A 57,671-nucleotide genomic window follows, 5' to 3' on the forward strand; every position below is an offset into this window, starting at 1 on the left:
AACGGGAATGCTGATTGTCTTCGTCTTTCATTACTTGCCGATGTTCGGCATTTTGATGGCCTTTAAAGATTATTCCATCTCGAGCGGCATTAAAGGGATCTTTACCAGCGATTGGGTAGGGCTCAAATATTTCAAAGAATTTGTTGGCGCTTACAATTTCAAGCTTCTTGTAACGAATACGCTGGCCATCAGTCTTCTGAAATTGTTCTTTACGTTCCCGATGCCGATTTTATTGGCCATTATGTTTAACGAGGTGCGGCATCAGCTCTTTAAGCGTTTCGCTCAGACCGTCAGCTACTTTCCGCATTTTATTTCGTGGATCGTGGTTTCCGGATTGCTCGTTATCTTCTTATCAAGCAATGCTGGAATCGTAAACGATTTCTTGAAGGGAATAGGCATTATTGACAAGTCGCTTCCTTTCCTGTCTAGTAAAAATTACTTCTGGGGACTAGCCGTTTCGACGGCCATGTGGAAAGAAGCAGGCTGGTGGGCCATTATATTTCTAGCCGCGATCAGCGGACTTAGTCCGACGCTTTATGATGCGGCTGAGATGGATGGCGCCGGCCGGCTGCGCCGCATCTGGCATATCACCTTGCCTGGCATCCGCGGCACGATCGTAGTCGTACTCATTCTGGCAGTCGGAAGCCTGCTCGGCGGCGGCCTTGTTGGATCCAACTTTGAGCAATCGTACTTGCTCGGTAACGCGATGAATAACGAACGCTCGGAGATTTTACAAACGTATGCGTTTAAAATGGGCTTGGCTCAGGGCCGATACGCATATGCGACGGCAATTGACTTGCTTCAGTCGATTATCGCGATCATCCTTGTATTCGGAAGCAACTTCTTATCCAAAAAAATAACGAAAAACGGCTTGTTCTAACAGCGGAAAGGAGTCAAATATGCATCGCAGAACCGTCGAAGACCGCATTGTGGATACGGTAAATATTAGCTTGCTTATAATCATAGCGCTGGCTACGATGTACCCCTTTTACTACTTGCTCATTGTTTCGTTCAATAACGGGCTTGACACTTCGCTAGGAGGCATCTATTTTTGGCCGAGGGAATTTACCTTTAACAATTACGCGAAGTTTCTGAGCGATCCGAAGTGGATTATTTCATTTGGTGTCTCAGGGCTAAGGACAGTTGTCGGAGCGGCTGTAACGATCTTCTTTACGTGTTTGACAGCGTATGGTCTAGCGTATCGCAATCTAGTGTTTCATAAGTTTTACTTTTCGTTTTTTATCATTGCCATGTACACATCAGGCGGACTTATCCCATACTACGTTGTACTGCGCAGCTTAGGATTGCTCAATACCTTTTGGGTCTATATTGTACCGGGCTCGGTGACGATCTTTTTCCTCATTATTGCGGTCTCGTTCTTCCGTGAAATACCGGCGGAGATGGAGGAATCGGCACGAATAGACGGGGCTTCAGATTTAACCATTTTCATCAAAATGATCATACCGGTATCCAAACCGTTAATTGCGGCAATGGGATTGTTCATAGGCGTAGGCCAATGGAACTCATGGATGGACTCGGCCTACTTCGTCAATAAAGATTCGCTGCGGACTTTAACCTACCGTATGATGGAGGTAATCAATCAGGGCATGATTCCAGTTGACATGGCATCTGCGGAACGGGCTGCGGCCGTTACTGGCGTAACAACCTTCTCGATACAGGTCACAGCAATGGTTATCGCGGTTATACCAATCCTTCTCGTATATCCTTTTTTACAAAAGTACTTTGTACAAGGAATTATGATAGGCTCAGTAAAGGGGTAGGCAGCAGCGATCAGACAGCTTGCGTATAACGTTGGTGGATCGCGGAATAATGCTGCTATCGCAAAGAGTGTATTCCGTTTTCACATAAATGCAATGCGGAAAGATAAAAAAAGGAGGCAATTTCAATGGGTAAGGTTTTTAAATCGACAGGTTTGATAGCGCTTGCATTGATGCTTTTGCTGACAGCCTGCTCTGGCGGCAACAAAGGCAACAATACAAATGAGGCTACCAACGCCCCAACAAACAGCGCGGAGCCGACAAATGCATCAACCGAAGAACCTGCGGAGAAAGAAATTGTAGAGCTGGACTTATTCGTCAATATGTCATGGTGGCCGCTGAAAGATTGGAGCGGCAAAGTGCCGGAAGAAATTACAAAGAAAACCGGCGTTAAGCTGAACATCCAGGTTGCTGCCGATGATAAGCAGCTTCCGCTTCTGATCGCATCAGGCGACTTGCCTGATTTGGTGTATACGGCTACCGATCTGACGCGTATGGCCGACAGTGACGTATCCTATCCATTAAATGAATTAATCGAGAAATATGCTCCGGATTTCAAAATTAGTCAAGAACGTATTGGCGTCAATACGATGCCTGACGGCAACTTCTATACCGTGAGGAATGCTTTCTCGACGGAGCAAGAATGGAAAGACAATCCGAAAGCGATTCCTGGTGCGAACGGTATGACGTTGCGAAAAGATATTATGGATGAGCTTGGCAACCCGGCGTTGAACAACTTGGATGATCTCATTTCGATTTTGGGCCAAGTGAAAGCTAAGTATCCGGATATGGTGCCGCTCGTTTGGGATAAAGATCAAATCGGCCAAAATCTGCGTATCAACTACGGTCTGAAGAAAAGCAAAGGATTCGTGGACATCGACGGAGCTGCGCGTTTCTACCTGAAAGACGAGAACTATTTGAATTACTACCTATACATGAACCGGCTGTACCGCGAAGGCTATATGATCGCTGAGAACTTCACCTTCAAGGATGCGCAGCAAGACGATCAATACGTATTGAACGGTCAAGCTTTCGCCCATGGCGGCGGTAATGCGGACTCCACTAACCCTCAATTAAAAGAGCTTGGAAAGACCTTCGAAATGACGCAAGTGACGAAGCTGCTTAGCGACCAAGCAGGTATTCCAATGGGCGGATCCGGCTGGGCAGGCATGTACATTACGAAAAACAACAAAAATGTAGAAGCTGCAGTTAAATTCCTGCAATACATGTACAGTGAAGAAGGACAAAAGCTCGGACTGTACGGTCTTGAGGGCGAAGATTGGGAATGGAACGAAGCAGAGAAATATCCGGTTATGAAATACGATTTCAACAACACGGAAGTTCAAACGCAAATGGGTGTCGTTTGGTGGGGCTTGATTGGCAGCAGCGGCGTTAACGAAGCACTGCAGCGCTATGCTCCAGAATCTCAAATGACGCAATGGGGTCTGTCTGCCAGAGACGCGCTTGAGTTCAACCCTGCGCTAGGTCTAGTTTCTACAGAGCCGGATACAGAAGAGCAAACGATAGAAGCTCAAATTCAAAACATGGTAACAACCGAGGAACTGAAAATCTATATGGCTGCTTCCGAAGAAGAAGCAAAAGCACAATACGAAGCATTGCTGGAGAAGGCCGAAAGTCTTGGACTGGCGAAACTGGAAGATTGGGCTACAGCGAAGTACAAGGAATATCAAAAAAACTTTTAATGTCATCTTGATGTAAAAGCCACAAAAGAGGATGAACGTAAGCGTGGCCGAAATGCGAAAGCATTTCGGCTATTGCGTCATGTATAGCCGCAGGCTCCGTTCTAAGCAGCGCCCAAGTCCGCCAGCGGCTGCGATTAACCCCTATCAAGCACAAATTCCAGGAGGAACGTTACATGAATTTCAACAATCTGCGAGAGAAGTTTGCTTCTCCGGATCCGGATTTCGGTCCTGTGCCATTCTGGTGGTGGAGTGCGGAGGAAATAACACCGGAACGCGTACGCTGGCAATTACAAAAATTTCGCAGCGGAGGCTTGCGCAATATCGGCATCCTCAATATTGCGCCGACTGGCCCGCAATACGGAAGTGTTGCTGATGATCCGCCATACTTTAGCGAGCGCTGGTGGTCTATGTTCGAGGTGGCTCTGCGTGAAGCGCAGAGACTGGGCATGCGCATTTTCTTCTACGACCAAATCGGCTTCTCGGGAACGAGCTTCCCCGCGCATCTTGTCGCGGAGCAGCCGAAATTGGCCGGCTACCAGCTTCGCAGGCTTGAGCTTGGCGAGGAGCTGCCCGAAGGCGCCGAGTTGTTAATGGAGACTGGCGGCTACCTTTATATAACGATTCGACAAGGCTTCAACTGGCTCGACAAGCGAGCGACAGAGCAGCTGTATGACCGAATATATGGGGAGTTCGAGCGGCGTTTTCCGAATGATCTGGGCCGAACGATCGCCGGCAGCTTCCAGGATGAGCTTCCTTCAATGCCGTTATGGACCGAAAGCCTTCCCAAGCTGTATGCGAAGCGCCATGGAGAGGACTTGATTACAGCATTGCCGGCCCTATTCGAGGATGTGGAGGGAGCTTCGCTCATCCGCAGGCGCGTATACGAGCTGGCAACCGAGCTGGCTGAGGAATCGGTATTCAAGCTGCAACATGAATGGCACAAGCGCTACAATATGCTGCAATGCTGCGACCAGGCCGGGCCTGCGCGCCGCGCCGACCTGCACGGCGCGCAGCGGCTTTATCTGGATTACATGCGCACGCATCGTTGGTATAATGCGGCCGGCAGCGATATGGACGGCGAGATCAAGCCGCATGCTTCAATGGTTCATTTGCATGGGGGCAAACGCGTGTTTCTGGAGTCGTTCCATACAAGCGGCTGGGGCGGAACGCTGGAGGAGACGATGCACTGGCTGGTGCCTTGGCTGCAGGCTGGCGTGACGCTTTACAGTCCTCACTCTGTCTACTACAGCACGCGTGGCGGATGGTGGGAGTGGGCGCCGCCCGACACGGGATGGCGCCAGCCGTATTATGAGCATTACGGCGTGTTTGCCGATACGGTCAGCCGCGCGTGCTGGCTGTTAACGCAAGGAACGCATGTTGCCGATGTCGCGGTTCATTATCCTTCGCATGCGGCATGCGGCTGGATGTCGCTGTCAGACGGAGGGCCACTTCAGCATCCGATGGTCATCGCCAACATGATGCCGCATGAACGGCTCGGGCATGTTCAAGAGGTATACCAATCGCTGACCGGAAGGTGGAATCGCAAGGAGCGTAATAAACCGGGTGCGCTTCGATCCTCCGGCATCGACTTTGATGTGACAGACGATTCCGCTTTGGAGATTGCGGAGCTGTCGGACGACAAGCTCCGAATCGGCGATGAATCGTTCTCTGCATTGCTATTGTGCGGCACTACCATTATGGATGATGCTGCTCTGGCGAAGGTAAAAGCATGGATCGCAGCCGGCGGTCTGGTTATCGCTATACAGTGCGGAGAAGATGATCCGGCGCTGGAGGGAGCTGTGTATGTCAGCTCTTCCCGCGAAGCGTTAGACCTTCTTGAATCGAGGCTGCCGGGACGGGTCGAAGGACCGAATATGCCGCTTTTGCGCAGAACAGAGGACGCAGATATATTCTTGTTGCTGCCGGAAGAGGGGGAGCTGCTTCCGATGCACGAACCGTCGAGCGGGACGACGCGTCCGCCGCGGAGCGCGCGCTATCGTCTGCGCACCGCGGGACATCCGCAGCTATGGGATCCGGTAAGTGGGCAGATATATCCGCTTCCATTCAGCAGGGACGGTGAATGGATCAAGCTGGAGGTGACATTCGACAGCTGGCCAGCGGCATTCGTCGTATGCCCATGGGATCAAGCGGAGGCTGAAGTGTTCAGCAATTCCACGCTCGCTTCGGACGGACTGGCGCTGCCGGCGGAAGTACCCGCGCTTCATACGGAGCAGGTCCCGGTGACCGAGCTTAATGACTGGAGGGTGCTGGCTGTACCGACACTTGATAACCGATATGGCGATTTTGATCTGCATGGCGGACCAACGGCTTTTACGCCTATCGAGCGTCGCGAGATGCTTGTCGCGCGCGAGGAGAGCGAAGAGGACGGGGTTGCCGCTAACTGGCAAACGAGCGTCCTTGACGATTCGGGCTGGATGAAGCGGCTGTGGAGCGAGGCCGCGTACTGGGAAGCGTCTCGGAATCAGAGGTTTGAAGAAGGCAGCGTATGGCCGGTCGTCTACAGCAATACGCTGGGGGATCTGTCGTTCCGGACATGGGCGGGCCGAATGGGCCGGGTTCCTCGCAAATTTTTGAATTTAGGAATGGCGGGTCTTGGAGACAAGGTATGGGCGAGGACGAATGTGGCAGCGCCGGAGGAAGGGACGTACTGGCTGCGCACGGAGAGCAATGCGGCAATCGCTCTCTGGGTAAACGGTGATCCGATCGAATGGAACGGAGGTCCGGAGGAACAGACAGCTGCAGTGAATTTGAAGGCCGGAACCAATTCGCTGCTGCTATGTGCCGAGGCGATGGCCAAAGGGATGATCCGGATTGGGGTTACAGTGTGCGCGGAAGAGCAGGAGCAGCTTCCGAAGTGGATTTATTCCCCGAGCCCCAATCTGAAAACCCGGTTGTCGTATACGATACCCGAGCAGGAGAGCGTTGGTGTCAGTCGCGTACGCGTCATCTTCTGCGCGAAGGAGCGCGTGGCGCTTTATGTGAACGGCAAGCATATGACCGAGCACGGCGATTTCAATCCGTATATCCGGCAAGGTCAAGAAGAGATTGATCTGACGCCGTATTGGCAGGGAAGCGACAATACTATCGAGCTTGTCATGCCGGAGGGTGAAGGTGTGGCAATGGTGGACGGCGTGATCGAGCGAGTGGATGGCAGCAACCAAATGTTCTGCACCGGTCCATCGTGGTTGAATGAACTGGGACAGCGCTCAGAGGTGCTGCATGAAGCGGTTCTGCAGTTCGCCGAGACGGAGACGATGTGGCTTCCCGGCCGCACGCATCCGCTGCCGAATGTCGGCTGGCTGATGCCGGATGCCAAGCCGACATCCCAACCTCTGCCGTTCGTTCGCGATGCGTCTCAGCCTGGCAAGCCGATTTGGCTGCGCTTCCCGCTGCCGGCGGGTGCCACGGCGCTTAAGGTCATCAGCGCTGGCGAATGTGAATGCTGGATAGACGGCCAGCGGCAGATAATGCGCGACGGCCAAGCCGGATTCGAACCGCAGACGGCAGGAACGGTGGCTGCGCTTCGAATCGTGCCAAGCGATATGAGTACAGAAACCGATGTCCTGCTTGCGCCGATCCGTTTCGAGGTGGCGAAGGTAGAAGGAGAACTCGGCGATTGGCGATCGGTGCTGGCCTTGCCGCATCATAGCGGCGTAGTCGAATATGAAACGATGGTCGAATGGAAAGAAGACAATGGCGCGGTGCTTGAGCTGGGGCATGTTCGCGGCACGGCCGAGGTATGGCTGAACGGAAGACCGCTCGGTGTGCGCGCATGGGGTCCGTATCGGTTCAAGCTTGATGTCGGGCTGGGAACATATCATCTTCGTATTCGGGTGACGAACACGCTGGGAACCCATTATGAAGTCGGCCGCCCGTCTAGCAATGTCGGAGGGTCCACGAATCCGAAGGTGTCGTACTGGCAGCCGGATACAATGCCTGAGCATTGGGAGACGGCGTTTGCCGCCGGCGGTCTTTATGGTCCCGTTCGGTTGTACGCCTCTAGCGGGGATTTAGCCAGCAGGACATATTGATACATTTTTCAGTATGATGATATGATTGATTAGATAGAATGAAATGACAAATATGGATGAAATGGTTTCATGCAGGATGCCTAATGCGAAGAAAGGCCGATGCGATGAAAAATATGCGTATTGTTCAGAAAATGGCATTAGGCTATCTCATGCTAGTGCTTCTACCGATTCTCGTGTTTGGCGTCTACTTGTACAATCAATTTTATATGGATGTCATTTCTGAGTATTCGGAAGGCAAGCAGGAGCTGGTCTTGCAAGCGGGTGAAGGATTTCGAGGGAGACTGAAGCAAATCGAGTCTATACATTCGCAGTTTCAGTATAATCAGCAGCTAATCGATTACCTTGGCGGAATGTATCCTTCGGAGCTCAATCAAGTGTACACCTATCTAAAAGATATCCGGCCGATTTATATCTATGCGATTACAGGCAATAAGGAAGTTGCGTCCATTAAATTGTATAAGAACCAGCAATCCGTCCAATCGGTTGCTGGCGAGCTGGAGGATTTGAGCCAGATTGATGCGAAAGCGATCGAGCTGTTGAACGCTGTTAATGTGGATAAAGGCGTATGGCTGCACGCTTCGAATCTTGCCGGCAAAGAAGGCGCCGGGCTTCCGTATTTAAGCTATTACCAGCGAATCTTCAATAACAGCTACACGCAGTCATTAGCCGAAATGGTGATCAATGTCGACGATTCCTTGGTTAGTAATTTATTGAAAGCGATCGATGTCGATCAAAAAACACATGTACAGATCATATATAACGGTGCGACTGTTTACCGCGGCGGGTATGATTTGAGTCCTGAGCAAACAGCCGAGATGCAAGCGCTTGCAGACGCGAGTGAAAAAGGCTTCGCTTATTCGCGCAGTCAGAAGCTGCTCGTGAACTCACTGTCCGTGCCAGAGCTGTCAACAAGCTTCTACTTCTACAGCCAGATGGACGATGTGTTTGTCGATATTCGCAAGAAAGCCGTTTTTCTCGGGATATCGCTGCTCGTGTCGCTTCTTATCCTTACGGGCATTTATTACGCGACAGCCTCCACGATTGTCAGGCGTATTCTTGGTTTGGCGAAGCATATGCGCAAGGTCGATGAGAACAAACTGACTTATTACGAAGGGGGCAGCTCCCGAGACGAGATCGATTTCCTAACCCGATCCTATAATTCTCTTATTCGCCGAATCGATGAACTGCTGACAAATGTCCATAAGGCCGAGCTTATGAAGAAGGAGGCTGATTACCTCGTGCTTCAAGCGCAGATTAAGCCGCACTTTTTGTACAATACGCTGGAATCGATTCGTATGCTGGCGGAAATCAATGACGATCAGGAGGTCGTTGACGCGACGTTCACGTTCGGCAAGCTGCTGCGTTATACGCTAACTTCCAAAGACAACGAGACGATGCTGCAGCATGAACTCACGAATGTCCAGCATTACCTGGATATGCATAAGCTGCGCTTGCTGGATAGATTCCAATACTCAATTGAAGTATTAACCCCTATCGATAATGTAAGGTGTCCTCGGTTCATTTTGCAGCCGTTGGTGGAAAATTGCATTCATCATGGCGTTGGAAGCAGTCGCAGAAACGGCAGAATCGATATTGAAGTCAAACGGGAGGACGATACGCTGATCATTGTAATAGCCGATAATGGTCCTGGCATACCGTCAGAACGCCTTGACGTCATTCGCGGCGTACTTGGCAACGTGCTCGACCGGCAAGAGCTGCAGAAGGAGAATTCAGGTCAAGGCTTATACAATGTCAGCGAACGTATCCGTATTTTTTATGGCGATCACTCAGCTCTTATGGTAGAAAGCCAGGCGGGAGAAGGCACGATGTTCACACTAAAGCTCAAAGTTCAAGGAGGGATTTAGCATGCTTAATCTGATGATCGTAGATGACGAGCCCTTCATGCTGAAGGGGCTGATTAATATCATTGAGAAAGGGCAGACCCCATGCTCGGAGATCGTCAGTGCGCATGATGGATTCGATGCGCTTGAGAAGCTGGAGAACTTCCGTCCCGATTTGCTTATTACGGATATTCAGATGCCGGAGATGAATGGGCTGGAGCTGATTCGAAAGGTGCGTGAAAGAGGCCTCTGCAATCGCTTCATCATTTTGACCGGATACGATGATCCTACCTATCTGCATCAAGCGATACGCTGTAAAGTGATTGATTATCTGTTGAAGCCGATTAATAAGACAGAGCTATATGATGTGATGTCGAACCTGTCGCTTGAGCTGTTGTGCGGCGATGATGAGGATTCCTCCCAAGCATCATCAGTTTGGGAAGAATCCGTCCCGGGCGTCGACTACGATCAAATGTCCAGAAACGTCAAAAAAATAATTCGGCATATCGAGACGCATTACAGGGAAAATATTTCACTCGATCAAATTGCCGAGCATGTATACTTGCATCCGAATTATATCAGCTCGCTCTTTCGCAAGGAGACAGGGCTGACGCTAATCCATTATTTGCATCTTTATCGCATTAAGAAGGCAAAGGTACTGATACTGGGTGATTCGGATGATTCCTTGCACCGCATATCCGAGCAAGTCGGGTACGAGAGCGCCCGACACTTCTTCAGCGTTTTCAAAAAATATTGCGGCGTCACGCCGAGCGAATACCGGCAGCACTACAAAATGCATTAGTCATTAAGTGAGAGCTTGAGCGTAATTGCGCATCAAGCTTTTGTTTGTATGCAATGAAACGGGAGGTAAAAGTAATGAATAATCTAATGCCTTGGGATAATGGAAAACTTATTGTTTCGGAGAACGGACGATTTTTGCAGCATGCTGACGGCACTCCGTTTTTTTGGCTGGGAGACACGGCATGGTTGCTCTTAAAGCGGACGACGAGGGAAGAGGCGCTAACCTACCTGCGTGACCGCAAAAACAAGGGATACAACGTCATCCAGATTATGCTTGTGCATGATCTTACTACTCCAAACGCTTACGGGAGAGCGCCGTTCCGGGATCTCGATCTGGACCAGCCCGATGCGGAACAATCGGCCGAGTATACAAGCTATTGGTCATTTGCCGATGAGGTGATTGGCATGGCGGAGCATGAAGGGCTGTACGTCGCGCTTGTCCCCGTATGGGGCAGCGTTGTGGAGTATTATCGGACCAATGCGGAGACAGCGGAGCGTTACGGCGAATGGCTCGGCAACCGCTACATGGATCGTCCGAACGTAATCTGGCTGAACGGCGGCGATATCCGCGGCAGCGACAATACGGATGTATGGCTCAAGATGGGCCGAGCGTTACGTAAGGCTGCTCCGGAGCACCTGATGACGTTCCATCCGTACGGACGGACACAATCGTCGAAGTGGTTCCATAACGAAGACTGGCTCGACTTTAATATGTTCCAGTCGGGGCATCGCAGCTATGACCAGATGGAGGAGACAAATCCGGACACGTTAGTCGGTGAAGACAACTGGCGTTTTGTGAATACGGATTGGGCCAAAGTGCCGGCGAAGCCGACGATGGATGGCGAGCCGTCTTACGAGGATATTCCGCATGGCTTGCATAACCTGGACGCACCAAGATGGAAGGCGGATGATGTGAGGCGTTATGCCTACTGGGCGGTGTTCGCAGGCGCATTCGGACATACTTACGGACATAATGCGGTCATGCAGTTTCATACGGAGGATCGGGGCGTCGGGGCATACGGCTGCACGCGGAGCTGGACCGATGCGCTCGATGATGACGGCGCGAAGCAGATGATCCATTTGAAACATCTGATCCTATCAAGGCCTTTTGATGAGAGGACGCCTGACGAGACGGCGATATGCGGCGATCCGGGATACCGATACGATCGTTTATTCGTGAACCTGGGTAGAAGCTATATGATGGCGTACACCTACACGGGCCGGATAATCACCATACGGCTGGGTCTATTCTCTGGCAAGCGGGCCGCGGTTTGGTGGTTCAATCCCCGAACAGGTGAAAGTGTATCCGCCGGCGAGGTGGACAACGAGGGAACGCATGAGTTCGTTCCTCCAGTAGTAGTAAGCGCGCCGGGCAACGACTGGGTGCTGGTGCTTGACGATGCCGATCAAGAATTTGCGGCGCCGGGTCTCCCTCTTTCGCGCTAATACAGCGGCAGGCGGTACAAAATTTAAAGCAAATTCATTAATATTGAACGCTGTATTGCGTCTGGTCAATGACTACAATGAATACAAAAGATAGCGCTTACTTACATTTACTGAGGGGGAACCGGAAAATGGATACAGTAGTTGCGGTATATACAGGCCAAGGGCTTGCTGAACCGCTGAAGAAGCAATTCGATGAGCTGCTGCCGGGCGTACGGCTTGTCAACATAATCGATGACAGCTTGATCGCCGAGGTTGTGCGCGAGGGAGAAGTCACTCCAGGCGTGAAGCGGCGTCTTATGCAATATTATCAGAACGGCGCCGACCTGGGTGCATCGATTATTCTCAATACTTGCTCTTCCGTTGGCGAAGTTGCTACTAATGCGCGGCCTTTTTTCAACATTCCACTCGTGAAGATCGATGAGAGCATGGCTGTGGAGGCGGTAGAATCGTACCAAACGATAGGCGTTATGGCGACGCTGCCAACGACTTTGCAGCCGACGATGCGGCTGCTGCAGCAGCAAGCTGAGCTTCGCGGCAAGTCGGTGCGGTTGATCGACGGCCTTGCTGCCGGAGCCTACGATGCTCTCGTTAACGGCCGCCCGGATGAGCATGATCGCATCCTTATGGAGACAGCAATCCGTATCGCGGAACAAGCAGATGCGCTTGTGCTTGCGCAGGGCTCGATGGCGCGCATGGAAGCGCAGCTTGCGGAGATTATCGGCAAGCCTGTGCTGTCGAGTCCGCGCCGCAGTGTGATGGAAATCAAGAGATTGCTTGAAGCTAATAGGACAAATCGCTGATGTTTACGGAGAACTTACCGAAAATATTGTACGGAGGAGACTATAACCCAGAGCAATGGCCGCGTGAAATATGGGATGAGGACATGCGGCTGTTCCAGATCGCCGGCGTTGATATTGCCACAATCAATGTTTTCTCGTGGGCGCTTAATCAGCCGGATGAGAACACGTATCGCTTCGACTGGCTGGACGAGATGATGGATATGCTTCATGCACAGGGGATTAAGGTCTGCCTCGGTACGTCGACAGCAGCTCATCCTGCATGGATGGCAACGCGATACCCCGATGTTACGCTGGTCGAGTATGACGGCCGCAAGCGCAAGTTCGGGCGCCGGCATAATTCTTGCCCGAACAGCCCCACCTTCCGACTCTATTCGGAGCGGATGGCGCGCAAGCTTGCGGAGCGTTACAAGGATCATCCTGCATTGCTGTTATGGCATGTAAATAATGAATACGGTTTGAGATGTTATTGCGACAACTGCGAGAAGGCGTTTCGCTTATGGCTGCAAGAACGCTACGGCACGCTGGAGGAGCTAAACCGCGCCTGGTATACAAGGTTCTGGGGGCATACGTTCTACGACTGGAACGAAATCGTGCTCCCGAGCGCGCTCAGCGAGCACATAAGCTTGAGCAATCCGGATGATACCGCCTTCCAGGGCATTTCGCTCGACTATGACCGCTTTAATTCCGATTCCATTCTGGCATGCTATAAGCTGGAGCGTGACGCCATCAAGGACGTAACTCCGGATGCGGTTGTGACAACGAACTTTCAAAGCAACGGAACCTATAAGCCGCTAGATTATTTCAAGTGGGCGAAGGAACTGGATGTCGTTGCGCTCGATATGTATCCCGCAGACGACATGACCCCGAGCCAGATGGCGATGCGCTACGATTTGATGCGCGGATTGAAAGGGGGAGACCCGTTCATGCTGATGGAATCGTGCCCGACCCAGCTTAACTGGCGTCCCCGCAATGCACTGAAGCGTCCCGGCGTAAACCGTCTGTGGAGTTATCATGCAATCGCTCGAGGCGCGGATGCGATTATGTACTTCCAACTGCGGCGCTCGCTCGGGGCATTCGAGAAATTCCACGGGGCCATGATTGATCATGCCGGCCATGAGAATACCCGGGTATTCCGGGAATGCGCCCAGATCGGCAGCGAGCTTCAGAAGTTAGGCGATACTTTGCTGGGCGCGCGTTCAAATGCGCGGGCGGCGATTGTGTTCGATTGGGATAACTGGTGGGCGATTGAGCATTCCAGCGGGCTTACCGTGGATCTGCGCTATGTCAAGGAAGTCGAGAAGTATTATGACGCCTTCTACAGCCGGAATATACCCGTTGATATGATCGGCGTGGAAGCGGATCTGGCTGATTATGACATTGTGGTTGCTCCGGTGCTGTATTTGATCCATCCAGGTTATGCTGCGCGATTGGAGCAATTCGTGGAGCAGGGCGGCATACTAGTTTCCACGACGTTCAGCGGTATCGTGGGCGAGTCCGATCTGGTTACGCCTGGCGGTTATCCGGGCGAGCTTCGCGAGCTGCTTGGCATATGGGTGGAAGAGATTGACGCGCCAATGGCGCATCAGAGAAACCGCGTCGTCATGACATCGAAGCTTGGCGAGCTGGAAGGCGCGTACGATTGCGGCGTGCTCCGCGATGTCGTTCATTCCGAAGGAGCAGAGCCGTTCGCCGTATTCGAGCGCGACTTCTACCAAGGCTTCCCTGCGCTTACGCGCAACCGACGCGGATTAGGCGAGGCGTGGTACGTAGCGACCTCGCCGGAGCCGTCTATGCTTAGCGGACTGATCGGTTATTTGTGTGACAAATGCGGCATACGGCCATTGCTGGATACGCCTTCCGGCGTAGAGGTGTCCGTCCGTGTCAAAGACGGCAAAGCTTTCCTGTTCTTGCTAAATCATAACGAAGCTGCGGCGGAAATTCAGATAGGTGCGGACGCCTATGTGGACTTGCTAAGCGGCACGACGCACGAAGGCGGGCTGGCGCTTGCCGCGCTGGATGTCCGGATTTTGACAGCCGTTCATGTGTAATGCACGCAAGGTTGATCAAACACAACAAACAGGGGAGCTGAACCAATGAAAGACAATACAGGCGGCAATCCGATGAAACTGTGGTATCGCCAGCCGGCTGATGAATGGGTCGAGGCGCTCCCGGTCGGCAACGGCCGCTTGGGCGGCATGATCTATGGGGGTATCAAGCGCGAGCAAATTGCGCTCAACGAGGACACGCTGTGGTCTGGCACGAAGCGGGGCGCAGAGCGCGAGGAGCCGTTGCGTTATTTGGAGGAGAGCCGCAGACTCATCTTCGCAGACCGCTTCAGCGATGCTCAAGCGGTTATTGAAGAGCATATGCTGGGGCCGGCGGGCCATGCGTTCCAGGCTATGGGCGATCTGGAATTGGTCATGAGCCATCCTTCCACAGTGGAAGAATACCGGCGCGAGCTTGATCTTCGCACGGGGATGTTCCGGACCGAATATGTATCAGGCGGCGTGCGCTTAACACGGGAGGTGTTCGTGTCAGCCGTCGATCAAGTGATGGTGGTGCGGCTCGAAGCCGATCGACCGGGGGCAATCGGACTGGAGGCGGCACTCACCAGTCGTCTTAATTACGGCGCCCGGAAATCCGGAATCGATCGCATTATTCTGACTGGCGCAGCGCCAAGCCTGCTCGATCATGAGAAAGAGCAATCGGAAGATACGGTCGTCTACGAGGAAAATAAAGGAATCCGGTTTCAGGTTCATCTTCTGGCAATCCCTGAGAGCGGAAATGTTGAGGCACATGGCGGAAGGCTAGTTGTCAAAGGAGCGGATGCGGTAACGCTGCTGCTGACCGCTGCGACCAGCTTTAACGGTTTCGACCATGATCCCGCTTTAGATGGGCTGGACCCTGGGCCGCGTTGCGCAGCATGGTTGAACGAGGCGGCGAAGTTGAGCTATGCCGAGCTGCGGGAGCGTCATATTGCGGACATCACGCCTTACTTCGATCGCGTGACATTGGAGCTTGACTCGCCATGCCGCGATGACATCCCGACCGACGAACGGATTGCGGCAGTACGGGCCGGCCAAGCGGACGAGCGGCTCACTGAGCTTTTTTTCCAGTTCGGCCGCTACCTGATGATAAGCGCTTCCCGTCCCGGCACGCAGGCGACGACGCTGCAGGGTATATGGAATAACATGACGAAGCCGCCATGGTCTTGCAACTATACGATAAATATCAATACTCAGATGAACTATTGGCCGGCTGAGGTGTGCAATCTTGCGGAGTTCCATGAACCGTTATTCGATTTGCTGGAAGATCTGCGAATCGCCGGAGCGCGTATGGCAGAGGCGTATTATAACTGTCGAGGCTGGGCTTCGCATCATAACGTCGATCTATGGCGTAATACGAGTCCGTCACAAGGCTCGGCAAGTTGGGCGTACTGGCCGATGGGCGGCGTATGGCTGTGCCAGCATTTGTGGGAGCACTACGCATACGGCGGCGATCAGAACTTCCTAAAGGGCAAGGCATATCCGATCATGAGAGAAGCGGCGTTGTTCTGCCTCGACTACTTGGTGGAGGACGGTAAAGGCAATCTCGTCTCGGTGCCGTCGACGTCTCCGGAGAATACATTCATAACTCCAGATGGACAACGGGCGGCGGTAAGCATGAGCTCGACAATGGATATTGCTCTTATTCGCGAGCTATTCACGAACTGTATCGAGGCTGCGCGTCTTTTGGAAACGGATGCTGAATTCAGTCATTCGCTGCAGGCTGCACTGGAGCGGCTGCTTCCGCTGCGTATCGGTCGGCACGGCCAATTGCAGGAATGGTATCGCGACTTCGATGAAGCGGAACCGGGCCATCGTCATACCGCCCATCTATACCCGTTGCATCCGGGAAATCAGATTACGGTTCGCGGTACGCCAGAACTGGCTAAAGCCGCCCGTGTCAGCCTCGATCGTCGCCGCGTGTACGAAGGCGAGGATACAATCGGCTGGTGTTATTCGTGGAATATTAGCATATACGCCCGTCTAGAGGATGCGGAAATGGCGCATTCCTATTTGACGAAGCTGATGGGCAATCCATTCCCGAACCTGTTCAATGCGCACCGCCATCCAAAAATAACGTTCTATCCGCTTACAATCGAAGCCAACTTTGCGGCTTCGGCAGGCATTGCCGAACTTCTCATGCAGAGCCATGCCGGTGAATTACATTTGCTGCCTGCGCTGCCGAAGGCTTGGCCTTCCGGCCGGATAAGCGGTATCCGCGCCCGCGGCGGCTACGAGCTCGATCTGGACTGGGCAGACGGGAAGCTGCGAAGCGCGGTTATCCGAGTATCTCAATCTGGACGTTGCCGAGTGCGCACATCAGTTCCGATTGCGGTTGAAGTCGCAGATTGGGAGAAGGTAGAAGAAGGCGTAATCGCGTTCACGGCCGAAGCTGGCCACAGCTACAAGATTCTTCAGATCTGATTGAATCCCAATCGGCCAATGGATAAAGTTTGCATCAAATACATCTTTACAGGACACCATATGGTGTTATATTATGAATTAGGACACTGAATGGTGTCGGATCATAATATGTGAAAAAGGATGTTGATACGGATGCATATACTAACCATCGTTCTTCAAAGTTGGCTGCTTTTCTCCATGGCTTTTTTTGGCGGAAGCAAGCTTGCAGGAGCCAGTCATCAGGTCGAACTGTTTGATTCGATTAAACTTCCTCAATGGTTCCGCGTCATTACGGGTTACGTTCAGATTGTTGGATGCATGGGGCTCATTATCGGTTACTGGTATCCGGAGTTTGCCGCATGGGCCGGAATAATGATCGGCATTATGATGTTATTCGCGTTGCTCTCGCACTTCAGAGTTAAACATCCGATCGGAAAAATGATACCGGCTTTATTGAACCTCGTGATTTCTATTGCAGTAGTAATCTTATATGCAGACGAACTGTCCTATCTTTTTTCGTAAGTTCATAGCTAAGGTGTGAAAATACCACGTCCTCTGGTCGTGGTATTTTATTGTTTTTTAATTGTAAGATTTTATGTGTATAGTATACTTATTATGGAATGATTTTAAGGAACTAGTAGAGGATGATAGAGCAATGAATGATTTGTTGAAAAGGAATCTCTTAATGAAAACGATAGTCACCTTACTGCTATTCTCACTAATGATGCAAACACTACTTCCGGGGGCTGGCAATACGGCTTATGCCGAGGGGGCCGAAGAAACAAATCAGAACGAAAACTATGTGACAAGAACGGATACGCATGGGAACTTATTCGCTCAGAGAGCGGATATCGCCGGTCAAGACGAATATGATTTGGAGAATCGCCAGAGTGACTTACAGACGTCAACGACTAACAACCTTACATCTAACGTAGAACGGTCTCCTTATGAAGTGAAAACCGATGCGGACGGCCAAACTTATTCTGTACCAATCTCGCATGGCTCTATAATAACGACAACAGCAACTGATAACGACCAGATGCTGCAACCTACAATCGAGCAAATTCAGCAGCCGCAACCTGAGATGGACTATACAATCTCCGACGAGAATGGAGTGCGAGTTGCTAGAAAGGTATCGTCGGCATCGTTGAGCTTGGAAAATGAATCCTCTTCAACCGGTGTCGATCTCTTGATTAAGGGGGCGAGGAACCCTTATGTACATGCGAATGTCTACGTGCTCCAAGAGACAGGTTACAACATGTTGCTTAATGAGCCATATGAGTTGGAGAGCACGGATGAGGGGCTTATCGTTCATTTTCCGAATCTGGATTGGGACAAATGGGACAAGTTTTTTATTGTCGGGCAGATAGTATCGGATACGCGCAATCATTTTGTACAGATGGTGGAGTCGAAGGATGCGGGTACCTCGATAACGATCGATCCTTCCCTATTTAGTAGTATTCATGCGGAGCTCCCGGCTGTAAACGAAGGCTGGGAGGATGATCATCTCGCCTTCACGCTTACGGATGAGTACGGGGTCGCAGTTACGGCTATCGAGCTGTCTCAGGGTGACTTGCTCAGCCCAGGGTTGTACAATGTTCAGTTCAACGCTCAAGGTGACGATACTTCGTATCTGCTGTTCAAGAAAAATATAACGGTAGGCGGAAACGAGACGACTGTGACGTTCGAGCAAGATGAAATATCTCGCATTCCGGTTACACCGGAAGGATCGGGCCTGAAGCTGAGTTCTTTTTTTTCTATATATTGGGAGGGGTACAATTCTATACGTGCCGCTAATGCTGAAGGAAAGCAGTACATCGGTGTAAGCCAATTTATCTACGAATCCATAGACATGCAATACTTATCGGAATCCGGTTATAGCTATGGATTCTACAAAGCCAAGTTCAACCCGGCGACAACGCCGAGCTTGGCGATTGATCTGAATCTGAACATGACGATCAATCCGTACGAAACGGAATTTATGCCAGGCGAAGAGTTTTATAACGAATTGGAAATCCGAGATGGTCTTAGGCTTATGACTCTAAATGATCTTACGGATCAGCATGGAAACCAGGTACCAGTCCAAATTATTTTTAGTAAGAACGACACTATTTATAGCGAAATAATGTCAAGTAGGTATTACCCGATTGTGAAGTTACCGGTTGATCCAGGCAGCTACGAAATGACCATTAAGCTCAGTGATGACTTGCCAATAACGGCATCGGCAACCAAACTTATTACTATCTTGGCTCCGGATTTATCCTTTATCATACCGGATAATTCGGGAGATTTTCATGTTAACAATGTTTCCCTATCTATGAGAAACAATTGGGGAACAAGCACAGACTATGGTTACGATGGGCAGAGTGTTTCTTATGTCGCTGTACAAACGGATCAGGGCATCAGGATCAGTACATATACCAATCTTGATAAATGCAATGAGTGCTATGTCAAAATCGAAACCAATAAACACAATATCATTCAACAAGTATCAGTCACGGATAAGGGCATCCCGATCCTAGTTGATTTGGAGGAACTTGTTCCTCTAACCATAAGCGTGCCTTATGCGGATGAAAGCTTCGAGACAAACAGCGTGGTCTTAACATATCTGGATGAGAACCAAAAAATGATCTCATTCACAGAATCATCAAACAACCTCTTGACTACACCGGGGCATTATAATATTCAAATAAACGGGTTTGATAATAGTCATGCTTACATGCTCTTTAAGCAGAATGTTTCGCTCTCGGAGAGAAGTCATTCGATTATGTTTCCTAAATCGGAGGCATCAAATTTACATTTTCAAATGGATAATCAATTGTTAAATACGCAGTATCTTTATCCTTCTTTTTCTAATAGCGCTGTCTATGGATTGAATCTAGAGGGAAGAAAAGACGTTTATCTGACGAATAATGACTATTGGTTATTCATGAATTTTGAGGATGAGGAGAACTGGCAGTATTACTATGAGAAACCTGAAGCAGATATTCATCACGATCAGGTCCTATCTTACGATACCTCGTACAGCATCAAGACGAACTTGGAAAAAACACATTATGTTAGTGAAATTTTGTATGATAATGAAATCTCGGTTGTTGATCAATATGGAAATTGGCTCGCCCAGATATACAATTCACGTTTGGATAAAAGTCCTGCATTTCAGGCTGAATTTGAGGACGAATCCGGTCATGTCTCTACGCAGTCAGTACCGTTATCGTATCTGAACATCGAGGTGCCTGATCAACTTGGCAGGAATCAGCTTACCTTATCCGTTAATGATTCTCCGATAGCGATTCAACCCGCGACAGCGGAATTGGTTATCAAAGCGTTTGGTCAATCGATGCTGCGTTTTTTCATACCGGATGAAGAGATTACGCAAGCAGATGCCGTTTACGCTTACAGTAAGGAATATGAATCCGGCTACTCATTAGAAAATACTACAATTACGCCGGTTGATGGCGGAACGATTATTGGCATCAATCACGAAATTTGGAATGAAGATGCTGAGCAATTCATGGCAATCAGTACGAACAAATACATGTTTAGAGTGCCGATAAGCGAGGAGCAAATCGGAGAGATTATTCCAATAGACACAAGCTCCTTCGTACCTGTGACAACTACTATAGCGAGCACAGGAAAAGGGTTCCAAATTAATACACAGACTTTCAATTTCCTAGACACTTTAGGAAGACCTGTGGCGGCTTTAAACGTTTATCCCGATGCGAAAATTCAGCAAGGCGTCTATAATGTCCAGGTAAACGCTCAAGATGACGACAAAGCTTATATGTTGTTCAAGAACAACGTTGTGGCAGGGACAGCTGGGGCGAATATTGTTTTTCAAAAGAGCGAAATGGCGTTGTTAAAGCCGCAAATGGCCGACAAAAACATGCAGGTAGAATGGTTTGCCGCGCTTAATTCGGATACTTTTATGACCATTTATTATTTGCGCTTGGATAAGCTGAAGCCTATTTATTTATCCAAAGATAATTACAACTTTAACTTCCTATTCAAAAATAGCGATTGGACATACGGGTACAACAGCAAATCGATCGATCTGACTAAAGATCTAACGCTCAATATGGATACGAAACTCAAAGCAAAGCTGTCACTGCGGAATAAGTATTATGATCCGAGAGAATATTTGGAATATCCCGATTTCAATTATGTTTACGACAGTTACAATAATCGATTAGACGAGCTGCATTCTCCTGCATATGAAAGTTTCATTACCTATGAATATAAAAATAGGTCGACGGGCGAGATGATTACGCTTCGGGAAGATTATCTTGGTTCATTGAGGTTTCCCGAACAAGAGGGGGTATACGACCTCACCTACCGTGTAGGCGGACCGGTTAAAGTTACGCCAGCAACGGCTATAATCAAAGTCGGGGAGGGGCCTGCCGTAACAAAGCTAACGGTCTCGAAACCATCACTGACGCTTGAAGGCGTCGGAGCATTCAGCAAGATTACAGTAATGGCCTATTATGCCGACGGAACGAAACGGGATATCATCTATGATGGAAGATGGAGCTCGGATAACGATCAAGTGGCTGAAGGTGACTACTTCGGACAGATATTGGCCAGAGGCGTCGGAAAGGCTAATATTACGGTGTCTTACAAAGGAAAATCGTTGACGATTCCAGTTACTGTTATTGAGAAACAGCCTGTGAAACTGACGGCTTCAACGACAAAAGTGTTGGTTCGTCCAGGTGCTGAGAAAGTCGTCAAACTAACGGCGACTTTCAAAGATAAGACGCAAGAGGAAGTAACAAGTAGTGCTAATTGGTCCTCTTCCAAGCCAGAGATCGCGGAGATGGTGGACGGCAAGCTAGTCATCCACGACTACGGTCAGACGGTGTTGACGGCAGAGTTTCGGGGTAAACGAGCTACGATTTCTGTCGATTCCAGTGTGAGAAGTCTGACTGTCGGAACGAGCAGCAAGCAATCAAGCGTCAAATCCGTCTCGCTGTTACCGGGAGATGAGCTTCAATTGATTGCTAAAGGAGTGTTCAGCGACAACAGCAAGGCAGAAGGTGTTTCCCATATGGCGACGTGGTCCGTCTCGGATCCTTCTGTACTGAGCGTCGAAGCGGGGAAGGTCCGAGTGAAGCAGTTCGGAACGGCAACAGTAACAGCAAAACTCGGACAAAAAAGTGTAATGATTACCATTAATGCGAATGTTAACAGGATGACTGCTTTAATCGCGAATAAAGCAATAACTAAACCTGTAATTATGAAGCTAGGAGAAAAGAAACAAATGACGTTGTCTGCTGCGCTGACGAGCGGAACGAGGGACGTAACGAATGCAGCTAAATGGACATTGGTTTCGGATACATCGGGCGGTACAATCACGGTTAACAAAGGGCTCATTGAAGCGAATGGTATTGGCAAAGCGACGGTAACAGCAGAATATGGCGGGAAAATCGTTACAATCGTCATCGATACGACGGTGAAGTCGATAGTGACGGACAAGAAAAACGTATCGCTTAAGATAGGCAAAACCCAAAAAGTTAAGCTTACAGCCACGATGGCCGATAACTCGAAAATCGATGTGACCGGCCTTGCACTATGGTCATCAGCGGCCCCTGAGACGGCGACAATCGCTAATGGAATAATAACCTTACACAAAATAGGTCAAACGACAATAAGCGGAACATACGGCGGTCAAACTGTGACCATGACGGTAGTTGGCACGAAGTAAATAATAGTCCTAATAACAAAAAGCCCCGATCGGGGCTTTTTTGTATGTCTATGTTTCTAGCCCAGCCGCACTATATTCCCGTTGCATGGTAGAAGAGAGTCTTTGGATAAACTCCGTATCCACAGTGATCTTTGTCTTGATCTGATCTTTGGAACCAATGGATTGAATGAGCAAATCGACTGCCAAATAAGCAAGGCGTTCCTTGGCGACATGGACGGTTGTCAGCTCTGGCATGACGATCCGGGCTTCCGATATATTGTCGAAGCCGACGATGGACACATCTTCGGGAATTCTATACCCCAGCTCGCTAAGCGTCTTAATTGCGCTTATGGCAATATAGTCGCATTCGCAGAAGAAAGCGGTAGGCAGCGGTTTGCCATCCGCTAAGTAGGCCGTAAGCTGCTGTTGTAACGCCTCTTGCGAGGATAGAATGGTCGGAGCAACGGAGAAGATGCACTGGTCAGTTACAGTCAGACCTCTTTCGCGCAGAGCGTCGTCGAACCCCTTCTTCCTCTCATCGAAATTTTGTATCCGCACATTGGAAGCGATATAACCGATATTTCGATGACCGTAATCGCATATGTGCAAACCCGCTTGATAAGCCCCCATCACATTATTAATGCTCACAAAATGGACAGGAAGCGTCTCGAAGCAGTTGTCCAGAACGACAAGCGGGATTGAAATGCCTTCAGCGATAGCAGCTACTTGGGATTGATTCAGATTGGTTCCGAGCAGAATGACTCCGTCACTGCGTTTCTCCTCTTCCAACGCTTTGATTTTGTCCATAAACTGCTCTTGTTCCACAGATGTATAAATGAGTGAAAAGCCGCTTTGCCGGCATCTTTCCTCGATAAAGTGAATGAGCTCGCGAAAGAAGGGCTGCTGATAGTACTCCTCAAGCACGATTCCCGAGTTTGCAAAAGCCAAGAAGGTTAAGGCATGTTGGGCAGGTTCTGCTTCCGCAGCTTTAGCTTTATGTTTATAGCCATATTCCTCTGCAATTTGCCAAATACGCTCGCGCGTTTCTTCGCTGATTCCTTGTTTGCCGTTCAAAGCAAGCGATACAGCTGCTTTCGATACGCCTGCCAGCTTAGCGATATCCTCCATTTTCATAGCTATCTATCTCCAATCAAATTAAGGATCTGTTTAGTTCAGTTTAGTTTACACGAAAGTAAAGGTTTAAGCAATATATAAGCGGTTTTCCACTTAACAGTTTAGTCAATCAACTAAATATTTCACTAAAAAACAAATAAATTCGTTGACCGTATGGCTGAATGGTGATAAATTGAGGTTGAGTTTAATAGATATCAACTAAACTTAATTATCAAAGTAAGCAACTATTAATTATTTGTTAAGTTCAATTAAGGGGAGTGCGGCTGTGGAGAAACTTAAGCTGGGTTATGCGCCGACTAGACGTTTTGTATTCAGCGCGGAGGACGCCTACAAGTATAAGGTGTTGATTAAGGAGAAAATCGAAAGCTTTGGCATGGACATCGATATCGTCGACCTTGAAGGGATTAATCAGGAGGGGTTGCTGTACGACGACAATATCAATGCAGATCTGATCATTGACCGTTTTAAACAAGAAAAAGTAGACGCCGTAATATTCCCGCATTGCAATTTCGGCACAGAAGATACAGTTGCAAGAGTAGGTAAAGCGTTAGGCAAGCCGGTACTATTATGGGGACCAAGAGATGAATCGCCCCTAGAGGACGGCATGAGGCTTCGAGATACACAGTGCGGACTGTTCGCAACGGGCAAAGTGCTCCGCCGATTCAATGTTCCGTTCACTTATGTAACGAATACTAGAGTGGATGATCCGGTTTTTGAACGCGGATTTACGAACTTCATTGCGGCTTCGAACGTGGTGAAGCAATTTAGGAAATTGCGTATTTTGCAGATCGGGCCGCGCCCGGCATCCTTTTGGACAATGATGTGCAATGAGGGTGAATTGCTTGAGCGGTTCGGCATTGAGATTCATCCGATTACGCTCGTGGACATTCAATCGGAAACGAAACGGATCGAGAAAGGCAATAGCTCTGAGCTTGCGGCTTGTATGGACTATATTAAAGAAAAGCTGGATTGGTCGGAAGTTACCGAGGCAGATGTAAGAAGAATAGCGGCTTTGAAAGTGACAATGAAAAATTATGCAATAAAAACGGGAAGCTCGGCAATCGCGATTCAATGCTGGTCGTCGCTTCAGGACGCCATGGGTATCATGCCTTGTCTAGCTAATGCAATTCTAACCGACGAACAAATTCCAGTGACCTGTGAGACCGATATTCATGGAGCGATTACATCTGTTATGGTGCAAGCGGCGACCATGAATCAGCACCCGACCTTCTTCGCCGATCTAACGGTTCGCCATCCCGAGAATGCGAATGGGGAGCTACTATTCCATTGCGGGAACTTCCCGGTGTCATTATCGGTCGAGAATCAGCCGAAGCTGCGCAAACATTTTCTATTCGATGACCATTCCCCAGGAACGCATGAAGGGGAGATTAAAGGCGGAAATATGACGCTTGCGCGTTTCGATGGGGATCACGGCGATTACCAATTGTTCTTGGGGCGAGCTCGCGGTATTCAAGGTCCTTATACTCGGGGTTCGTATGTGTGGGTAGAAGTAAACGACTGGCCGTTATGGGAAGAAAAGCTTGTGAAAGGCCCTTATGTTCATCATTCCGTTGGTATACACGCAAATGCAATTCCAGCTCTATACGAGGCTTGTAATTATATCCCAGGATTGACGCCGGATCCGGTTGACCCTACGGAACAGGAAATTCAGGCATGGCTTCGCGGCAAAGGACTATAGAGAGAAGGAGGAGGAAGTCAGATGGAGATAGCAGCTCTTAAAGGAAAAGCGGTGCAAATTCGGATGGATCTTCTACGAATGATCCATAGCGCCAAGACCGGACATACTGGCGGTTCGCTAAGCAACACCGATATATTAACCGCTTTGTATTACGATGTGATGCAGCTGAATCCGAAGGATCCAAAGTGGGCCATTCGGGACCGCTTCATCGCTAGTAAAGGCCACTCGGTGGAGTCGTTATGGTGCATATTAGCCGATCTTGGTTTTTTTCCGAAAGAGGAATTGGATACGTTCAGCCGTTTCGGTACGCGATTAATTGGCCACCCGAACAACAAAGTACCGGGCATTGAGATGAATACGGGCGCGCTCGGACACGGTCTCGCTATTTCGGTCGGCATGGCGCTAGCTTCCAAACGCGATGGATTAGGTTATCGGGTATTCTGCCTCATGGGCGACGGGGAGCAAGCTGAAGGCTCGGTATGGGAAGCGGCTATGGCAGGCGCACACTATAAGCTCGATAATTTGGTAGGCATTGTCGACCGCAACTGCTTGCAAATCAGTGGATCAACCGAAGAAGTGATGGGACTTGATCCACTCGATGACAAGTGGGCGGCATTTGGCTGGAATGTCGTTTCCATTGACGGCAATGACATGGAATCGCTGGTGAAGGCGTTCGAGGCTGTTCCTGGAGTACCAGGAAAACCGACGCTGATCATGGCTAATACGGTGAAGGGTAAAGGCGTTTCTTTTGCGGAAAACATACCGCACTGGCATCATCATGTACCGAATGACGAGGAACTGGCGAGGGCGCTTGCAGAGTTGTCGGCTTCGCTGGAATCCTGCAAGCAGGAAGGGAAGGTGTAGCGGTTATGAGCAATAATATACCAAACAGACAAGTGATTTGCGAGACTCTTCTCGATCTGGCCAAAGAGGATAAAGATATTTTGGTGCTGACCAGCGACTCTCGGGGTTCGGCTGCAATGGCGCCCTTCGCCAACGCATATCCGGATCAATTCGTCGAGGTTGGCATCGCGGAGCAAAACATCGTCGGTATTTCGGCTGGTCTTGCGCATAGCGGGAAAAAGCCGTTCGTTGCCTCTCCTGCTTGTTTCTTGAGCATGCGGAGCATCGAGCAGATTAAAGTCGATGTCGCTTATTCGGCTACGAACGTCAAGCTGGTGGGCATAAGCGGCGGGATTAGCTATGGAGCATTAGGCATGTCGCATCATTCCTTACAGGACTTGGCGGTTATGCGCGCTATTCCGGGACTTACTGTCGTCATGCCCGCGGATCGCCACGAGACGAAGAAAATGACGGAGGCACTCGTTGCGTATGAAGGCGGCGCATATATCAGGATTGGGCGTAACGCGGTAGAGGATGTGTACGATTCCGATGATTATGAATTTACGATCGGCAAAGCTGTAACGCTAAGGGATGGAGCGGATGTTACTTTCATTGCATCCGGCGAAACGGTACGCATCGCTTTGGATACGGCAGACGCACTCGAAAAGGAAGGCGTCTCGGCCAGAGTCATTAACATGCATACGATTAAGCCGCTCGACGAGGAAGCCATCATACGAGCAGCGCGCGAGACCGGCAAAATCATTTCGGTCGAAGAGCATAGCATTCATGGCGGATTAGGCGCGGCCGTTGCAGAGGTTGTCGTCCAGCACCATCCCGTGCCGATGCGCATCGTAGGCATTCCGGATGAACCGGCTATCGCGGGAAAAACATCAGAAGTGTTCCGCCACTATGGAATCCATGTCGACCATTTGAAACAAATCGCCTTCGAGTTGCTAGGCAGGTAGAGGATGGGTGAGTATGGATAACTATATTTTGGCCATCGATCAAAGTACGTCCGCGACGAAAGCGTTGCTAGTGAATCGGGATGGAACCGTGGTTGGCAAGAGCTCGTTCGAGCATCGGCAATATTACCCGAGGCCTGGCTGGGTGGAGCATGATCCGCTCGAGATTTATGAGAATGTCAAACAAGCTGTAATCGATGTATTGCAGCAAACGCAAATTAAGGCAACCGAGCTAGCGGCGCTTACCATTACGAATCAAAGGGAAACGGCGGTCCTGTGGGATCGGGTCACCGGCGAGCCGGTATATCGCGCTATCGTATGGCAATGCCAACGTACGGCAGAACACTGCGCTGCTTTGAAGAATGAGGGACAGGAGACGGCCGTCACCCTGAAGACCGGGCTAATGATCGATCCGTATTTCTCAGCAACCAAATGGAGCTGGATGTTGGACAATGTGCAAGATGCGAAGTCCAAGCTTACCGAAGGCAGGCTGATGGCTGGCACGATCGATTGCTGGCTCATCTGGAAGCTGACAGGCGGGAACGTACATGCAACCGATTACACGAATGCCAGTCGAACCTCCTTATTCAATATTCATACGCTGCAATGGGATGATGAGTTGTGTAAGTTGTTTGGCGTTCCATCTTCGCTGCTTCCGTCGGTGAAGTATTCTGACGAGGTGTTCGGGTATACCGAAGAGAACGATTGGCTAGGTGCGCGTGTACCGATCTCCGGCATTATCGGTGATTCCCAAGGAGCGCTGTTCGGAAATCTATGCTTTCATGAAGGCATGGCTAAGGCTACTTATGGGACGGGAACTTCCGTGCTGATGAATGTGGGTACTCTGCCTGCCGCTTCGGGAAATGGACTCGTTCAAACCATTGCTTGGGGCTGTCAAGGGAAAGTGACCTATGCGCTTGAAGCTATTATTCGTTCTTCCGGCGACAGCATCAAATGGATTCGCGATAATTTAGGCTTATTTGAAAGCTTCGAAGAGATGGACCGGTTGTTGCATGATGCGCCAGATAACGAGGGCGTTTATCTTGTACCCGCTTTTGTCGGCCTTGGCGCACCGCATTGGCAGCCTAATGTAAGAGCAGCTATTACAGGAATGAATCGAGCGACAGGAAAAGGACATATCGTTAGGGCAGCCTTAGAAAGTATTGCCTATCAGGTATGCGATGCCTTGGAACTGCTTCAGCAGATTTCTGGCGTGGAGATGGGCGAACTTCGTGCAGACGGCGGGGCAGCTGGCAATCCTTTACTCATGCAGTTTCAATCCGATTTATTAAATAAAAAAGTCGTTCGGTCGGACGTTATGGAGCTATCTGCATTGGGCTCCGTTTATTTTGGCGGTCTAGCAGTTGGCGTGTGGGGCTCTGTGCAAGAGATCGAATCCAGCGTCCGAGGTTATCAAGTATATATACCGCAGATGGATGCGGCAGCTCGGGACAAATGCTTGGCAGGCTGGCGGCATGCGGTCAACACTTTGCTTGAAGGCGCAGGCTGAACGATGAAGCGTTATAATTGAAAGTGTATTCAAATGACTAAGCAGTCTTTATCTATTTTAGGAGGTTTATGCGATGAACTATTCCAAGACTGTTGAACGATGGTGCGTATTCGAGATTGAATTGGAATCGGCAACAACGTTTGCTAAGCCGTTTCAAGATGTCAGGTTGGAAGCTTATTTTCGAAAAGATCAAACAAGCCAAAAAGTATATGGTTTCTATGACGGCGGATCAACGTGGAAAATTCGCTTTATGCCCGAGGAGGAAGGGACATATAGCTTCAAACTTTCCTCCAATCAGGAGGAGTTCAACGGATTAACAGGGGCATTCGAAAGCACGAAAGCACAGAAAGACAATCACGGCCCAGTCCAAATTAACGGGAAACATTTCAACTATGCGGATGAAACACCGTTCTTTGTTATGGGAACGACGGCATACGCATGGACCTACAGACCCGAGGAGATCCGGCAGCAGACGCTGGAATCGTTCTCTAAATATGGTTTCAACAAGATTCGGATGCTCGTATTTCCCAAGTACTACAGAGGCGGCGTAAACGACGTAAATGTATCCTACGATCCGCCTGTCTTTCCTTTCGCCGGACAATCAAATGATTTTGATTTCCAAACTTTGCTTCCGGAATACTTTCAAAATTACGAGGAACGCGTGAAGGAGCTAATGCGGCTTGGCATTGAGGCGGATGTGATCCTGTTCCATCCCTATGATTGTTGGGGCATTGATCGCGGCATGCAGCAAGAGGATGAACTTCTGTACGTCAAATACATGATTGCAAGATTAGCGGCTTTCCGTAATGTGTGGTGGTCGTTGGCAAACGAATTTGATATTTCCGAAACGTTAGACGGGAAGTTTTGTATCGGGATGGATCATAAAGATTGGGACTTAATTGGAACGTACATTCAAACGAACGATCCTCACAATCATCCGAGATCCAATCATAATATACCTTTGGGATCCGCTTATCCCAAACGGGATTGGATGACACATGTGTCCTATCAGCACCCAGATACGTATACGTTGTTGCTAGAATTAAAGAACGACTATAATATGCCCGTCATCAACGACGAGTACCAATATGAAGGAAACATCAAGGATGATTGGGGCAACAGCGATGCGGCAACGACCGTGTTTCGCCACTGGCTGTCGGCTATGGCAGGCGGGTATGCCTCTCATGGCGAGGTGTTTAAGATTGAGGGGAATGACCAAGATTTGTTCTGGTCATACGGTGGGACGTTGGTTGGAGAAAGCGGGCCGCGTCTCAAATTTATGAAGCAAATCCTCGAATCTTGCTCGTATCAGGAAATGGTAAGAGACAGGCGCAATTCGGAAGGTCATCATTATTTCGCCCTGCACAAAGGCATCGAGGAGTATCTATTTTTCTTCCGTTACGATCTGCCAGGTAAAGGTTTATGGTATGGGCCGTATGACGGCACTGAACCTGAGTACGAAGCCAAAATTTACGATGTGTGGAATTGCGAATTAATAGAGGAGAAAGTCATAAAGATGGGTCATCGTTTCCCTATTAAGGAATGGACGGCGGTTCACTTAAAGAGAATTTATGATATTCTGTAATTGTATAGGACATTTTGTTCTTGTTACTAGGGGGATACAGCCATATGCTGGAGCATGTTATCGTTCAACAACTTCGCAGGATTGTAGGCATGCAAAACTTTCGGGATGATCGCGAAGCGTTAATTGCTCATTCCTACGATGGAACGCCTATGCTCCAAAGTCTGCCGGACGGCGTTATTTACCCGGAAAGCACGCAACAGGTGTCAGATATTATGAAGGTGCTAGCCGCGCATCGTATACCGGTCGTATCCCGCGGTTCTGGTTCCAACCTGAGCGGCGGAACAGTTCCTGTCCACGGCGGTATCGTGATGGTCATGCACCGAATGAATCAAATCATTGAGGTTGATCTGGAAAATTTGACGGCCACCGTTCAACCGGGAATCATTACGGCAGAGTTCATTTCGCATATCGAATCGCTAGGATTATTTTATCCTCCGGATCCAAGCAGTATGAGAATCTCAACGATTGGCGGAAATATTGCGGAGTGTTCGGGTGGGCTTCGCGGTTTGAAATATGGTACAACGAAGGACTATGTTATCGGGCTTGAGGCGGTGCTTGCGAACGGGGACATCATGCGGACCGGCGGGAAGCTGATGAAGGATGTTGCCGGTTATGATTTGACGAAGCTGCTGGTCGGGTCGGAAGGGACGCTTGCGATTATAACAGAGGCAACCTTAAAGCTCGTGCCGCCGCCAAAGACGAAGAAGACGATGCTTGCCATGTATAAGGATCTCTATGGAGCGGCCAGAACCGTTTCTCGTATTATTGAATCGAAAATAATTCCGGCAACGCTGGAGTTTATGGATAATCCAACGATTCAGGTCGTCGACGATTTTGCCAAACTAGGTCTTCCCAGAGATATGGAGGCTATTCTGCTCATTGAGCAGGATGGCAATCCGGAAGCGGTAGAATACGATATGGAGCGAATACAAGAGATATGCAAATTAGAGAATGCGGATCGGGTAGAGGTTGCGGAGAGCCGCGAGGAAGCGGAAAAGCTGCTGACGGCACGGCGCAGTGCGTTCACTGCGCTTGCAAGGCTGCGCCCGACAACCATACTCGAGGATGCAACGGTACCTCGATCTAAAATTGCGGAGATGGTGTTGCGAATCAATGAAATTGCTAAAAAGCACAATGTGATGATCGCAACCTTTGGTCATGCGGGAGATGGGAATTTACATCCGACAGCTACGACAGATGCAAGAGATCATGATGAAGTGCATCGCGTGGAGCAGGCTTTCGAAGAGATATTTGAAGCGGCGATCGAATTGGGAGGAACCATTACCGGAGAGCATGGCGTTGGCTTAGTAAAGGCCCCTTTCCTGGAGTGGAAGATCGGTAAGTCCGGAATAGAAATGATGCGAGGGATCAAGCATGCTTTCGATCCGCATAACCTGCTTAATCCGGGTAAAATTTTCGCCAAAGAGACAAGAAAAAGAGTGGTGATATCTCGTGGGTGATCCGAGTCCAACGACAATTCCCAAAAAACCAAATGTAAGGCTCAGCGATCCTATGGCCCAGGCAATTCATTTGAAGCTGGACTATGATCAACTGACGAATTGCATGCGATGCGGATTTTGTTTGCCGGCTTGCCCGACTTTTCGGGAAACCGGATTGGAGCAGGAATCTCCTCGCGGTCGAATCGCTCTTATGAAAGCGGTTGCGGACGGTATAATGGAAGCAGATCAACCGTTTCAAGACCAAATGAGCCATTGTCTGGGCTGTAGAGCTTGTGAACCGGCGTGTCCCGCCGATGTCCAATATGGACAGTTAATCGAGCAGGCTCGAGATGCAATTGAGGACCATGCAGAACATAGCATTCCTGTTAACGGTCTGCGTAAAGTGATGCTTCAGGGGATGTTGCCTCACCAGGGACGGATGAAGTGGCTTGGACGTTCTCTCGCAGTTTATCAGAAATCAGGTCTGCGTAAGTTGGCAAGAGGCACGGGCATCATGCATCTATTCCCGAAGCATCTTCGTGAAATGGAGCAAATCCTTCCGAATGCAACGGGGAAGGGCGTGGTAGAGAGGATTGGCACGGTCTATCCGGCTAAAGGAAAAACGATTGCCCGCGTTGCTTTGTTCAGGGGTTGTATCATGGATGTGCTGTTCGCAGAAACCAATGTGAATACCGTAAAGTTGCTGTCGGAAGCGGGATTTGAAGTCGTCATACCGAATGAGCAGGTATGCTGCGGTGCGCTTCACGCGCATAGCGGCGAGCTGGATTTGGCTAAAGCATTAGCTCGTACGAATCTTGCCGTCTTTAAGGAAGCGGGAGTAGACTATATCGTGTCTAACGCAGGAGGGTGCGGAGCTTTGCTGGTGGAGTATGACCACCTACTGCATGATGACTCCGAAAATCATGCTCTTGCGAAATGGTTTGCTTCCAAGGTGATCGATGTTAGCAAGCTGCTCATCGATCATGGCAGACTCCCGGCATTTGCAGAATCGAGCGCGTGTGCCGACGGTCCCATTATGATTACTTATCAGGACTCCTGTCATTTGCGCAATGTCATGAAGAGCGCAAGCGCACCAAGGCAACTGATGAGGCAAGTTGCCAATGTCCATTTCGTCGAGATGAAGGAAGCGGATCGATGCTGCGGCTCTGCAGGCATTTATAACGTTACACAGCCCGAGATGGCAGGCGAAATACTAGAGCATAAGATGGCGCATGCGAACCGGACAGAAGCACGCTACCTCCTCAGCAGCAATCCGGGATGTATTCTCCAGATGAAGCTGGGGGTAGAGAAGCATGGTGACAGCAGCCGGATGGAAGTCAAACATATCGTCGATTTCCTTTACGAGAGAATGGTTGAAGAGAAAGAGACAGTCCATGGCATCTTTTCAAGCTGACAGTCCAACTGGATTAGAAATAGAACTTACATCGTTAACAATGAGCTCCGTCCCCTCAGGACGGAGTTTTTCGATTCGCTTAACTAAATGAGCCTTGCGAAGAGGAACGTATGGGTTTAGCTACGCAGCTGCTGCAGAATCCGACTGCATACTGGACGCTGCCGATAAACACCCAACCGGTCGTCATAATAAGGTCCCTTTGCCGACGACAATGGACGATTTTGCACTGCATGCAAAAGAAAGAATCGGTATTGATTAACAATCTTGTAACCACCTTGTTGAATTTATTTACAGAACTATAACATAATCTGGTTAAGTTGGGATGGGGTTAGATTTAGGAGTGTGGTGGTGAAAATCAAGATGTTTACCGAGTCTCGGATGGTTCAGTATTAATGGTAGGAAAGTGTACTGTCGGTAGCAAGAACATAGTCAGTATGCTGAGAAGGCAGCCAGCTGGTCTGGAAATGGTTGAGCTGCTGGGCAGGTTAGTTAATTGAAGGGTGAGCTAAAGGGTAATTTCGTTCCAATATATGGTACAATTAATCGAGTGATTAGCTTTGATTGAGCTTAGTAAATGGAGAGGGAGGAAATAGATGCGAAAAGGATTAATCATTCTTCTTATTCTTTCAATTGGAATAAATGGATTCTTATTTGTGAATGGGAAGTCGAAGCAAAAAGAACTTGAAAATGCAATTATTATGAACGAGTTTGAAAATAGGGAAAAAGAACTGAGAATTTTAAAATCATTTATTGATGAAATAGCAAACAATAGCGATGGTTACCCCTACTATAATGATGAGCAGTCTGATTTATATTGGATACTTGAACAACCCTATATATCCGTAATGCCAAATGTGACTGGCCACATAAAAAGCGTAGAATGGGATTTGTTTTTAACCTATTCGGATTTTCTAGTCGAATTTGATTCAGCATGTAAAAGAATCGTAGAAAGTCTTAAAACCAAACTGCCGCTTATGAGCAAAGAACAGCTAGTAACGCTTTCTAATCGCTTAGATACGATTTATGTCTCGTTTACGCATAGTCTAGAAGGATGGGGAGTCAGCTCCTTAACAATCCGCACCAGTGTCAACAAGTTGGATGTTCAATTCGAACCACAAATAGAACTGCTGGACGAGGTATTACAAGAGCTGGAGGCGGTATTCGAAGAACTCGAAAGTCTTAATTAGTCATTGCAATTAGAAAGGAGCAAGACATGGCCAATATTGAGCACTTGCAAACCGTTCATGTTCCAGCGTCGAAGGTGTATGAAGCTTTAACCACCGCTGTTGGGCTGTCAGAAATATGGACCAATGAACTCGTTATTCATGATCAGATTGGTCTTATTAATGAATTTAGATTCGGCAGCAATGACATAACGAAGATGAGAGTCGAGGAATTAATCACAAACCAAAAAGTCGTTTGGCAGTGTATAGATTCAGATCCAGAATGGATTGGCACGATTATTTCCTTTGATATTCAAGAGAAGAACGGGAAGACTTTTGTTACGTTGCGCCATAAGAACTGGAAAGAAGTAACGCCATTTTATCGTTCTTGTAACTATAACTGGGCAATGTTCCTGTATAGTCTCAAATGCTACTGTGAAGATGGCGAGGGTCTCCCTTATCATAAACGTAAGTTTTAATGGCAGATCGTGTATATCCGCAATTGCCCAACAATTTTTTATTCAAAAAAATCAGATTTCCGCTTGAACTTTACGTAACGTAATGATTTATTATGAACGAAACAGCAGGATGATACGCGGGCCAACGGCCAAAAAAATCGAACAAAATAAATTCGAAATCGGAGGAGAACCGAACATGAGAAAACTCGTTCTATTTCTGCACGCATCGCTTGACGGATTTGTAGAAGGGCCGAATGGTGAAATGGACATTGGCTGGGTTTCCTACGATGCTGATTTGGAGAAACACGCGAAAGAAATTCTGAGTACTGTCGACACTGTCATTTGGGGACGTGGGACTTATCAGATGATGCACGGTTACTGGCCATCTGTGCCTTCGAACCCATCCGCTTCGCAGCATGAACTAAATCATGCCGAGTGGATCGAAAAGACGGCCAAAATCGTTTTTTCCACGACGCTGGACAAAGTCGAATGGAATAATTCCAGACTCGCGAAAGAAGATGTCGAGGAAGAGATCAATAACCTTAAACAGCAGCCAGGCAAGGATATGGTCATCCTCGGCAGTCCTAGGCTCGCACACCACCTTATGCAGCTTGATTTAATTGATGAGTACAAAATTACGATTTCTCCGGTCCTGATCGGTAAGGGATTGCCGTTGTTCCAAGGTCTCAAGGAGAAGATCAATCTTAAGCTAATCGAAAATAAGACCTTTGATTCTGGAGCGATAGGTATCGTTTACCAGACGGTAAGATGACCTTGTCACTTAAAGTGATAACCCTAACGGGAGACGATAGCTGAATATCAACACCTCGGCAGCCGGCTAAATACGATCGGCTACTATTTTGTTGAGCTAAAAGCGAGGATTTTATGTTCGCAAAAAAGAAGTTATCCGAAACATACGCAATGATTATTTTTTGATGGGGTGATTAAATTGAAGCAAGGATTAATAGTTTTTCTAAATGGAACTTCAAGCTCCGGAAAGACATCCATATCGACAGAACTATTAAATCAAAACGAAATCTCATTTCGTCATTTATCAATCGATGATTTTTTTCATGGATTGTTTCATGACTACATTGATTTTATTAACACGAAGTGTTCAAAATCAGCCGATGGAGAAGATGTGGAAGTTTCGGTCCAAATAATTCTTGATTCATTAGTTACTTTATTTTATTCAACGGTTAAATTTATGTCGGCAAAGGGGATCAATGTAATTGTAGATACAGTAAATGATACTGACGAGAGGTTTAATACATGTCTAAGTTTATTAATCGATCAACCTGTACTATTTGTTGGAGTAACATGCTCCAAAGAGGAGCTTATTAGTAGAGAAGAACTAAGGGGAGATAGAGAAGGTGGATTAGCAATCTCGCAATATGATAAAGTTTATTGCTTTAATGAGTATGACATTGAACTAAATACTGAAACCTTGAGACCAAACGAATGCGCCGATTTGATACTAAATTTTATTAGATCAAATCGTGAATTTTCTGCTTTTAAGAAGTTAGATAAAAGATGTGTTGGTGTTTCGTAGAGGTCGTATCGGCAGATCAGTTGATTCGTTCATATTCGGATTCTTTCTGTAATACACTGAACTGGGTGATGAATATGGGTGAAAATGAACATATAAGAATTCTTGCTCCAATGAGCGAAATCGATAGGGAATGGTTGAAAGAACAGTGGGTTCAGTGGGGCGACGAAACCATGATAACCAAAGGAAAGCAGCATCATATTCAGGGCATGGATGCATTCATCGCCTGGGACGATGATGTACAAGTCGGGGAAGCTGCATATCGACTAGATATATATGATTGCGAGTTAATGAGTATGAATGCGACTGTACAAGGCATAGGTGTCGGGAGTAAATTGCTTTCTACAGTGGAACAGATGGTAAAGCAATCGGGAAGAAATCGCATTTGGCTTATAACATCAAATGATAATGTGGATGCGTTAAGATTTTTTCAACGCTGCGGGTATCGAATAACAGCCGTATATCCAGGTTCAATTGATGAGGCTAGGAAGATGCTGAAGCCGACAATCCCCAAAGTGGGTTATTACGATATTCCTATTCGTGACGAAATTGAACTCGAAAAAATACTATGATTCTATGCCGTATACGTAACAAAAGAGGTCGACCAGCGAGATGGTCGACCTCTTTTGATTTTATTGTGCGGTTATAATCTGCTGACCTTCAGCCGTGATGGCGACCGTATGCTCGTATTGGGTAGCGAGCTTGCGGTCCAGCCGTCTGTATCGATTGTCATGTTATAGGTGCCTTCGGTGATCATGGGCTCGATCGTGAACACCATACCTTCCTTGATGCGGAGGCCTTTGCCGGGCTTGCCGAAATGCATATAGTTCGGTTCCTCGTGCAGGCCCCGGCCAATGCCATGCGCGAGAAGATCGCGCACGACACCGAAGCCGTTCGATTCTGCATGGCGTTGAATCGCGTTCGTCACGTCTCCTAGGCGATTGCCATGTTGGGCCTGCTCGATGCCGAGATCAAGACATTCCTTCGTGACGCGTATCAGCTTCTCGGCCGCCGGCGTGATCTTCCCGACCGCATAGCTCCAGGCCGAATCGCCGAGCCAACCGTCGAGCTCTGCGACTGTGTCCGGTTGGATGAGCGGGGCGATCTTGCGATGGCATTCGGCAAATATTTGGCATGCCTTGCGAATAGCTTCGATTTCATGTTTGCTTTTTAAGATAACCATGTTCGTATCAGAACTCCTTTGTAATAATCACTTGCATCGCAAGCTTGGCGATTCGATCGATGTCCAGCTCAGAAGTGCCCGCATAGTAGCGCAGCCCGCAACAGCCGACCAGCACGGCAAGCATATGGTCGACGCTGTCGTCTTCGCGCTGGGCGATCGATTGGAGCGGAACATACAATCGTTCCATGAATCGTCTCTTGGTGAGGTGCTGATCCTTCTCGGGTAAGCCTGCATAATGTTCAGCGGCCATTTTATAGACGAGATATGCGCGGGCGTCCGACTGCCACAGCCGAGAAGTGCCTTGTTATACGTCAACAGCTGCCTGTCATCCGGACTTACGTCGTAGTCGTTCGTCCATTCTGCCAGGGCTTGCTCGGCTCGATCGAAGCCGCTGTCCAGCACATCTTCAATTAATAAATAGCGGTTGAGGTAATGATGGTATACCGTGCCGTAACCGAGCTCGGCCTCGCGGGCGACGTCGTGAATATCAAAGCTGCCGCCCGCTGGAAGTAGGCGTGAGCGGCGGCGTCCAGAATCTGTTCTCTGCGCTGTATGCAGATGAGCTCATTTTGTTCTTTGGTGAGGGGATATGCAAATATCGGTTCTGCTCCTTTATTTTCATTGAAGTATAGGGTAAGAGAACGCAGCACGATACGGCAACCCGGTACTAGAAAATGATGGTACTATTCCTAAATTATCGCTGTGTTACACTTTGAATGAGGTGATTATGATTAAAAAACTATTTTTAGTTGTAACAATAATGATATTAGGCATTATTCTTCTTGAAGGTTTGAGAGTCATTTTTAATCCATTAATTCGATCAGAAGATTCCATAAGAGAAAAGCTGTTGACTCAAATTCCATTGGGGACCCCTATGGACGAAGCAATCCATTTTGCAAAGAATAAGAAAGGCTGGTCAGATATCAAAATAAGTTATACATATGGTTATCCAGGTAATTATAGTTGGGAAACCGTAGGTGAAAAACACATTTCGGTTTATGCTGGAGAATATCGTAGTATATTGAATCTATATCTTTTTGAAGTAGATGTAGAAATCTATTTTGGTTTTAACGAAAACTCCGAGTTAATCGATATTCGAGTGAGGACAACGATAAATTCAATTTAAGTAATCACGTGCATGAGCTGCATATTTTAACTTTTAGACTGAGGCCTCTTTTAGTTTTCGTTCAAATACGTTGTTCATAATCAGCCCGATAACTACGAAAGATATCCCTACTATTTCCGGACTAGATACGTGATATCCTTGAAACATGGATATGGCAAGAGCGGTAATAGGTACAAAGTTAACAAACAATATTCCGTTAGCAGGTTTCAAAATAGAGATGCCTTTAAACCACGTAAACAAAGCGATAACTCCTCCGAAAACGACCAAAAATGCCAGATTCGAGATGACAGGAGTAACTTCGGAAAATCGAACAGCGGGAATCAGATCTGCTGTTGTAAGTAAACTACAGAGTACAAGAGATATAAGGGAGCCAAAAACACAAGTTATCGTAGCGTATCGAAAAGCAGACCATTCAGTAAAATCTTCACTGCCAATCGTATATAACCATAAAAGATAGGATCATACATGCAAGCGTAGTGTTTCTCGGCTTTTTTTTTATGGTAATCGACATGAAAAATATAACGAGAAAGGGCATTAGAGCCTCACCGATCGAGGCCAACAATGCACCTGATACACCTAGTTGTTTTTGTCCCCAAAAAAGACCAAAGCTATTGATCGTATAGCCGTAAGCTCCTAGTAAAAATTGAAAGCCCGAGCTCCTTCCTTGTAATACAATATACAACACATGATCACAGCTACTGCACCATATCGATAGGTTGACATCCAGAATGGATCCATATGATGCATGATCGTCTCCGCCGTATGAAATACAGCTCCCCAAGCCACTGATGCCTATATGGGAATGGTTGAGCAGAAGTTTATACATGAACTTGATAAAACTTGAAAATTTCGGAGAGCTTTACGTCTAAAGCAACAAAGCTTCAGGATTCTTCGTCAAAGTAGGAACTAGCTTACCTGGAGGTTATAAATGAAGAGACAATTAAAAAGCAAAGTTATTGTCATGCTCATTGTAATTACTTGTTGTATCCCTTTTCTATTATTTTGGTGGTTTTATACCATCGTTAATTCTCCTATGGTTCCGTATGAATGACTAACCGTCGATTAAGCAGATGTCGAACAATAGATGAACAAACCAAGGAGCAGATTGCCGCGGCAACTGCTCCTTCCCTTAGCGGTAGCGTCATGTTTATTGGTTTTGCTCCTGCTGCAATGCGCTCCATATTTCCCGATAATGCGGGCTGTGGATCAAGCCGATAATGTTGCCGAACGGATCCACCACCGACGCTGTGAACCAATTCACGCCGCGCTCGGTCAGCGGTTCGTACTCCGTTGCGCCAAGCTCTTGCAACTTCACAAGCATGGAGGCTACGTCGTCCACGTGCCAGTACAGGGTCGCGCCACCTGCTCCCGCCATATTAGCCGCCGGCGGCGCGTACTTCTTATCGATGATGCCGAGCTCATTCTGATAATCGCCGATTCGGTACTCGATATATGCAGGTGTTTCCGGATTCGGGGCTTGAAAATAGGGCTCCGTTCCGAGAAGATTCGTATACCATGTTCTCGCCTCATTCACGTCCTCTGCCCAGAAGCTAACGTTGGCCATTCCTCGTAAAGTCGTCTTGTTCGTCATTGTTCATTTCTCCTTTATTATGGTAAATTGGATGGTATATAACGATTGTAGGTGATGCAATGGGTACCGTATTACAAAAATCCGCAGCCGGCTATAAATCCCTCGGGCAAATGGATCCCGCCGGGTTCAAGCATCACATCGCGTTCGAAACATATCAGCCGCCAGCTGGATTAACGCCGTTCGTCCTTCATTTCTGGACGATTCGTTGGCACAACACGACAGGTCAGCCCTATATTTCCGAACAGGTTATGCACCGCCCTTATGTTGACGTATTCGTCTCCTTGCCGGAATCGGGAATCCAGTGCACGTATAGGGATAGGCGGGATTATGAAGCTGCTGACAGCGGACGCATCATCGGCGCGAGGTTGCATCCCGGTGCATTCCACGCGTTCCGAAACGGGTCGTTGGCGGGACTTCACAATGGGACGATCGCTTTGCAGGACATTTTCGCAGATGCTGATCAAGCTTTCGTCGAACGCACGCTTGCCTTGGACGATGCCGCCGCCGTCGGCGCGTTGGCCGATCTTTTGCAAGCCAGAAACCCTCAAGAAGATCCTCAAATCGCGATCGTCGGCCGTATTATCGAGGCTATCGAAAAGGAAGACATGCAGACCGTGAAGGAAGTGGCGCAATGGACCGGCATGAGCGATAGGTGGCTCCAGCAGCTATTCCAGGATTATGTCGGCATTGGGATCAAGTGGCAGCTCCAAAGGAACAAACTGTTGCAAGCGGCTTCGTCCATACGCATAAACGATGCCCCTGATTGGGCAGATATCGCTTACGAACTTGGTTACAGCAGTCAGCAGCACTTCATCTCCGACTTCAAGCGCGTTCTAGGCAAGACGCCGACGCAATACAAAAGGGATCTTCGCGACTCTTATTCCCACATAAGCGATCAAGTTCAATGAACCTCTTCTAGCTTAGCGATTACTTTCTGCAGCCGAGACGATCGGGCGGTAGATGTCGTTGCTTTCAGAATAGGCAGGAACATGGCGTATTGGGCGCTCTTGTCGAGCTGGTGAAATGCCTGTTTCGCTTGCGTATGCATTTCTAGCGCGACCGCGAGATCCGGCGGAATCGTGGCCGTCCTTTGAGATTCGTATGCGGCGTCCCATCTACCGTCCGCCTGCGCGAGGCGAATCTCCGCATAACCTGGCTCCTTCATTTGTCCGGTCTCGATCAACTGCTCCGCCTTCTTCACGTTGACTAAAGACCAAGGACTCTTCGCGCGCCGAGGAGAATACCGTTGCAAATAATATCGTTCGTCGAATGACCGCCGATGACTGTCGATCCAACCGTAACAGAGCGCGCAATCGAGCGCCTCCTGAATGGTGATTGACGTGATTCCTGTACCTTTTTTGGCGATCCGAATCCAGGCTTCGTCTTGCCGGTTGCTATGCTCAGCGAGCCATGACTCCCACTCCTTGGTGTTGGTAAAATCGATAAAATCCACTGCATCAGATTTAGTCATCTGTCGTATTCCCCTTTCCAATTTCGATTCGTTATTCATCTGTCTGTCCTCAATATACCAACAAATTTATTCGGCGTATTACAAAAAACCGCAGCGAAAAAACGGAATAAGGGGTGTTCGAATGGTTGAATGGGTACAACAAGCAGATGGAATTTGGCAATACATCGCATTGTTTTTAATATCAATATTGCCATTTCTTGATGTGTTTTATATCATTCCCGTAGGCATTGCGTTGGAGATGTCGCCTGTAGCCGTTGGGATTATTTCTTTTTCGGGAAATTTTATTATGGTATTGGTGTTTACATTGTTTTTCGGACAAATTTCTAGATGGCGTAGCAGACGGAGAGAAAAAAAGGGGATAACTAAGCCTTCCAAAAAAGAAACTAGAGCTAGGCACATTTGGGAGAAATACGGTCTTCCGGTGTTTGCTTTGCTTTCGCCCGCGATACTGGGAACAGATTTAGCTGCTTTAACAGCACTATTGCTTGGTTCTTCTAAAGTTAGCGTAGTCACTTGGATGGGGATCAGTTTAGTCGTTTGGTCGATTGTTATGACTGTTGGCTCCGTATATGGACTCCAATACATAAAATGGATCTGATGATAATACGCTCTTTAATCGATTTTGATTATACTTGCCGGCTGCGGCGAAGTCGGGAATACTGTGTCATCCGAGGCGTGGTAGAGCGAATGGCTGGATCTGTACGGCGAATAACAAAATGGAAATAGAGGTAAATCCATTGGCCGTGTTTTTAATAGTTGGCCTAATTTTAACGGTAATTTCTGTTCTTGGTTTACGAAGAAAGATTTTTCGTTAATAATCACTGTTAAGCTATTTAGAAGACATTAGTTTAAGGTAAAAGCGTAATAAGAAGGTGCTGCAGACATGAATAAAAAGGAATTTCTCAAGGAACTCGATGAGATTATTGAGGATATCATGTTCATTGGAAACGACATCGATGACTTAGAAAAAGAAATCTCACAAAACACATGGTCAATTTCCATGAGCCAACAGTTAGCCAATGAGTTTGCATATGGAGAGATAAGAACCTTTATAGGAAATGTAATTACGAATAGAGTTGAACAGATGACAAAAGCAGACTGCAATCATGGAATGCTTTTTTATGTATGGTTTGATTGGCACTCAGGAAGGTTACGCTTTAATCTTATTTCAGACATCCATACAAGATTACCTTTTAAATGTAAAATTGAAATAGTAGAAAATATGGATTCGATAATAAATGAGTTTCTAGAATATCCCTATCATGATGGAATTCCATTTGAGGAAGTAAACGAAGAAGTCGAGGAAAATGTAGAGGATTTAGAAGAGAATTCACTTCATGTCTTTTTGTATGAAATGAAAATTACCTGATAATCAGAGGTGTAAATTGATGTGAGATTTTTCAAGAAACAGAAATACGATGAACTATCGGTTGAAGTGGTTTGGTGCTCGAAGCAATCCTCAAATAAGAAGCACATTAAACATTCGATTCGTTGCTGAGGAACTTATTGATAAACTGCAGTGTAGCGATAAGCAGAGGGATCGAGATCGTAGTATGCAGCTTCTCGAACAACAAGAAAAGGCAGACTCCTGTCTGCCCCTCTCGTAAGCTATTAGTAAGACGCCCCTTACGGCTGGAATAAACGAACGGCATCCTCCAGTAGGCCATCCGCGGAAAAGACGGTATACGACCACCACTTGTCGTACGGCACTTCATACACTTTGTTGTTTTTGACGGCCTTAAGGTTCTTCCACAGTCCTGATTCCTGCATCTTCTTATAGTTGTCGTCCGCACCCGCATCGACGTCCGATACCATGACCACCAGACGATCCGCATCGTATTCCGGCAGCACTTCCAAGGACAGATGATCCGTGAACACCAACTCGCCCTTGTTCTCGTCGATTAAGGATTGAATGTTAGGCGTTGGCTTCATTCCGAGCAAGCTATAGAGCACATGACCTACATTGCGATTGCCGACGACTTGGAAGGAGTCTTTGGATATCCAGAGAATCGCCGTCGTCTCATCGGCTCCGACAAGCTGAGATGCCTTCTCCTTCGCCGCGCTCGCCCGCTCTTTATGCTGCTCGATCCACGCCGCGGCCTCATCGGCTTTGCCGACAATCGCCGCCACCTGAGTAAGCTGGCCATAGATGTCCTGGCCTGCCCATTGGAAGGTTGCCGTAGGCGCGATCTTCGCAAGGTTGCCGTATACTTCGCTGTCTATGTAGTCGGAAGCGATAATGAGATCCGGCTCTAGGGAGATAATCGCTTCGTAATCCGGCGGATAGTCGCCTACGATCGTGATGGGATTCTCATAATGGCTTAAGTAGTAATCCGGCTCGACTTCGTACTTCGGAGCTCCGACTGGATGAACGCCTACCGCCAATAGCGGCGATGTGGCTCCGATAGAATAGATCCTTTGCGGATTAACGGGGATATCGCGCGTGCCGAATTTATCGGTATAAGACTTAACGCTTGCCTCGCTCTCTTGCGCGGTTGCGCTCGCGGTTGGCGCGGCCGAAGCGGAAGGCGAAGAATCGGCGTTTGTTGCTTGTGAAGAATTGCCCGTTTCGCCTGAATTACCGCATCCGCCTAGCAGGACCGTAAATGCAACGAACAAGACGGCAGCTATGCGGGGTTTGGAACGTCTGAACATCTGAATGACTCCCTCTCGATTATAGTTCAATTGATTATGATAACTATTCTCATTATAGCATTCGGGAGATAAGCAGAGAACGACTTCATCGGAACTGTTCGGTGACGATTTCGGAACCCTATCGCCTTTTTCCTTGCAGTTGCGCCTGTATGACAAGGGCGTCACGCCCAGCTCGTTCTTGAACACCCGGCTTAATGCACGCGCGTCCGAGTAGCTAGTGCTTTCGGCTATTTCATGTAAGGTCAGATCCGTCAGGGTCAGCAGTCGCATGGCAGTTTCCAGCCGAATTCGGGTTAATACGCGTACGGGACTCTCTTGAAGCTTGCTGTTAAACAGCTTATTTAAATATCGGGTACTGCAATTTACCGCTTTTGCGACCGATTCTACGGTAATCGGTTTGCCGTAATGATCATTCATATAGCGTAAGGCTTGATCGAGCAGGCTCGGCCTCAACGGAACGATAATCTGACGCTGCATCTGCCAATGCAACTGGTAAACGAAGTGATAGAACAACGACTTGGCATGCAACCGTTCGATCTCGGCGAATGCCTGCCAAGCTCTAAACATCTTCTGCGCCGATTCCCTCAAATCCGCAGGATACAAGGGAGTAAAGGCGTAGGCTTGCAAGGACGGATCGCCGTTAGGCAAGGTTTCACGACGCTCCGGCGGGGCTGCGGCACGATACAAAATGATGATAAACTCCAGCGGCACCGGCGCCTCGATGCATAGACGCATTCCTTTGCAGCCATGCAGCAAATCGTTGCCGCTTACCCTGTAAGCCCGATCATCGAGCCAAACCAAGGCGCTTCCTTGCGTAAAATAAATATAGCTGCCCGCAGGCAACCGATACTCGTATCTGCCTGCGTCCGCCTCGATTCGTATTCGGCGTATATCGTGTATTTTCACGTTCGCTTGGTTCCAGAACATCACATCGTCGTGAAGACTCATAAGTAAGCTCCTTAAATTTTTGAATTCCACTTGCATATGACTAGTTTCGACATCAGTCGTTAGAAATCCTATATGTATTTGGGGAAGTGTCAAAAGGTAACTGTGAAATTACATTTACATTTGTCGGACGACACCAACTTTTATACAAAGCCGTATTAGGATAAGAACTCCTAGACAGACCTCTTTTTCATTAAACTATGGGGTAGTTTTACATAATTGTTACAGTCTTAATCGATCTGGTAAAATGAGGAGTTGAGATCAAGGGGGAGTTTATGATTAAACCATTTTTCCGCTCACTGATTGTAGGACTACTGTTTGTATTTGTTTATTATGCAATTCAGATTATTCAAGGAATATATCTTACAATAAACTATGTTCCAGACATTGTAGATAAGTATGAGTCGGTTGATTATCTACAACATAAAGTCGCATTTGGACATATATCTAGCCCAATGTGGAGAACGATTGAAATCACTGCTCTGATTCTACTTGGAATAGTTTTTTACTATACGGGGAAGATGTTGAGAAGTACCATCCTTAAAAGACGTAAGTAATTACGCTAACAGAGAACATTAGTTGAACAAATATAGGCAGCTGACCTACTCGATCGGCTGTTTTTATTCCTTTTTGGTGGATTGAGAAATATTAAGGATCCGCTTCAGCTCAAGAAAAGCAAATGTTGAAGGAAGAGAGGGTGGGATAATGCACTATATGGCAGATAGCAAAGAAGAACGAAAGAGAACCTACCGTGCGGTGGCTATAGTCTTTTGCATCATAACCATCCCGCTTGCCATTTTGTATTTTGGATATTTCCAGGTTGTTCACGCAGAAAAAGTTATTCTCGCACAAAACTCCCCGAACAAAAAAAATCAAGTTGAGATTAGGGTCCGAGGGCAGAATGCTTTCTTTTCGAATGCACCAATAAGAATACATTACGGGAAAATTGGCCATCTACGAACATATATCGAAGAAAAAATTAATAATGATGGCAAGACTCTTGTGGCCCGAAATTTCGAGTTTACTTGGCTTGCAGAAGATGTCGTTACAATTATTCTTAAAGGTGAAGAGCAAAAAGATAAGAGAATAGAAATTGCTTTTCCCGATTGAAAAACTAATGAGTTCAATAATATCAAGGAGCAGATGCCGTGGCACCTGCTCCTTTTTTCATTAAGCTAAAGGGGAAATAGTGCAACTTTCCATTATTTGGTTTCGTTTAATAGATGAACAGTCAGGGCAACTGCTAAAGATCGAAAGGAGGACTTCGGATGAAAAAAGTGATTTTATTGGTGCCGCTGCTGCTGATAGCAGCATTGTTGTCATATTTCTATCTATCTTTCACCGATTCTCCGAATGTGGATACTGATTCCCCAACCACCGCCTCGCCGGATCAACAGCAAGAAACACCAGCTAGCTCGACCCGCGCACCTGGCACGACTGAACAAACCAACAGCTCAGCCTTCGATGCAAGCAAAGCGATATATCTTGGTGAAACCGACAACGGTGTCGTTTATGAAGCGTATGGCAAGCTTTTTTCTGTAGACACGCTTGGGGAAGCCGTTGAGATCGGAGATCCCGCTATCGAAAAAAGAGGAGCTGCCCTCTCTCCTTCTGGAAGCACCCTAATTTACCAGTTCTTTGATACGTCCAATATTGCAAGTCCTGTAAAACTGGCTTTGCTCCATTTGCGAGATGATAACAAGGAAAATGCGGTGATCGAGCTTGAAACCAGCAATAGAATGGAAGAGATCGGCCCGTACTTCTGGTCAGGCCAAAATGTTTTTGTGCAGGCAGCGCATGCAACCGAATCGCCGGAATTCCTCATATTTAATGGAATCACGGGAGCAATGGCCGGTTCCGGCGTGCTCTTTCAAACTCTATATGAAAACAATAAAATGACGAAACTGTTGAGGCTCGATCCCGTACACGAAGTGGATTCCAATAACGGTTTGGGGGCTGCAATTAGCGTTGCTGCATTAACGGAAGATGGTGTTTTGCACAAACTGCTTGAAGAGACGTTTTATGAAACGATGTTTGTAGATATTAAAATATCCGAGGATCTAACTGCAATTTCCGTATGGACCCATCTTGTCCCGGATAACTCTTCAACGCTTTGGGTATCGGCCCTAAATCACGTAAACTGGCAAACGCGTGAATGGAAAAAGTACGATACCGCTCCCGTAAAAGAAGGCTTTATCCGATTTGATACCGATCGCAGAAAAGTGTTGCTGAGCAACGGAGAGAAGGTCAAAATGCCTCAATTAGATCGAGTGGGGCATTAAATACGAGTTGTGAGTGGATATAGGTTAGATGGTTTGAGTGCTGCAAAGGCGAACACATTCGTACCAAATGATTCAGCAGTGTTAGATGCGGTGGAGTATAGTTGCGGAGGAGGTGCACCCCTATATATGAATGCAATAACGATAATTGAGGAAGGGAAAACCCATATAAAATCAGATATTAAATCTATTGAAGATTTTTATAATACTGAAGGGAATTATATTCATACAGAAATACGACATTCCTATGCAAACAAATCTAAGATGTTAATGACAGAAGAAGGGAATTCCCTTAAAGAAGAACTTCAGGAACCTTCCACAATCCTTATATCCCCTGATCACGCAAACAATTTTAAGTTGAAAAATATGACTCAAGAAGAACAAACGCAAGTTAAGGAGCATGTATTAGCTTATGTGGAAATGGTGAAAAAAATCGACCTTCGGAGGGGAAATGAATAAAATATTGTGCATTATAGCTTTGTTGCTGCTCAACATCAGTTTGCTAAGTTGCTCAACAGCTAACCAAGAACCGGTTTTTCAGGTGACGCCGTCGGAATTATTCACGGGAGACTCTTTGAAATTCAAGTCTTTTATCGAGAATGCCGGGGCCGTGAAAGTTCAATATAGAGGAGAGAAGGAATCGATTCGTCTACTGGCTGAGGTTTGGGTGAACGGTGAGCTTAAGGAGATTCATCCACAAATGGGCGGGTTTCTAACCAAGGAAACAAAAGACGGTTTAAGAGCGTGGAATGGCGAAGCAATTATTTCGATTGATAAATCAGAGAACGATGAGGGGTACAGCCAATATACAACGAAAAGCGTCTTTTATGAGGAGAGCGGACAAGTCAGTTATGGATATACGTTTAATGCGGATGAAGTTCACACCGCATTTGGCGATATCCCGTTGCATCAAGAGCAATCGGTCTCGCCCGAAGAGGGCGAGGTAGCAATCTGGGGTTTGCAAGCTACCAATCTGAAAACGCTGCACACGATGGATTTTTCGCCTGAGCAGCTAAAGCTGACTGATTGGGCGGTGATTTTCAAATTGGCGGCCACCGAAGCGGATGCGTTAGACGGAGAGCAATAGCATAGCTTTCATAGCTACCCCACTTATTTGAAGGAGCATAATGAAATATGAAAAAATGGTTCTATGCAATGGTACCGTTGTTGCTGTTATCTGCGTGCTCAGAAGCGCCAGCACTCATCTCGAATTCCCACACTCCTTTAGACGCTACAATCGTAAGTCCAGTCCCAGCCTCCCTTAATTTCGATTCCAATGCAATCCTTGTAACGGGACCGCTCACATTGTCTAGGAACGATCTATTTCAGCTTACAAACAAGCATGAATACTTGAGTGTAGTTCTTACTAAGGGAAAATATTTCGAAGACTGGACCCCTGGGCCTTTAATGGGTCGCAACTGGGTGGGTGAATTCCAACTTCAGCTTTCCAATGAAAGCGACGAGGTACAAAGTGCCGTCGATTTAAACGGTTATTTTAAGGATGAAATAGTTTTTAACTCGTTCTTTGACGTCGCTTTCGATGATTATAATGGGGATGGGAATATCGATTTTACGATTGGTCAATATTCATCGAGCAATGGCGGTATATATAAGCTCTTTAGTGTTGATGATTATGGAAACATCAATGAGTTGCCTATTGAAGGGCATCCAGAACTTTTCTTGAGCGGTACAGGGCGTTACTCCACCAAGTTGGCTAAATCTAAATTAGGCTTTTCAAGCACGTTTTATGACAACAGTATCGGAAAAGAAGTCACACAAGCCTTCCGCTGGAACGGTAAACAATTTGTCAGTGAAACGAAATTTGATCAACCGATAACGACCGCAGTATACGATGTTTCCAATCTGGAATTGCCACTGCCGAAGGGATGGCACTTGAGCGCCGATGACCGCTTTGGCGCATCCATTACCGACGAGAACGGGATCAGTATGGGGAGTGTAGTCACGTACCCGTATACTGACGATTTTGACTTTAGATCTTATAAGCCTAACCATAGTGTAATGACAAATGAAGAAGCAATCGATACGCCTATCGGAAGTGGTAAACTGTATACACTCGACGCTGACAACGGAACAGCCGCATCTGGCCTAACCGGTACACATGACGTCTATTTTGCCGCTATCCCGATACAAGACAGCATTATTTACGTACTTGAATTTACAAAGCATGATAAAGAAGTTGCATCCAAAAAGCAATTCATCGCTATACTGAACGGTTTGCGGCTAAAAAAGTGAAGGCGGTGCAGTCTTGAACTATATGATCATAGCTATTTCATTAATCGTTTCAACGATACTATCTATCCTTATAATGATGAACAGAAGCAGCAAATGGATTGGTATTATATTCGCATTCGTTATTAATGCAATGATACTGGGATCGGCGTATGGATTTCTATACAACTTGGATAAGGAATCGTTAATGTTTGGCATCGATTTTCAACGACGTTACATATTGATACTGTACATCCCAGCGGTAGCTTGGATTAACTTTATTATTCTGTCTCTAGTTAGCAGAAGGGAAATGAGAGATTCGGTAATAAGCTGAATGTTCATAAAATAGGTATTAAAAAAGATGATTCCTGTTCAAACCAGGAATCATCTTTTTGGCATTGTTTATCTCAATTAAATGATTATTTCAAGTCGAAACGGTCCGCATTCATGACTTTGACCCATGCAGCGATAAAGTCACGCACAAACTTCTCTTTGTTATCATCCTGAGCATAAACCTCGGCGATAGCGCGCAGAACGGAGTTTGAACCAAATGCTAAGTCAACTCTAGAAGCTGTACGTACGACTTCCCCTGTCTTACGATCACGTCCTTCGTATACGGTTCCGCTAATAGGCGTCCACGCAACGTTCATGTCGAGCAGGTTAACAAAGAAGTCGTTCGTGAGTGTGCCTGCACGATCCGTGAACACGCCATGTTGCGTGCCGCCGTAGTTCGTACCTAGAACACGCATGCCGCCTACCAGAACAGTCATTTCCGGTGCCGTAAGGTTCAGCAATTGCGCCTTGTCTATCAGGAGCTCTTCCGCACTTACACTGTAATACTTCTTCAGATAGTTGCGGAAGCCATCGGCGACAGGCTCCAGCACAGCGAAGCTTTCCACATCCGTTTGTTCTTGCGTGGCATCGCCGCGTCCGGAAACGAAAGGAACTGTGACATTAATGCCTGCCTCTTGTGCAGCTTTCTCAACTGCTGCACTGCCGCCTAGAACAATCAAGTCGGCCAAGCTTACTTTTTTGTCCAGATCTTCTTGAATGCCTTCTAGAATAGTAAGCACTTTGGTAAGCTGTTGCGGCTGATTGACTTGCCAATCCTTCTGCGGAGCAAGAGCGATGCGGGCACCATTGGCGCCGCCGCGCATATCAGAGCCGCGGAAGGTGCTGGCCGAAGCCCAGGCTGTCGTTACCAGCTCGCTTACTGTAAGTCCCGAGTCTAGAATCTTTGCTTTAAGTTCGTTTACTTCCGCATCTGTTAACGTATAATCAACAGCCGGTACAGCATCTTGCCAGATCAGAACTTCGTCTGGAACTTCAGGGCCTAAATATCTTGCAAGAGGACCCATGTCACGGTGTGTGAGCTTAAACCAAGCACGAGCGAACGCGTCCGCGAACTCTTCGGGATTCTCATGGTAACGACGGGAAATCTTCTCGTACGCCGGATCCACGCGCAATGCCATATCCGCAGTGGTCATCATCGTCGGCACTCGAACGGATGCATCCTCTGCATCTGGGGCAAGATGCTCTTCAGCCTGATCTATTGCAGCCCATATATGAGCGCCTGCCGGGCTCTTCGTGAGCTCCCACTCATACCCGAACAGAAGATCGAAGAATCCATTATCCCATTTAGTCGGATTAGCAGTCCAAGCACCTTCAACGCCGCTGGTGATTGTATCGCGTCCTTTACCTGAGCCGTGTGCGCTTAGCCAGCCCAAGCCTTGTGCTTCGATAGGAGCAGCCTCAGGGTCAGGACCGACAAGAGCAGCATCGCCTGCACCGTGCGCCTTGCCAAACGTATGGCCGCCGGCAACGAGCGCAACGGTTTCTTCATCGTTCATTCCCATACGTCCGAACGTTTCGCGAATGTCGCGAGCGCTTCCAAGCGGATCCGGATTACCGTTAGGACCTTCCGGATTGACATAGATAAGACCCATTTGAACGGCGGCAAGCGGATTCTCGAGCTCGCGATCACCCGTGTAACGCTTATCTCCCAGCCATTCCTTCTCATTACCCCAATAGATGTCTTCTTCCGGATGCCAAACGTCCGCGCGTCCTCCGCCAAAACCAAACGTTTTGCCGCCCATAGATTCAATCGCGACGTTGCCTGTCAGAATCATCAGGTCGGCCCAAGAAATTTTGTTGCCATACTTTTGCTTAATCGGCCACAGCAGTCTGCGTGCTTTATCAAGGTTGCCATTGTCCGGCCAACTATTCAGCGGAGCAAAACGTTGCGTACCGCTTCCAGCACCGCCGCGCCCGTCTCCTGTACGATATGTACCTGCAGAGTGCCAAGCCATACGAATAAAGAATGGGCCGTAATGTCCGAAGTCAGCCGGCCACCATTCTTGACTATTAGTCATTAGATCGACTAGATCTTGTTTAAGAGCATGGTAATCTAGCTTTTGGAACTCTTCCGCATAATCGAAGTCTTCTCCCAAAGGATTAGATTTTCTGTCATGCTGATGGAGAATATTCAGGTTTAACTGGTTAGGCCACCAATCTCGATTTGAAGTCCCGCTTGATTTGAAGCTAGTAGCGCCTCCGTGCATGACTGGGCACTTTCCTGCTTGAGAAGAAACTGTAGCGTCCACATAATCATCTCCTATTCGTATAATGAAGTAGCAAATCAAAATTAGTACATATTCTCTTTATAAAGCTATATACAACTGAATACAATAGCAGATTTAAAAGTTCATCCAATCTTCACTCAACTCTGATAATTTACAGGTGTTGCGCCCTGTATGACGATCGTCACTTATCATATGACGGTCTTTTTTTATATATTTATTTTCGAAATTGACAATGCCTTAGAAGGAGTGGGATGGGTGGATAGAGAAATGGAAACAAATCAATACAGTGTAAGGAAAATTTTGGGGCTTTGGGCTTTGGTCGCGTTGCCGATGGCTTTCTTTCGATTCATCTTGCTGCCCTTTCTTGTACCGATCGTCCCTTTTCACCCGGGTATCCTCTATTGGATGTTAATGATTGTAGGGATGATCTGGCAGTTTGTACTTTCTGTCATAATCTTGAAGAGAGAACTTGGCGATATAAGCTGGGAGAAGCTGAAGAAACGACTGTGGTTAAATCATCCTATACATCCGAAAACGTTCAAGGTCTACAAAATCGCTTATTCATTCACAATCCCAATCATTATTTATGCTTTTTTCTTTGAAAGCTCAGGTTTGTTCGGCTTTATAGAAGAAGCGATCAATCGGGCTTTTCCTTTCATGGCACCTAAAGCGTATACCGAAATAGAAAGCTTAGCGACCCCTGAATTTGTCGGCGCTTGGTATGTGCTCGGCATTGCTCTGGTCAGTTGTTTATTTAATTATTTGCTTGGGGAAGAGTTGTTCTTCCGAGGCGTTCTGCTGCCTAAGATGAGGGGAGCCTTTGGCAAATGGGATTGGGCAATGAACGGCGTATTGTTCGCGGCGTACCATCTTCATAAAATATCGGAAATTCCTTTGTTTATCGTCGGTTCGCTTTTTTACGGTTTTTTAAACGCCAAATACCGCAGCTTCTGGCCTTCCATCATCATTCATGGCGTCGAAGCCATTCCACTGCTGATAGGCGTTTCGGCTGTCGTTTTTGGTTTCCTATAATGATCCATTTCTAAGAGATGAGTGGTCTCATGCGTTTTTCAGCGGTTCATACTTTAAGCGATACGAAAGTGTCCAGACTATTTTTCTATGGATTAGCTTGCGCTTATGTGGCCCTGCTATTGTTATATTTTGTTCTATCTCAATATAGGGGCATAATCGTAATTGCAATCCTGATCGGGCTCTATTTCTTACGGCATTCCAACTATGTGTTGAACCATCCTAAGTTTCATTCCATTGCAGCCGTATCTCCAATCGTGGAGATCATTCTTCTTTTTCTATTATTTCTGCGAAGCGGTACGGAGATCGAGAGTATCGTATTTGTTCTCTTTGTAGCCGATCTTCTCCTTAACTACAAGTCGTGGTACGCCTTGCCTTTTGCCTACGGCGGCTTTGCAGCCTATCTTTTCTTTTGGCCAACGGATGAAAATGATTTGTGGCGGAATGTCTACTATATTTTGAGCTATAGCTGTCTGGTCATACCGATCTGGGGCACCAAGCTGCTGCTTAATCAAAGGGATATGAACCTTCGATTGAACGAAGCTTTAGTTCAGGAAGCGAGAACGAGGGAAGAGCTGGCGGTCTTTAAGGAGAGAACCCGTATCGCGGAAGAAGTTCATGATACGGTGGGGCACTCGTTAACGACAGCTATTGTTGCTTTGGAGGGGGCTCAGCTGCTCTTCGATCTAAAGCCGGAGGAAGCCCGCCATAAGATCCATGTCGCGCGCGAACAATTGAAGCTGGGACTCGGCAACATCCGGCAAGTCGTCCGAACATTGAATGTCATAGACGGGAATGTAGAAGGCTTGGGGCTTAAGGAAGGAATACACAAGATTGTGAATGATACAGCGAAGCAGACGGGCGTTCAATTTATTTTAAATTATGAAGTAACTGCCTCGCTCATCTCCCTTCAGGAGTATGTTATGATCAACTCCATTAAGGAATCGATCACCAATGCCCTAAAGCACGGCAAAGCGAGCATGGTCGACATTAGTATCGTAGAGCAACAAGATACGATTCATATGACGGTAAAGGACAATGGAACAGGCAATGATTCGGTCATCTACGGCTTCGGTCTGAAAACGATGGAGAAAAGAATCGAGGCCATCGGAGGTCAAATGAGCGTGCGAAGCGAGCCGAACAATGGTCTCACGCTCCAAGTCCGAATGCCTATCGCAAGGGGGGAGGAGCGGTGAATATCGCTCGCAAAATCAGCGTCATGCTTGTGGATGATCAGAAAATTATGTTGGAAGGTTTGGAAACGCTGCTTTCGATTCGTTCGGACGTGGAGATTGTCGGGACGGCTCAAAGCGGTGAAGAAGCGCTTGAACGGCTTCGTTCTGTTGTTCCCGATGTTATCCTGATGGACATCCGGATGCCGGGCATGGGAGGCGTACAGGCAACCGAAATCATTAAGGAGCGATATCCGCAGGCGGTCATCCTCATCTTAACGACTTTCGATGATGATGCGTATATCATAGAAGCTTTAAGCAACGGGGCTGCAGGATACTTGCTTAAAGACATCGATAGCGAGAAGCTTGTTCAATCTATGCATGAAGCTCTTTCCGGCAATTTGCTTCTGACCGGCAAGGTGGCTCACAAGCTTGCCCTTAATATCCGCAATAAGAACAATCGGTTTGATAGAGCCGGCATGGATTTGGAGTTGACGACTAGAGAGCTTGATCTTGCAAGACTTCTTGTGGAGGGCTACAATTCAAAGGAAATTGCCGAAAAATTATTTTTGACTCAAGGTACGGTGAAAAACTATTTAAGCGAGATATACGCCAAGATCGGCACCAATGACCGGGCTAAAGCGGTTTTGTTATTAAATAGTTATTTATCGTCATGAGAATGCGACGGCTATGAAAAGACCTAGGAGGGTAACGATGAGTATAACGAAAGTAGAAGCAAACGGAGCAAATATTGCCGTTGTAGGCGGGAGCGAGATCGTAATAGAGGATGTTCAATCCGCATTGGATCTAATGGCTACCATTAAATACGAAACGGACTGCGAGCGTTTTGTGATAAGTAAAGACCTGGTCAGCGAAAGCTTTTTCGATTTGAAAACAGGTCTGGCCGGCGAAATTCTTCAAAAGTTCATCAACTACCATGCGAAGGTTGCATTTGTCGGGGATTTTTCGATATATCCAAGTAAAAGCCTTCGCGATTTTATATATGAATGCAATAATGGAACAGATTTCTTCTTCTTGCCGTCCGAACAACAAGCGATTGAAAAGTTAAGTTTGTTGAAGTGAAGTTGGAACGGGAGGAATATACGTCCAATGGTGATCATTCCAGCAGGTGAAGTTGAATTACGAGACGATCGTATAAAGAAGCAATGGACGGTACAAGTGAATTCTTACTTGCTTGCTCCGGTACCTGTTACGAAGGAGCTATTTTACTCGATATTGCAAAAACCAATTGCACCAAATGAACATCCTCAAACCCCGGTTGTGGATGTCTCCTGGAATGATGCGATATTATTTTGCAACAGATTATCGGAGCGTTCAGGTCTAGAGGCATGTTACACGGTAAGTGACGATGGTGAGGTTGTCGATTGCAATTGGAAGGCGAGCGGCTATCGTCTCCCGACCGAAGCGGAATGGCAGTACGCATGCAAAGCAGGCACGGCCGGGTATCGATACGGCGAGCTTGATTCCATTGCTTGGTACCAGGAAAATGCTGAGGGGAACGTTCACGAGGTTGGAAAGAAAGAGCCGAATGCGTGGGGACTCTACGATATGTTGGGAAATGTGTGGGAATGGTGTTGGGATGTTTATGATGTGAACGTTTACGGCTCCTACAGAGTTTTCCGCGGCGGAAGCTGGGCGGAAGAAGCACGAGGCTGCGGTGCGACTTGCCGCCGTCGCAGTCATCCGACGTTCCGCATCGATGATCTCGGATTTCGCCTTGCCAGGTCTCTAATAGAAGGGAGCATTTTTCCTCAATCCTTATGGCCATCTGTGGGAAATTGTCTGGAATCCGGCATGATAATTAGAGACATAAGCCAGTTTGAGAAACAATGAGAAGAAGTCCACGATGAAAGGTCGTGGACTTCTTTTTACTGTCCTATCAATCTGTCTACGTATGCCTTGGCTTCTATCAGCCCATGCACTGAGCGCTATCCATTCGAAGGATTCCATATTGAATCAATCCCATTCATCGGATAGTTCATTATAGCATTGAAAAAAATTTTGATAATGAGAATGATTCTTACTATAATGAAAGAGTTGGTAAATGTGAACAGACATGGATGGTGAACATGATGACGTTGCAGGATCAATTACCATTATGGAATCATGCAGCTATAAGAGTACTTGATGTTCGTCGGTCTAATTTGCAATTGAGCGAAAGTATGAAGGGCTTCCGATTGCCGGCTAGCGCATTCCTGCTGGCAGTAAAGGGAGAAGCTACGATCCTAATCGATGGAACTGAGCATAACGTAGATCGCTGTTATGTATGCCATGCCGGCAAAGGCGCGACGATAGACATTGTTAAAGTGGCAGAACCAATCGATTATTATTTCATTTTCTATAAAGCGGTTCTCGTATTGCCAAGCCGTAAGGAACTATTGAACGTATACCGTGATCATAATCCGTTCCAAATGCAATATGGCTTCGCTCCTGCTCATCCACTTGGTCTCTTATCGAAGATAGAGATTATGCATTCCTCTTGGCTGCTTGGCGCTCAATTGGAGAAATTTCATGTAAGGGCATCTTTTCATCAATTCGTATACGACATTCTGCAGCAGCTTCATGCGCTTGAGGGAGCAGCGATGAGCCAGCCGGACCTTGTAAGCCAAACGATTCGTTTCATGGAGGAACGTTACATAGATCCGATAAGTCTGACGCAATTGGCGGATGCCCTTCACTGCACCGAGAGAAAGCTGCAGCGATTATTCAAATCGAAGCTTGGTATAGGACCGATGGAATATCTTATTCAACTCCGCATGAATCATGCGCAGGCGATGTTATCGAAAACGAATGTATCGCTTAAAGTTATCGCAGAATCGGTAGGTTACGGAGATAGTTATTATTTTAGCAAAGCGTTTAAGAAGTATTGCGGCGTCTCTCCTCTCTATTTCCGTCAAAACCGTCGGAAAAGTACATCACCGATGTCGCGTTATTCCATTGGCGCGAATCAACTCCTCTCCTATAATAATGATTGTGATAATCATTATCAATATATCGATGGGGGAGTAAAAGGAATGAATCGGAGCAAGAGATCAGTATTGGCGGTAAGTTTGATGTTGAGTTTGATTTTATTGTTGAGCGCA

At 47.5% G+C, this 57,671-nt stretch carries 47 protein-coding genes and 1 pseudogene (2 of these 48 only partly in view); 40 read left to right on the plus strand and 8 right to left on the minus strand.

Features of this window, described 5'->3' with window-relative positions:
• The 12 genes from V8F51_RS05630 to V8F51_RS05685 form a co-directional block, all read left to right on the plus strand.
• Positions 1–880, plus strand: partial view of an ABC transporter permease gene (locus V8F51_RS05630; protein WP_337099110.1) — the 3' portion only. 113 nt of this gene lie to the left of the window's left edge; only the last 880 of its 993 coding nucleotides appear in the window; the start codon falls outside the window, past its left edge; its stop codon occupies positions 878–880.
• Between the two features lie 19 nt (positions 881–899).
• A complete protein-coding gene (locus V8F51_RS05635; protein ID WP_337099112.1) occupies positions 900–1,781 on the plus strand; it encodes a carbohydrate ABC transporter permease in 882 nt (293 codons plus the stop codon).
• 125 nt (positions 1,782–1,906) lie between these two features.
• A complete protein-coding gene (locus tag V8F51_RS05640) occupies positions 1,907–3,481 on the plus strand; it encodes an extracellular solute-binding protein (protein ID WP_337099113.1) in 1,575 nt (524 codons plus the stop codon).
• Positions 3,482–3,654: 173 nt separating this feature from the next.
• Positions 3,655–7,533 carry a hypothetical protein gene (locus V8F51_RS05645; protein WP_337099114.1) on the plus strand — a complete coding sequence of 1,293 codons (3,879 nt, stop codon included), beginning with the start codon at positions 3,655–3,657 and terminating at the stop codon, positions 7,531–7,533.
• Between the two features lie 83 nt (positions 7,534–7,616).
• The gene (locus tag V8F51_RS05650) at positions 7,617–9,398 is read left to right on the plus strand and encodes a sensor histidine kinase (protein WP_337099115.1); all 1,782 of its coding nucleotides are present in this window, start codon (positions 7,617–7,619) and stop codon (positions 9,396–9,398) included.
• A gap of 1 nt (position 9,399) precedes the next feature.
• On the plus strand, positions 9,400–10,176 hold the full coding sequence (locus tag V8F51_RS05655) for a response regulator transcription factor (protein ID WP_337099116.1): 777 nt from the start codon (positions 9,400–9,402) through the stop codon (positions 10,174–10,176).
• Between the two features lie 74 nt (positions 10,177–10,250).
• Positions 10,251–11,621 carry a glycoside hydrolase family 140 protein gene (locus V8F51_RS05660; RefSeq protein ID WP_337099117.1) on the plus strand — a complete coding sequence of 457 codons (1,371 nt, stop codon included), beginning with the start codon at positions 10,251–10,253 and terminating at the stop codon, positions 11,619–11,621.
• Positions 11,622–11,749: 128 nt separating this feature from the next.
• Positions 11,750–12,421 carry an aspartate/glutamate racemase family protein gene (locus V8F51_RS05665; protein ID WP_337099118.1) on the plus strand — a complete coding sequence of 224 codons (672 nt, stop codon included), beginning with the start codon at positions 11,750–11,752 and terminating at the stop codon, positions 12,419–12,421.
• Positions 12,421–14,469 carry a beta-galactosidase gene (locus V8F51_RS05670; RefSeq protein WP_337099119.1) on the plus strand — a complete coding sequence of 683 codons (2,049 nt, stop codon included), beginning with the start codon at positions 12,421–12,423 and terminating at the stop codon, positions 14,467–14,469. Before V8F51_RS05665 ends, V8F51_RS05670 begins: the two co-directional genes overlap by 1 nt.
• 45 nt (positions 14,470–14,514) lie before the next feature.
• A complete protein-coding gene (locus V8F51_RS05675) occupies positions 14,515–16,890 on the plus strand; it encodes a glycoside hydrolase family 95 protein (protein ID WP_337099120.1) in 2,376 nt (791 codons plus the stop codon).
• Positions 16,891–17,022: 132 nt separating this feature from the next.
• The gene (locus V8F51_RS05680) at positions 17,023–17,391 is read left to right on the plus strand and encodes a DoxX family protein (RefSeq protein ID WP_337099122.1); all 369 of its coding nucleotides are present in this window, start codon (positions 17,023–17,025) and stop codon (positions 17,389–17,391) included.
• Positions 17,392–17,590: 199 nt separating this feature from the next.
• The gene (locus V8F51_RS05685; RefSeq protein WP_337099124.1) at positions 17,591–22,570 is read left to right on the plus strand and encodes a hypothetical protein; all 4,980 of its coding nucleotides are present in this window, start codon (positions 17,591–17,593) and stop codon (positions 22,568–22,570) included.
• A 48-nt stretch (positions 22,571–22,618) separates the two neighbouring features.
• Here V8F51_RS05685 and V8F51_RS05690 read toward each other — a convergent pair whose 3' ends face one another.
• Positions 22,619–23,683, minus strand: a complete 1,065-nt coding sequence (locus V8F51_RS05690) for a LacI family DNA-binding transcriptional regulator (protein WP_337099125.1) — start codon at positions 23,681–23,683, stop codon at positions 22,619–22,621.
• A 265-nt stretch (positions 23,684–23,948) separates the two neighbouring features.
• Here V8F51_RS05690 and V8F51_RS05695 point away from each other — a divergent pair, with 265 nt between their 5' ends.
• The 12 genes from V8F51_RS05695 to V8F51_RS05750 all read left to right on the plus strand — a co-directional run bounded on the left by V8F51_RS05695 (position 23,949) and on the right by V8F51_RS05750 (position 36,877).
• A complete protein-coding gene (locus V8F51_RS05695) occupies positions 23,949–25,382 on the plus strand; it encodes an L-fucose/L-arabinose isomerase family protein (protein ID WP_337099126.1) in 1,434 nt (477 codons plus the stop codon).
• Positions 25,383–25,403: 21 nt separating this feature from the next.
• Positions 25,404–26,246 carry a transketolase gene (locus V8F51_RS05700; RefSeq protein WP_337099127.1) on the plus strand — a complete coding sequence of 281 codons (843 nt, stop codon included), beginning with the start codon at positions 25,404–25,406 and terminating at the stop codon, positions 26,244–26,246.
• Between the two features lie 5 nt (positions 26,247–26,251).
• Positions 26,252–27,190: a transketolase family protein gene (locus tag V8F51_RS05705; RefSeq protein ID WP_337099128.1), complete on the plus strand. Its 939-nt coding sequence runs from the start codon at positions 26,252–26,254 to the stop codon at positions 27,188–27,190.
• Positions 27,191–27,203: 13 nt separating this feature from the next.
• Positions 27,204–28,697, plus strand: coding sequence for a glycerol kinase GlpK (gene glpK, locus V8F51_RS05710; protein ID WP_442956404.1), 1,494 nt, complete (start codon positions 27,204–27,206; stop codon positions 28,695–28,697).
• Between the two features lie 73 nt (positions 28,698–28,770).
• Positions 28,771–30,282 carry a DUF5060 domain-containing protein gene (locus tag V8F51_RS05715; RefSeq protein ID WP_337099131.1) on the plus strand — a complete coding sequence of 504 codons (1,512 nt, stop codon included), beginning with the start codon at positions 28,771–28,773 and terminating at the stop codon, positions 30,280–30,282.
• 44 nt (positions 30,283–30,326) lie between these two features.
• Positions 30,327–31,742, plus strand: coding sequence for an FAD-linked oxidase C-terminal domain-containing protein (locus V8F51_RS05720; RefSeq protein ID WP_337099132.1), 1,416 nt, complete (start codon positions 30,327–30,329; stop codon positions 31,740–31,742).
• A gap of 52 nt (positions 31,743–31,794) precedes the next feature.
• Entirely contained in the window at positions 31,795–33,135 is a 1,341-nt protein-coding gene (locus V8F51_RS05725) for a (Fe-S)-binding protein (RefSeq protein ID WP_337099133.1), read from the plus strand.
• Positions 33,136–33,728: 593 nt separating this feature from the next.
• Complete coding sequence (locus V8F51_RS05730; RefSeq protein WP_337099134.1) at positions 33,729–34,322, plus strand: hypothetical protein; 594 nt, start codon at positions 33,729–33,731, stop codon at positions 34,320–34,322.
• 26 nt (positions 34,323–34,348) lie between these two features.
• Positions 34,349–34,777, plus strand: a complete 429-nt coding sequence (locus tag V8F51_RS05735; protein ID WP_337099135.1) for an SRPBCC family protein — start codon at positions 34,349–34,351, stop codon at positions 34,775–34,777.
• 175 nt (positions 34,778–34,952) lie between these two features.
• Positions 34,953–35,528, plus strand: coding sequence for a dihydrofolate reductase family protein (locus tag V8F51_RS05740; RefSeq protein ID WP_337099136.1), 576 nt, complete (start codon positions 34,953–34,955; stop codon positions 35,526–35,528).
• A gap of 177 nt (positions 35,529–35,705) precedes the next feature.
• Positions 35,706–36,308: a chloramphenicol phosphotransferase CPT family protein gene (locus V8F51_RS05745; protein WP_337099137.1), complete on the plus strand. Its 603-nt coding sequence runs from the start codon at positions 35,706–35,708 to the stop codon at positions 36,306–36,308.
• A gap of 74 nt (positions 36,309–36,382) precedes the next feature.
• Positions 36,383–36,877: a GNAT family N-acetyltransferase gene (locus V8F51_RS05750; RefSeq protein ID WP_337099138.1), complete on the plus strand. Its 495-nt coding sequence runs from the start codon at positions 36,383–36,385 to the stop codon at positions 36,875–36,877.
• A 60-nt stretch (positions 36,878–36,937) separates the two neighbouring features.
• On the opposite strand, the pseudogene V8F51_RS05755 reads toward V8F51_RS05750, so the two are convergent.
• Together V8F51_RS05755 and V8F51_RS05760 are read right to left on the minus strand one after the other, a co-directional pair.
• Positions 36,938–37,488: pseudogene (locus V8F51_RS05755) on the minus strand (type I methionyl aminopeptidase).
• 7 nt (positions 37,489–37,495) lie between these two features.
• The gene (locus V8F51_RS05760) at positions 37,496–37,675 is read right to left on the minus strand and encodes a hypothetical protein (protein WP_337099139.1); all 180 of its coding nucleotides are present in this window, start codon (positions 37,673–37,675) and stop codon (positions 37,496–37,498) included.
• Between the two features lie 540 nt (positions 37,676–38,215).
• Here V8F51_RS05760 and V8F51_RS05765 point away from each other — a divergent pair.
• On the plus strand, positions 38,216–38,614 hold the full coding sequence (locus tag V8F51_RS05765) for a hypothetical protein (protein ID WP_337099140.1): 399 nt from the start codon (positions 38,216–38,218) through the stop codon (positions 38,612–38,614).
• A 33-nt stretch (positions 38,615–38,647) separates the two neighbouring features.
• Here the strand turns inward: V8F51_RS05765 and V8F51_RS31535 are convergent, their stop codons facing one another.
• Positions 38,648–39,049, minus strand: coding sequence for an EamA family transporter (locus V8F51_RS31535; protein WP_442956406.1), 402 nt, complete (start codon positions 39,047–39,049; stop codon positions 38,648–38,650).
• A 712-nt stretch (positions 39,050–39,761) separates the two neighbouring features.
• Entirely contained in the window at positions 39,762–40,205 is a 444-nt protein-coding gene (locus V8F51_RS05770; protein ID WP_337099141.1) for a VOC family protein, read from the minus strand.
• 59 nt (positions 40,206–40,264) lie between these two features.
• Between V8F51_RS05770 and V8F51_RS05775 the strand changes: the two genes are divergently transcribed.
• The gene (locus tag V8F51_RS05775; RefSeq protein WP_337099142.1) at positions 40,265–41,113 is read left to right on the plus strand and encodes a helix-turn-helix domain-containing protein; all 849 of its coding nucleotides are present in this window, start codon (positions 40,265–40,267) and stop codon (positions 41,111–41,113) included.
• On the opposite strand, the gene V8F51_RS05780 is transcribed toward V8F51_RS05775, so the two are convergent.
• On the minus strand, positions 41,107–41,676 hold the full coding sequence (locus V8F51_RS05780; protein WP_337099143.1) for a YdeI/OmpD-associated family protein: 570 nt from the start codon (positions 41,674–41,676) through the stop codon (positions 41,107–41,109). The genes V8F51_RS05775 and V8F51_RS05780 overlap by 7 nt on opposite strands.
• A 121-nt stretch (positions 41,677–41,797) precedes the next feature.
• Here V8F51_RS05780 and V8F51_RS05785 point away from each other — a divergent pair, with 121 nt between their 5' ends.
• Together V8F51_RS05785 and V8F51_RS05790 are read left to right on the plus strand one after the other, a co-directional pair.
• Positions 41,798–42,274 (plus strand): small multi-drug export protein, encoded by a 477-nt coding sequence (locus V8F51_RS05785; protein ID WP_337099144.1) that lies wholly within the window; start codon positions 41,798–41,800, stop codon positions 42,272–42,274.
• A 285-nt stretch (positions 42,275–42,559) separates the two neighbouring features.
• Positions 42,560–43,045: a hypothetical protein gene (locus V8F51_RS05790; protein WP_337099145.1), complete on the plus strand. Its 486-nt coding sequence runs from the start codon at positions 42,560–42,562 to the stop codon at positions 43,043–43,045.
• Between the two features lie 257 nt (positions 43,046–43,302).
• On the opposite strand, the gene V8F51_RS05795 is transcribed toward V8F51_RS05790, so the two are convergent.
• Positions 43,303–45,279 carry an ABC transporter substrate-binding protein gene (locus tag V8F51_RS05795; protein ID WP_337099146.1) on the minus strand — a complete coding sequence of 659 codons (1,977 nt, stop codon included), beginning with the start codon at positions 45,277–45,279 and terminating at the stop codon, positions 43,303–43,305.
• Between the two features lie 272 nt (positions 45,280–45,551).
• On the opposite strand from V8F51_RS05795, the gene V8F51_RS31540 reads away from it, so the two are divergent.
• The 6 genes from V8F51_RS31540 (at position 45,552) to V8F51_RS05825 (ending at position 49,808) form a co-directional block, all read left to right on the plus strand.
• Entirely contained in the window at positions 45,552–45,833 is a 282-nt protein-coding gene (locus V8F51_RS31540; protein ID WP_442956405.1) for a hypothetical protein, read from the plus strand.
• A 148-nt stretch (positions 45,834–45,981) separates the two neighbouring features.
• Positions 45,982–46,386 (plus strand): hypothetical protein, encoded by a 405-nt coding sequence (locus V8F51_RS05805; protein ID WP_337099147.1) that lies wholly within the window; start codon positions 45,982–45,984, stop codon positions 46,384–46,386.
• 158 nt (positions 46,387–46,544) lie between these two features.
• Positions 46,545–47,558 carry a hypothetical protein gene (locus V8F51_RS05810; RefSeq protein WP_337099149.1) on the plus strand — a complete coding sequence of 338 codons (1,014 nt, stop codon included), beginning with the start codon at positions 46,545–46,547 and terminating at the stop codon, positions 47,556–47,558.
• Positions 47,559–47,591: 33 nt separating this feature from the next.
• Entirely contained in the window at positions 47,592–48,014 is a 423-nt protein-coding gene (locus V8F51_RS05815; RefSeq protein WP_337099151.1) for a hypothetical protein, read from the plus strand.
• Positions 48,007–48,642 carry a hypothetical protein gene (locus V8F51_RS05820; RefSeq protein WP_337099153.1) on the plus strand — a complete coding sequence of 212 codons (636 nt, stop codon included), beginning with the start codon at positions 48,007–48,009 and terminating at the stop codon, positions 48,640–48,642. Before V8F51_RS05815 ends, V8F51_RS05820 begins: the two co-directional genes overlap by 8 nt.
• 47 nt (positions 48,643–48,689) lie before the next feature.
• Positions 48,690–49,808: a hypothetical protein gene (locus V8F51_RS05825; protein WP_337099154.1), complete on the plus strand. Its 1,119-nt coding sequence runs from the start codon at positions 48,690–48,692 to the stop codon at positions 49,806–49,808.
• 395 nt (positions 49,809–50,203) lie between these two features.
• Here V8F51_RS05825 and katG read toward each other — a convergent pair whose 3' ends face one another.
• Entirely contained in the window at positions 50,204–52,387 is a 2,184-nt protein-coding gene (gene katG, locus V8F51_RS05830; protein ID WP_337099155.1) for a catalase/peroxidase HPI, read from the minus strand.
• Between the two features lie 246 nt (positions 52,388–52,633).
• Between katG and V8F51_RS05835 the strand changes: the two genes are divergently transcribed.
• The 6 genes from V8F51_RS05835 to V8F51_RS05860 form a co-directional block, all read left to right on the plus strand.
• Positions 52,634–53,398, plus strand: coding sequence for a CPBP family intramembrane glutamic endopeptidase (locus V8F51_RS05835; protein ID WP_337099156.1), 765 nt, complete (start codon positions 52,634–52,636; stop codon positions 53,396–53,398).
• A 29-nt stretch (positions 53,399–53,427) separates the two neighbouring features.
• Positions 53,428–54,591 carry a sensor histidine kinase gene (locus V8F51_RS05840; protein ID WP_337099158.1) on the plus strand — a complete coding sequence of 388 codons (1,164 nt, stop codon included), beginning with the start codon at positions 53,428–53,430 and terminating at the stop codon, positions 54,589–54,591.
• Positions 54,588–55,244, plus strand: a complete 657-nt coding sequence (locus V8F51_RS05845; protein WP_337099159.1) for a response regulator transcription factor — start codon at positions 54,588–54,590, stop codon at positions 55,242–55,244. The genes V8F51_RS05840 and V8F51_RS05845 overlap by 4 nt, the downstream gene beginning before the upstream one ends.
• 37 nt (positions 55,245–55,281) lie before the next feature.
• Complete coding sequence (locus V8F51_RS05850) at positions 55,282–55,650, plus strand: DUF4180 domain-containing protein (RefSeq protein ID WP_337099160.1); 369 nt, start codon at positions 55,282–55,284, stop codon at positions 55,648–55,650.
• 27 nt (positions 55,651–55,677) lie between these two features.
• Complete coding sequence (locus V8F51_RS05855) at positions 55,678–56,421, plus strand: formylglycine-generating enzyme family protein (protein ID WP_337099162.1); 744 nt, start codon at positions 55,678–55,680, stop codon at positions 56,419–56,421.
• Between the two features lie 227 nt (positions 56,422–56,648).
• On the plus strand, positions 56,649–57,671 hold the 5' portion of the coding sequence (locus V8F51_RS05860) for an ABC transporter substrate-binding protein (protein WP_337099164.1). It continues 951 nt past the right edge of the window; 1,023 of the gene's 1,974 nt are visible here — the first part of the coding sequence; the start codon lies at positions 56,649–56,651; its stop codon lies beyond the right edge, outside the window.

The sequence above is a fragment of the Paenibacillus sp. YIM B09110 genome (assembly GCF_037167145.1).
Lineage (GTDB): Bacteria > Bacillota > Bacilli > Paenibacillales > Paenibacillaceae > Pristimantibacillus.

What these genes read in the sequence shown, in the direction of transcription:
- V8F51_RS05635 (WP_337099112.1), top strand. Translation starts at nt 900, where the DNA reads ATGCATCGCAGAACCGTCGAAGACCGCATTGTGGATACGGTAAATATT.
- V8F51_RS05640 (WP_337099113.1), top strand. Translation starts at nt 1,907, where the DNA reads ATGGGTAAGGTTTTTAAATCGACAGGTTTGATAGCGCTTGCATTGATG.
- V8F51_RS05645 (WP_337099114.1), top strand. Translation starts at nt 3,655, where the DNA reads ATGAATTTCAACAATCTGCGAGAGAAGTTTGCTTCTCCGGATCCGGAT.
- V8F51_RS05650 (WP_337099115.1), top strand. Translation starts at nt 7,617, where the DNA reads ATGCGAAGAAAGGCCGATGCGATGAAAAATATGCGTATTGTTCAGAAA.
- V8F51_RS05655 (WP_337099116.1), top strand. Translation starts at nt 9,400, where the DNA reads ATGCTTAATCTGATGATCGTAGATGACGAGCCCTTCATGCTGAAGGGG.
- V8F51_RS05660 (WP_337099117.1), top strand. Translation starts at nt 10,251, where the DNA reads ATGAATAATCTAATGCCTTGGGATAATGGAAAACTTATTGTTTCGGAG.
- V8F51_RS05665 (WP_337099118.1), top strand. Translation starts at nt 11,750, where the DNA reads ATGGATACAGTAGTTGCGGTATATACAGGCCAAGGGCTTGCTGAACCG.
- V8F51_RS05670 (WP_337099119.1), top strand. Translation starts at nt 12,421, where the DNA reads ATGTTTACGGAGAACTTACCGAAAATATTGTACGGAGGAGACTATAAC.
- V8F51_RS05675 (WP_337099120.1), top strand. Translation starts at nt 14,515, where the DNA reads ATGAAAGACAATACAGGCGGCAATCCGATGAAACTGTGGTATCGCCAG.
- V8F51_RS05680 (WP_337099122.1), top strand. Translation starts at nt 17,023, where the DNA reads ATGCATATACTAACCATCGTTCTTCAAAGTTGGCTGCTTTTCTCCATG.
- V8F51_RS05685 (WP_337099124.1), top strand. Translation starts at nt 17,591, where the DNA reads ATGATGCAAACACTACTTCCGGGGGCTGGCAATACGGCTTATGCCGAG.
- V8F51_RS05690 (WP_337099125.1), bottom strand. Translation starts at nt 23,683, where the DNA reads ATGAAAATGGAGGATATCGCTAAGCTGGCAGGCGTATCGAAAGCAGCT.
- V8F51_RS05700 (WP_337099127.1), top strand. Translation starts at nt 25,404, where the DNA reads ATGGAGATAGCAGCTCTTAAAGGAAAAGCGGTGCAAATTCGGATGGAT.
- V8F51_RS05705 (WP_337099128.1), top strand. Translation starts at nt 26,252, where the DNA reads ATGAGCAATAATATACCAAACAGACAAGTGATTTGCGAGACTCTTCTC.
- glpK (WP_442956404.1), top strand. Translation starts at nt 27,204, where the DNA reads ATGGATAACTATATTTTGGCCATCGATCAAAGTACGTCCGCGACGAAA.
- V8F51_RS05715 (WP_337099131.1), top strand. Translation starts at nt 28,771, where the DNA reads ATGAACTATTCCAAGACTGTTGAACGATGGTGCGTATTCGAGATTGAA.
- V8F51_RS05720 (WP_337099132.1), top strand. Translation starts at nt 30,327, where the DNA reads ATGCTGGAGCATGTTATCGTTCAACAACTTCGCAGGATTGTAGGCATG.
- V8F51_RS05725 (WP_337099133.1), top strand. Translation starts at nt 31,795, where the DNA reads ATGGCCCAGGCAATTCATTTGAAGCTGGACTATGATCAACTGACGAAT.
- V8F51_RS05730 (WP_337099134.1), top strand. Translation starts at nt 33,729, where the DNA reads ATGCGAAAAGGATTAATCATTCTTCTTATTCTTTCAATTGGAATAAAT.
- V8F51_RS05735 (WP_337099135.1), top strand. Translation starts at nt 34,349, where the DNA reads ATGGCCAATATTGAGCACTTGCAAACCGTTCATGTTCCAGCGTCGAAG.
- V8F51_RS05740 (WP_337099136.1), top strand. Translation starts at nt 34,953, where the DNA reads ATGAGAAAACTCGTTCTATTTCTGCACGCATCGCTTGACGGATTTGTA.
- V8F51_RS05750 (WP_337099138.1), top strand. Translation starts at nt 36,383, where the DNA reads ATGGGTGAAAATGAACATATAAGAATTCTTGCTCCAATGAGCGAAATC.
- V8F51_RS05760 (WP_337099139.1), bottom strand. Translation starts at nt 37,675, where the DNA reads ATGGAACGATTGTATGTTCCGCTCCAATCGATCGCCCAGCGCGAAGAC.
- V8F51_RS05765 (WP_337099140.1), top strand. Translation starts at nt 38,216, where the DNA reads ATGATTAAAAAACTATTTTTAGTTGTAACAATAATGATATTAGGCATT.
- V8F51_RS05770 (WP_337099141.1), bottom strand. Translation starts at nt 40,205, where the DNA reads ATGACGAACAAGACGACTTTACGAGGAATGGCCAACGTTAGCTTCTGG.
- V8F51_RS05775 (WP_337099142.1), top strand. Translation starts at nt 40,265, where the DNA reads ATGGGTACCGTATTACAAAAATCCGCAGCCGGCTATAAATCCCTCGGG.
- V8F51_RS05780 (WP_337099143.1), bottom strand. Translation starts at nt 41,676, where the DNA reads ATGACTAAATCTGATGCAGTGGATTTTATCGATTTTACCAACACCAAG.
- V8F51_RS05785 (WP_337099144.1), top strand. Translation starts at nt 41,798, where the DNA reads ATGGTTGAATGGGTACAACAAGCAGATGGAATTTGGCAATACATCGCA.
- V8F51_RS05790 (WP_337099145.1), top strand. Translation starts at nt 42,560, where the DNA reads ATGAATAAAAAGGAATTTCTCAAGGAACTCGATGAGATTATTGAGGAT.
- V8F51_RS05795 (WP_337099146.1), bottom strand. Translation starts at nt 45,279, where the DNA reads ATGAGTCTTCACGACGATGTGATGTTCTGGAACCAAGCGAACGTGAAA.
- V8F51_RS31540 (WP_442956405.1), top strand. Translation starts at nt 45,552, where the DNA reads ATGATTAAACCATTTTTCCGCTCACTGATTGTAGGACTACTGTTTGTA.
- V8F51_RS05805 (WP_337099147.1), top strand. Translation starts at nt 45,982, where the DNA reads ATGCACTATATGGCAGATAGCAAAGAAGAACGAAAGAGAACCTACCGT.
- V8F51_RS05810 (WP_337099149.1), top strand. Translation starts at nt 46,545, where the DNA reads ATGAAAAAAGTGATTTTATTGGTGCCGCTGCTGCTGATAGCAGCATTG.
- V8F51_RS05820 (WP_337099153.1), top strand. Translation starts at nt 48,007, where the DNA reads ATGAATAAAATATTGTGCATTATAGCTTTGTTGCTGCTCAACATCAGT.
- V8F51_RS05825 (WP_337099154.1), top strand. Translation starts at nt 48,690, where the DNA reads ATGAAAAAATGGTTCTATGCAATGGTACCGTTGTTGCTGTTATCTGCG.
- V8F51_RS05835 (WP_337099156.1), top strand. Translation starts at nt 52,634, where the DNA reads ATGGAAACAAATCAATACAGTGTAAGGAAAATTTTGGGGCTTTGGGCT.
- V8F51_RS05840 (WP_337099158.1), top strand. Translation starts at nt 53,428, where the DNA reads ATGCGTTTTTCAGCGGTTCATACTTTAAGCGATACGAAAGTGTCCAGA.
- V8F51_RS05850 (WP_337099160.1), top strand. Translation starts at nt 55,282, where the DNA reads ATGAGTATAACGAAAGTAGAAGCAAACGGAGCAAATATTGCCGTTGTA.
- V8F51_RS05855 (WP_337099162.1), top strand. Translation starts at nt 55,678, where the DNA reads ATGGTGATCATTCCAGCAGGTGAAGTTGAATTACGAGACGATCGTATA.